53 protein-coding genes (1 of these 53 running past the window's edge) are annotated in these 57,671 nt (G+C 52.8%); 23 read left to right on the top strand and 30 right to left on the bottom strand.

The window, feature by feature from the left end:
- The 5 genes in view from dptF to ABLV64_RS09560 are tightly spaced (at most 7 nt apart) and all read left to right on the top strand, a layout consistent with a single transcriptional unit that may run on beyond the window.
- Positions 1-1,513: the 3' portion of a DNA phosphorothioation-dependent restriction protein DptF gene (gene dptF / locus ABLV64_RS09580; RefSeq protein WP_154064629.1), read on the top strand. The gene continues 137 nt to the left of window position 1, outside the view; only the last 1,513 of its 1,650 coding nucleotides appear in the window; its start codon lies beyond the left edge, outside the window; it ends in the stop codon at positions 1,511-1,513.
- Between the two features lie 4 nt (positions 1,514-1,517).
- Positions 1,518-2,840: a DNA phosphorothioation-dependent restriction protein DptG gene (dptG, locus tag ABLV64_RS09575; protein ID WP_154064630.1), complete on the top strand. Its 1,323-nt coding sequence runs from the start codon at positions 1,518-1,520 to the stop codon at positions 2,838-2,840.
- Entirely contained in the window at positions 2,821-7,899 is a 5,079-nt protein-coding gene (dptH, locus tag ABLV64_RS09570; protein WP_154064631.1) for a DNA phosphorothioation-dependent restriction protein DptH, read from the top strand. The genes dptG and dptH overlap by 20 nt, the downstream gene beginning before the upstream one ends.
- Complete coding sequence (locus ABLV64_RS09565) at positions 7,871-8,500, top strand: hypothetical protein (RefSeq protein ID WP_154064632.1); 630 nt, start codon at positions 7,871-7,873, stop codon at positions 8,498-8,500. Before dptH ends, ABLV64_RS09565 begins: the two co-directional genes overlap by 29 nt.
- A gap of 7 nt (positions 8,501-8,507) precedes the next feature.
- A complete protein-coding gene (locus tag ABLV64_RS09560; protein ID WP_172613253.1) occupies positions 8,508-9,713 on the top strand; it encodes a DGQHR domain-containing protein in 1,206 nt (401 codons plus the stop codon).
- A 41-nt stretch (positions 9,714-9,754) separates the two neighbouring features.
- Here the strand turns inward: ABLV64_RS09560 and dndE are convergent, their stop codons facing one another.
- From dndE to ABLV64_RS09520, 8 genes are all read right to left on the bottom strand, one after another.
- The gene (gene dndE / locus ABLV64_RS09555; RefSeq protein ID WP_154064634.1) at positions 9,755-10,108 is read right to left on the bottom strand and encodes a DNA sulfur modification protein DndE; all 354 of its coding nucleotides are present in this window, start codon (positions 10,106-10,108) and stop codon (positions 9,755-9,757) included.
- Entirely contained in the window at positions 10,108-12,117 is a 2,010-nt protein-coding gene (gene dndD, locus ABLV64_RS09550) for a DNA sulfur modification protein DndD (RefSeq protein WP_337057318.1), read from the bottom strand. Before dndD ends, dndE begins: the two co-directional genes overlap by 1 nt.
- Positions 12,107-13,741 carry a DNA phosphorothioation system sulfurtransferase DndC gene (dndC, locus tag ABLV64_RS09545; RefSeq protein WP_154064636.1) on the bottom strand — a complete coding sequence of 545 codons (1,635 nt, stop codon included), beginning with the start codon at positions 13,739-13,741 and terminating at the stop codon, positions 12,107-12,109. Before dndC ends, dndD begins: the two co-directional genes overlap by 11 nt.
- On the bottom strand, positions 13,738-14,823 hold the full coding sequence (gene dndB, locus ABLV64_RS09540) for a DNA sulfur modification protein DndB (RefSeq protein WP_047051975.1): 1,086 nt from the start codon (positions 14,821-14,823) through the stop codon (positions 13,738-13,740). Before dndB ends, dndC begins: the two co-directional genes overlap by 4 nt.
- Positions 14,824-15,329: 506 nt before the next feature.
- Complete coding sequence (locus ABLV64_RS09535) at positions 15,330-15,764, bottom strand: putative zinc ribbon protein (RefSeq protein WP_348843276.1); 435 nt, start codon at positions 15,762-15,764, stop codon at positions 15,330-15,332.
- Between the two features lie 51 nt (positions 15,765-15,815).
- Positions 15,816-16,208, bottom strand: a complete 393-nt coding sequence (locus ABLV64_RS09530) for a putative zinc ribbon protein (protein ID WP_047051978.1) — start codon at positions 16,206-16,208, stop codon at positions 15,816-15,818.
- A 118-nt stretch (positions 16,209-16,326) separates the two neighbouring features.
- Positions 16,327-16,533, bottom strand: coding sequence for an AlpA family transcriptional regulator (locus ABLV64_RS09525; protein WP_047051979.1), 207 nt, complete (start codon positions 16,531-16,533; stop codon positions 16,327-16,329).
- An 84-nt stretch (positions 16,534-16,617) separates the two neighbouring features.
- The gene (locus ABLV64_RS09520; protein ID WP_348843275.1) at positions 16,618-17,205 is read right to left on the bottom strand and encodes a hypothetical protein; all 588 of its coding nucleotides are present in this window, start codon (positions 17,203-17,205) and stop codon (positions 16,618-16,620) included.
- Positions 17,206-17,849: 644 nt separating this feature from the next.
- On the opposite strand from ABLV64_RS09520, the gene ABLV64_RS09515 reads away from it, so the two are divergent.
- Together ABLV64_RS09515 and ABLV64_RS09510 are read left to right on the top strand one after the other, a co-directional pair.
- Positions 17,850-19,058: a hypothetical protein gene (locus tag ABLV64_RS09515; RefSeq protein WP_047051982.1), complete on the top strand. Its 1,209-nt coding sequence runs from the start codon at positions 17,850-17,852 to the stop codon at positions 19,056-19,058.
- A gap of 267 nt (positions 19,059-19,325) precedes the next feature.
- Positions 19,326-21,206, top strand: coding sequence for a DUF4209 domain-containing protein (locus ABLV64_RS09510; protein ID WP_117363022.1), 1,881 nt, complete (start codon positions 19,326-19,328; stop codon positions 21,204-21,206).
- 162 nt (positions 21,207-21,368) lie between these two features.
- Here the strand turns inward: ABLV64_RS09510 and ABLV64_RS09505 are convergent, their stop codons facing one another.
- On the bottom strand, positions 21,369-21,971 hold the full coding sequence (locus ABLV64_RS09505) for a site-specific integrase (RefSeq protein ID WP_117363020.1): 603 nt from the start codon (positions 21,969-21,971) through the stop codon (positions 21,369-21,371).
- A gap of 156 nt (positions 21,972-22,127) precedes the next feature.
- Positions 22,128-22,814: a hypothetical protein gene (locus ABLV64_RS09500; protein WP_181595247.1), complete on the bottom strand. Its 687-nt coding sequence runs from the start codon at positions 22,812-22,814 to the stop codon at positions 22,128-22,130.
- 360 nt (positions 22,815-23,174) lie between these two features.
- On the opposite strand from ABLV64_RS09500, the gene ABLV64_RS09495 reads away from it, so the two are divergent.
- The 10 genes from ABLV64_RS09495 (at position 23,175) to ABLV64_RS09450 (ending at position 28,289) form a co-directional block, all read left to right on the top strand.
- Positions 23,175-24,062 (top strand): GTPase, encoded by an 888-nt coding sequence (locus tag ABLV64_RS09495; RefSeq protein WP_117363016.1) that lies wholly within the window; start codon positions 23,175-23,177, stop codon positions 24,060-24,062.
- A 212-nt stretch (positions 24,063-24,274) separates the two neighbouring features.
- A complete protein-coding gene (locus tag ABLV64_RS09490; protein WP_045413303.1) occupies positions 24,275-24,433 on the top strand; it encodes a hypothetical protein in 159 nt (52 codons plus the stop codon).
- Between the two features lie 125 nt (positions 24,434-24,558).
- Positions 24,559-25,023, top strand: a complete 465-nt coding sequence (locus ABLV64_RS09485) for a hypothetical protein (protein WP_047052155.1) — start codon at positions 24,559-24,561, stop codon at positions 25,021-25,023.
- A 34-nt stretch (positions 25,024-25,057) separates the two neighbouring features.
- Positions 25,058-25,399, top strand: coding sequence for a hypothetical protein (locus tag ABLV64_RS09480; protein WP_154064638.1), 342 nt, complete (start codon positions 25,058-25,060; stop codon positions 25,397-25,399).
- A 92-nt stretch (positions 25,400-25,491) separates the two neighbouring features.
- Positions 25,492-26,313 (top strand): DUF932 domain-containing protein, encoded by an 822-nt coding sequence (locus ABLV64_RS09475; RefSeq protein ID WP_047052156.1) that lies wholly within the window; start codon positions 25,492-25,494, stop codon positions 26,311-26,313.
- A 30-nt stretch (positions 26,314-26,343) separates the two neighbouring features.
- Positions 26,344-26,793 (top strand): antirestriction protein, encoded by a 450-nt coding sequence (locus tag ABLV64_RS09470; protein WP_047052157.1) that lies wholly within the window; start codon positions 26,344-26,346, stop codon positions 26,791-26,793.
- Positions 26,794-26,805: 12 nt separating this feature from the next.
- Entirely contained in the window at positions 26,806-27,348 is a 543-nt protein-coding gene (gene radC, locus ABLV64_RS09465) for a DNA repair protein RadC (RefSeq protein WP_154064640.1), read from the top strand.
- Positions 27,345-27,566, top strand: coding sequence for a DUF987 family protein (locus tag ABLV64_RS09460; RefSeq protein WP_348843274.1), 222 nt, complete (start codon positions 27,345-27,347; stop codon positions 27,564-27,566). The genes radC and ABLV64_RS09460 overlap by 4 nt, the downstream gene beginning before the upstream one ends.
- A 25-nt stretch (positions 27,567-27,591) precedes the next feature.
- Positions 27,592-27,948 (top strand): type IV toxin-antitoxin system YeeU family antitoxin, encoded by a 357-nt coding sequence (locus ABLV64_RS09455; RefSeq protein WP_047052161.1) that lies wholly within the window; start codon positions 27,592-27,594, stop codon positions 27,946-27,948.
- A 20-nt stretch (positions 27,949-27,968) separates the two neighbouring features.
- On the top strand, positions 27,969-28,289 hold the full coding sequence (locus ABLV64_RS09450; protein ID WP_047052163.1) for a TA system toxin CbtA family protein: 321 nt from the start codon (positions 27,969-27,971) through the stop codon (positions 28,287-28,289).
- Positions 28,290-28,396: 107 nt separating this feature from the next.
- Here the strand turns inward: ABLV64_RS09450 and ABLV64_RS09445 are convergent, their stop codons facing one another.
- Both ABLV64_RS09445 and ABLV64_RS09440 read right to left on the bottom strand, forming a co-directional pair.
- Positions 28,397-28,924 (bottom strand): hypothetical protein, encoded by a 528-nt coding sequence (locus ABLV64_RS09445; protein WP_134919452.1) that lies wholly within the window; start codon positions 28,922-28,924, stop codon positions 28,397-28,399.
- Positions 28,925-29,977: 1,053 nt separating this feature from the next.
- A complete protein-coding gene (locus ABLV64_RS09440; protein WP_217325143.1) occupies positions 29,978-30,847 on the bottom strand; it encodes a phosphorothioated DNA-binding restriction endonuclease in 870 nt (289 codons plus the stop codon).
- Between the two features lie 179 nt (positions 30,848-31,026).
- On the opposite strand from ABLV64_RS09440, the gene ABLV64_RS09435 reads away from it, so the two are divergent.
- Positions 31,027-31,665, top strand: coding sequence for an HNH endonuclease (locus ABLV64_RS09435; protein ID WP_064166216.1), 639 nt, complete (start codon positions 31,027-31,029; stop codon positions 31,663-31,665).
- 82 nt (positions 31,666-31,747) lie between these two features.
- Here ABLV64_RS09435 and ABLV64_RS09430 read toward each other — a convergent pair whose 3' ends face one another.
- Complete coding sequence (locus tag ABLV64_RS09430; RefSeq protein ID WP_217325142.1) at positions 31,748-33,427, bottom strand: glycoside hydrolase family 43 protein; 1,680 nt, start codon at positions 33,425-33,427, stop codon at positions 31,748-31,750.
- A 58-nt stretch (positions 33,428-33,485) separates the two neighbouring features.
- Positions 33,486-34,925 (bottom strand): MFS transporter, encoded by a 1,440-nt coding sequence (locus tag ABLV64_RS09425; RefSeq protein WP_020802330.1) that lies wholly within the window; start codon positions 34,923-34,925, stop codon positions 33,486-33,488.
- A gap of 426 nt (positions 34,926-35,351) precedes the next feature.
- Between ABLV64_RS09425 and xylA the strand changes: the two genes are divergently transcribed.
- Together xylA and ABLV64_RS09415 are read left to right on the top strand one after the other, a co-directional pair.
- The gene (gene xylA, locus ABLV64_RS09420; protein WP_017900971.1) at positions 35,352-36,671 is read left to right on the top strand and encodes a xylose isomerase; all 1,320 of its coding nucleotides are present in this window, start codon (positions 35,352-35,354) and stop codon (positions 36,669-36,671) included.
- Positions 36,672-37,001: 330 nt separating this feature from the next.
- Positions 37,002-38,384 (top strand): carbohydrate porin, encoded by a 1,383-nt coding sequence (locus tag ABLV64_RS09415; RefSeq protein WP_131035983.1) that lies wholly within the window; start codon positions 37,002-37,004, stop codon positions 38,382-38,384.
- Positions 38,385-38,564: 180 nt separating this feature from the next.
- On the opposite strand, the gene ABLV64_RS09410 is transcribed toward ABLV64_RS09415, so the two are convergent.
- From ABLV64_RS09410 to ABLV64_RS09365, 10 genes are all read right to left on the bottom strand, one after another.
- The gene (locus ABLV64_RS09410) at positions 38,565-39,524 is read right to left on the bottom strand and encodes a DUF523 and DUF1722 domain-containing protein (RefSeq protein ID WP_101978658.1); all 960 of its coding nucleotides are present in this window, start codon (positions 39,522-39,524) and stop codon (positions 38,565-38,567) included.
- Entirely contained in the window at positions 39,521-40,072 is a 552-nt protein-coding gene (locus ABLV64_RS09405; RefSeq protein ID WP_217325141.1) for a DUF3833 domain-containing protein, read from the bottom strand. Before ABLV64_RS09405 ends, ABLV64_RS09410 begins: the two co-directional genes overlap by 4 nt.
- Entirely contained in the window at positions 40,069-40,593 is a 525-nt protein-coding gene (locus tag ABLV64_RS09400) for a hypothetical protein (protein ID WP_064183505.1), read from the bottom strand. Before ABLV64_RS09400 ends, ABLV64_RS09405 begins: the two co-directional genes overlap by 4 nt.
- Positions 40,590-41,075: a DUF2878 domain-containing protein gene (locus tag ABLV64_RS09395; protein WP_064183504.1), complete on the bottom strand. Its 486-nt coding sequence runs from the start codon at positions 41,073-41,075 to the stop codon at positions 40,590-40,592. The genes ABLV64_RS09400 and ABLV64_RS09395 overlap by 4 nt, the downstream gene beginning before the upstream one ends.
- Entirely contained in the window at positions 41,072-42,292 is a 1,221-nt protein-coding gene (locus ABLV64_RS09390) for a cyclopropane-fatty-acyl-phospholipid synthase family protein (RefSeq protein WP_064183503.1), read from the bottom strand. Before ABLV64_RS09390 ends, ABLV64_RS09395 begins: the two co-directional genes overlap by 4 nt.
- Complete coding sequence (locus ABLV64_RS09385) at positions 42,289-43,011, bottom strand: DUF1365 domain-containing protein (RefSeq protein WP_064183502.1); 723 nt, start codon at positions 43,009-43,011, stop codon at positions 42,289-42,291. Before ABLV64_RS09385 ends, ABLV64_RS09390 begins: the two co-directional genes overlap by 4 nt.
- 1 nt (position 43,012) lies before the next feature.
- Positions 43,013-44,272: an FAD-dependent oxidoreductase gene (locus ABLV64_RS09380; RefSeq protein ID WP_064183501.1), complete on the bottom strand. Its 1,260-nt coding sequence runs from the start codon at positions 44,270-44,272 to the stop codon at positions 43,013-43,015.
- A complete protein-coding gene (locus tag ABLV64_RS09375; RefSeq protein ID WP_048294100.1) occupies positions 44,269-44,988 on the bottom strand; it encodes an SDR family NAD(P)-dependent oxidoreductase in 720 nt (239 codons plus the stop codon). The genes ABLV64_RS09380 and ABLV64_RS09375 overlap by 4 nt, the downstream gene beginning before the upstream one ends.
- A complete protein-coding gene (locus ABLV64_RS09370; protein WP_032456946.1) occupies positions 44,985-45,419 on the bottom strand; it encodes a nuclear transport factor 2 family protein in 435 nt (144 codons plus the stop codon). Before ABLV64_RS09370 ends, ABLV64_RS09375 begins: the two co-directional genes overlap by 4 nt.
- 231 nt (positions 45,420-45,650) lie before the next feature.
- Complete coding sequence (locus ABLV64_RS09365) at positions 45,651-46,379, bottom strand: MerR family transcriptional regulator (protein WP_048294101.1); 729 nt, start codon at positions 46,377-46,379, stop codon at positions 45,651-45,653.
- Between the two features lie 117 nt (positions 46,380-46,496).
- Between ABLV64_RS09365 and ABLV64_RS09360 the strand changes: the two genes are divergently transcribed.
- Positions 46,497-47,030 carry a lipocalin family protein gene (locus tag ABLV64_RS09360; protein ID WP_064183500.1) on the top strand — a complete coding sequence of 178 codons (534 nt, stop codon included), beginning with the start codon at positions 46,497-46,499 and terminating at the stop codon, positions 47,028-47,030.
- Between the two features lie 9 nt (positions 47,031-47,039).
- On the opposite strand, the gene ABLV64_RS09355 is transcribed toward ABLV64_RS09360, so the two are convergent.
- From ABLV64_RS09355 to ABLV64_RS09335, 5 genes are all read right to left on the bottom strand, one after another.
- Positions 47,040-47,387 carry a DUF1294 domain-containing protein gene (locus ABLV64_RS09355; RefSeq protein WP_017900888.1) on the bottom strand — a complete coding sequence of 116 codons (348 nt, stop codon included), beginning with the start codon at positions 47,385-47,387 and terminating at the stop codon, positions 47,040-47,042.
- Between the two features lie 72 nt (positions 47,388-47,459).
- Entirely contained in the window at positions 47,460-50,609 is a 3,150-nt protein-coding gene (locus ABLV64_RS09350) for a CusA/CzcA family heavy metal efflux RND transporter (RefSeq protein WP_348843335.1), read from the bottom strand.
- A gap of 11 nt (positions 50,610-50,620) precedes the next feature.
- Entirely contained in the window at positions 50,621-51,892 is a 1,272-nt protein-coding gene (locus ABLV64_RS09345; protein ID WP_348843334.1) for an efflux RND transporter periplasmic adaptor subunit, read from the bottom strand.
- Positions 51,893-51,936: 44 nt separating this feature from the next.
- On the bottom strand, positions 51,937-52,281 hold the full coding sequence (gene cusF, locus ABLV64_RS09340) for a cation efflux system protein CusF (protein ID WP_017900885.1): 345 nt from the start codon (positions 52,279-52,281) through the stop codon (positions 51,937-51,939).
- Between the two features lie 17 nt (positions 52,282-52,298).
- Positions 52,299-53,684: an efflux transporter outer membrane subunit gene (locus ABLV64_RS09335; RefSeq protein ID WP_151385515.1), complete on the bottom strand. Its 1,386-nt coding sequence runs from the start codon at positions 53,682-53,684 to the stop codon at positions 52,299-52,301.
- A gap of 172 nt (positions 53,685-53,856) precedes the next feature.
- Here ABLV64_RS09335 and cusR point away from each other — a divergent pair, with 172 nt between their 5' ends.
- Both cusR and ABLV64_RS09325 read left to right on the top strand, forming a co-directional pair.
- Positions 53,857-54,540 (top strand): copper response regulator transcription factor CusR, encoded by a 684-nt coding sequence (gene cusR / locus ABLV64_RS09330; protein ID WP_004206716.1) that lies wholly within the window; start codon positions 53,857-53,859, stop codon positions 54,538-54,540.
- Entirely contained in the window at positions 54,530-55,969 is a 1,440-nt protein-coding gene (locus ABLV64_RS09325; protein ID WP_348843333.1) for a Cu(+)/Ag(+) sensor histidine kinase, read from the top strand. The genes cusR and ABLV64_RS09325 overlap by 11 nt, the downstream gene beginning before the upstream one ends.
- 57 nt (positions 55,970-56,026) lie before the next feature.
- Here the strand turns inward: ABLV64_RS09325 and ABLV64_RS09320 are convergent, their stop codons facing one another.
- Positions 56,027-57,148 (bottom strand): cupin domain-containing protein, encoded by a 1,122-nt coding sequence (locus ABLV64_RS09320; RefSeq protein ID WP_004206713.1) that lies wholly within the window; start codon positions 57,146-57,148, stop codon positions 56,027-56,029.
- Positions 57,149-57,671: the final 523 nt, after the last annotated feature.

Raw genomic sequence — 57,671 nt, 5'->3', positions numbered from 1 at the left:
AACTGAATTACAACGCTATCTGGATGTTGCTAAACCCGGTGAAATCATTTTTTTGTGCGGTAGTAGCGGTGACGGAAAGTCCGAAATTTTAACCCGCTGTCAGTCAGATCCGCGTTATCAGCGGCGATTTATTTTCCATCTGGATGCCACTCATAGCTTTGCCCCTCGACAATCAGCCATTGATGCTTTGAATGAGTTATTTACTAATCATCAGCAGCAGTCATCTCCATTGCTCATTGGCATCAACACCGGAATGCTTGCTAACTTTGCCCGAGAAGGTGATGAATGCCATGAGGTGCTCCGGTCTGCAATTGACTCATTTTTATCAGGGCAGCAGGATGCAAGCCGTCCTTACCGTATCGAAAATTGTTCTTTTTTTGATTTTGAACACTATCCTAAATTCCAGTTTAACGAAAATAAAAACTATTCATCATTTATTAAAGCCTTATTAGATAACTTAACTCGTGACGATGATAACAATTTATTTCAGTTTATCTTTCGGCGCGATGAGTTAATTAATCCAGATCTAAAAGAGGTCGCAAACTTTAAATTGCTTTGCATGCCTGGAGTGCAGAATGTATTAATTACGCAGCTCTTTAAAGCGCGGTTGATTAAAGACCAGTTTGTCACGACCCGAACGCTGCTGGACTTTCTGCATCATCTGTTGATGGGGCCTGGCTACTTATTTGATAATCTCTTCATCGGTGCAGAAAATGATCTGATTAAAAAAGTTTCCGATTTTGATCCCGCCAGATTGCACACCTATGAACTTGATCAGTTTGTTTTGCGCTATGAACTGGGACTGGTTGACGCTGATCTCGATGATTTTTTAGCCGCACTTGAGCCGTTGCACATTAAGTTTGATCGCCAGAGCGTTAAGCCCGGTGACGCAACCTCCTTGATCCGGCTTTTCTGGCTGTTGCAGCACGAGTCGTTGGGTAATGATTATCATCGGAGATTTTCCGCGTTCTTTAACGAATCGTTGTTTGAACGTTACTCAGAAATCTGGCATTTGCATAGAAATTACACAGCAGATCCGGAGCAAAAAAGATCACTGAATCGCTTCTATGCTTTTGAGCTTATCGCGGGTATCCAGCGCTATGCTAACCGCAAAGCACCTGAATTAAGTATGCAAAAAGAAGAGTTCTTTTTGGGTGAGTTTGGTGGGGTAAAAATAACCGCACCGGTAGAGGTGAAGCCTGATTGGGATGCTATCCGTAATAAACATACGGCTCATCCAACTGGCTTCGATGTCTATTTAAAGGTGGGGCGAAATCCACTGCCTCATATCCATATCGGGCTTAATTTGTTCGAATTACTGGACAAGTTGAATAATGGCTATCGTCCGAATAAATACGATAAAAATGCCATCGTGTTACTGGATGAAATTGTTGAGTTGATCGCGGAGCAGGCTAAATCCAGCAGCGAAATCAAATTTTATGATGGCAGACAACGGGTTTATCGTGCAAAGGCGGATGACGATATGATCACTATTAGCGGTATGGAGGGTTAGCAGAATGTACCCTATCGCAAACGAGTTAAAAGTGGGTAACAATCAACTGGATAGTTACCTGCCTGTGCGCAATAAAAATAACGATATTAGCTGGCAATTCGTCACCGGTCTGGTCCTTAGCTACGCCCTGAAACGCAAAATCGAAGCTTACGATCCCGAACAATTCCGTGAAGATTGTAAAACACATCTGCAGGAGCTGCTTGATGAGCCTGCATTCTGGTCCGTGCTAGAACGGATGTATTTTTCCAGTCAGGATATTTTCCGTGTCTCCCCACTTTTTTTACTGTTCCACGCCCAGTTTAATGGTGAAAAAATAAGTGCCGGTTCAACGGCAGATAAACGACTTGGCACGCTATTTGCCAATTTGATGGGAGATTTCAGCCTCCGTTATCCCATACAGGACAGACTGAACTTCATCGAGCAGCAAATGCTGAATAAGCTCAATGAAAAAATAAAGCTGTTGGGGAAAGGACCGTTTGCCGAAGAGCAACCGTATCTCCCGTATATGGTAACGTGTTTTCAGTCTGATCTGGCATTTCTGGCAGAACATCCGCAGTACCTTTTACAGGAATTGACCAACACCCTACGTTTGTACGCTTTTAGCTGGTGCGCTCAACTGGCTCTCAATCTGGACAACTGGCAGGATGGCGAACCACAAAGCAAATCACTGTTTTTTATTCTTGATAGCGAAAAAGCCAGCTCCGAACGGGAAAAGGTGAAACGTTATGGTTATAAGCTGTTCGCTAGCCAGAGCGAAAAACTGTTCCCGGTTCTCTCTGCACTTGAGGTTTTGCAGTGGGGAAAAGGACAGAAAAAGCGTCCGTTATGGCAGATTTATCAAGATACTCTGAATGATTCAGACTCATCTGCCCGAGTACTTAATGACCTTAACGTTTATTTGCAGGATTTTATTGTGGATCGAGGCCTCCCGCTTCGTGAACGCGCAACAAACCTGGAAAATGCCTTCAAACAGCTCTTAGCCGTTGCCGTAGAGCAGTTTCAGGGTAAAAAAACTGACCGCGCCACGGTCAATCGTAAATACGTTAACGAGTTGGAAAACCAAATTTGCACTGACTTCATTCAGGTCCGTGGTCGGGCAGGAAAAGTGCTGGTGCTGAATCAGGATCGTCTTCTGTTACTGACCAATCTCACTGTGGGCAAAAATGACAAACTCCGCCTGCATGAACTGCTGCGTGGTTTTGAACAGCGCGGTTTTTATCTTGACAACCAGTCGGCGCAAATGCTGGTGGCGTTTTATGAACGCATGGGAAATGTAGAGCGAATGAGTGATAGTGGAGACGCCGTGTATGTCCGTAAAACAGTATGAAACCTATCTGGCAGAAACCTTTATTGAATGGGTAGGTGGCATCATTCAGCCTGGCGAGCGCTACCAGTTCAAATCTCCCGATCCCGATAATGCCCTAAAACTCTGGGAAGCATTCGTCTCTCTGGCGAACGGCAATCGGCTGGAAATTGCGTCAGGGCAATGTATTGATTGCCTCCCCTGCAATGGTGTTCAGCTTATTCCTGTACTGCATGGTGCTGAGGCTCCAGCATTCACAGAAAACTACATTTCTCATTTGCGCGATGAAGTTGCAGGGCGCAGCGGCATTTTTGCCCAAACAGCGCTGTTGATTATTCACAACAGTATGCTCGATACCCTGATTAACAGCACGAAAGACGTCGCGGCACCGGATGCTATCTGGTACCCACAAACTTTCAGTCATCAACTGGAAAAGCTCATTACCACTGATAGTAACCGTTCGGAATTGTCCCGTTGTTTGCTGGAGGATCAACTGGCGACGGTACTGGATGAAGGCGCGACGGTATTTGGTTTTTCGTCGCTGTATCGCTTGCTGGATGATGGCAATCTGGATTTCTCCGAGCTTCATCTGTTTAAAGATGATGAACTACTGAACTATACCCAGAAGCAGCTACGCACCCGACTGAATGAAAACCGGAAATTATATCGCCAGATAGAAGATAGTGTTGAACGCTACAGTGGACAGCTGGAGAATGTGCTGCCTGAGTTTAGTTCAAAATTCATTCAGGAGCATTTTTACGATAAAGATGACTGGCGTGAGCTCGATTTTTCCGACTACAGGAAAGAGAAAGAACAGAATAGCGAACAAAAACTGGTGCTGGAAAACGTCTCCGTCGAAAACGGCGAGGTTTGGCAACGGGCGAAAAGCGCCAGTAAGGCAGGCAAACGAGACATCAGCCTGCTGGTGCAGGTGCAGCCAGGGCAATCAAAGGCTGAGCTGGAATTCAGTTTCCAAGGTAATGATCTTCAGGATAACCAGATAAAGATTGCCCATAATCGCCAGTTAAAGAATGCATCTTTCTGGCGCACCAGCCGGGCGGGCGGCAAGACTTCCCGCATTATGGCGTCGGTGCCTTTTGACGGGTATCCCTGCTTCTTTAGTCTCGAACTGACCAACCGCAATAATTCAGCCGAAGAGTATAAATTTCGCCTGTTGTTGGTCGAACAAGGACAATTCTGGCTAAACGATATTCAGCACTGCTACCGCGTTGAGCCAGGTAAAGATCAAATAACCCTGCAACTGGAAGATAACACGCTACGTATTGCCGAGTCTGGCAACTTGATATGTACGTTGGATGACGGGAGCGAAGACATCGACTGCCAGCATTATGCTCTGGTGAATTTTGAGACGCTGGCAAATCAAAGTGACCTGGTTCAGTTTGCGCTCGTTTCCGGTGATTCCCGTCTGTCGTTTAACATCGAGGGGCCGGGAGCAGAAGAAGGGCTAACGTTGCCGTTGCTTTTTGACCAAAGTCGTTTCAATAAGTTGTTCAAAGAAGAGGGTAATGCAACCTGGAACCGACTAAAAGGGCGCATCATACTCGATAATACTGAACACAAGGTCGTCGGTGTACGCCAGCAGTTGTTGATACTGGAAGCCTCATTAATTGAACAACGTCTGCTAGGTACGGGAAGTGACGATAGTGAGTTTGCGCTGGATGAACTTCTTGCCAGCTACCCCGATCTCCATAACGCCTATGAGCAGTTATTTGCCTACTATCATCGTCGTAACACCCTACCGAGTCTGGTGTCGTGGTCAGCAGAATATCGCACACTGGTCAGCTACATTGTTACTACGTTTGAACAGTCACTCCAGCAAATCGGCCTGAGCAGAGCGCTGACAGCGCAGGAGAAACGTCTTCTCCATCTGGGGATCTGCCGCAATGATAGCCATGAGCGTCTCTCACCACTGCACCCATTAGTGCTGGCCTACCATCTACAACTGGCAGAAGCTATCGTTGCGGAGTCGGAACAGAACGATTCGGCTTCATTTGCCACACTACCGCCGATCACTCTCGATCGCCTGATAGTTTCCGGATTAATGCCGTTTGTTTACCACAGTGAGCATGAATACGCGCAACTACAGCCGGTGGAAGAAAACCGCTTCTGGATTGACGCAGTTCCCCAGCGGCAGGTCAGCCATGACTACGTTAAACGTCTGGTAAAAGACAAACTCAATGAGTTCACGGACGCTTACGCCCGGTTGTTCCAGAGCGCTGAAAACAGTGCGTTGATTATCAATGCCATTAATCAAGGGAATGCCAAAGAACTGTTTCTGGGATTAGTAGAATATTTTAAGCAAGAAAAAGAGCACGCTATTTCGGTGCATGTGAACTGTTACGATGAACGTTTGCTACCCAATATGTTCGATCACTTTGCCGAAAGTGGTAGCTACGAGCAGCTTAAAAACGATCTCGATCTGAACAGCGGCGTATGGCGGGCAGAAGCCGATATGCTGATTGACCTGCTGCGTAGCCGGTTAACGTTCAGCAAGTTTGTCCTGCCGTCAGAAAGCGACAAGCTGGCCTATGCGCATCTGGCATTTTTCACCAATACAGCACCTGTGGATTGCCGCCAGATCCGCATTGAAGATGCATCCAGCGGGGTATTGTGTCATGGGTTGATCGCTGGGGAAGGTGCCGAAACGCAGGGGGATGCTTACTTTACCGCCTTTGGACTGCGAGATGTGGATACTGAGTCTTATTGCGCCCTGCGTCTTGCCAGACTAATCGGCTGCCTGTGGCAACCCGCACGTCAAAGCAACAGCCAGTATCATGGACAAGGGATCGGCCTGGCCGTGAGCGGTAATTTTAAACAGCTGCTCAATTACTCCTACAACAGTGCGCTCTGGACCACCATCATTGATCCAAAAGTCACCCTCGACTTTTTCACCAGTCAGAAAGATGTGGTGCTTATCCACTATTCTGACCAGTACACCAGTTGCGCAGGCTACGATGCCGTCACCGTCACGAAGCAGGTTGATTTGTTCCTGCGGTTGCTCCAGACAGGAAGTCAGTCAGGGCAACCTGCTGTTGATAGTCAGCATTTGCTGGCTGAATTTAATGCCTTTAACGGTGAATGGCTGCTGAAAATGCTACGCTCCAGTGAAAGGGAGCGTAAAGAGAAACACGGCATTATAGGCGCGTACAAATTTGTGCAATCCATGCTGCACCAGTCCGATATTTGCTGGATTCCGCTATCGGTGGCCGAAATGATCCGCGTGTCCGGCAATGTCGGGCTGAAAATGAAAGAGACTGATTTATCGAGAAATTTACAGGGTTATCGTAAAGGTGCCATCTCTGATGATGTACTCTTTGTGGGATTCAAAGAAGACCGCCTCTATCTGTTGCCGCTGGAAGTTAAAACCGGGGCGCGACCGGACTACAGCTATGCAGGCCAACAGGCTCGTGAGTTGAAACGCTACTTACAGCAGGACATTTTGGAACCACAGACGCTGGCATCACAGCTGTACCGGGCGCTCTTTATACGTCAGGTGCTGATGCAGGTGGAGAAACTGCGCCTGTATGGAGTGCTGGACAGCGACAAACTGGCTCCCTTGCTGGATCGACGCGAATGGTGGTTAACGGGTGACTATCAGTTAGGTGAGTTGACCGACTATGCGAACGGCTTCGTCGTGGCTCATGTAGACAGTGGAACTTGCTTCGATCTTTCTTATAAAGAGACAACTGAGAATATTTTACAGATCGAAATCCCTTATTCACTGCTGCCTTCGCTGATTGCTTCGCAGGGGGATGAACCACCGTTGGCGGAACGATACCGGGTGCCGGAAAAATATCGGCTTAAGCCAGAGTGTGATGCCAGCTCGTCACAACGCGAAGTCGTAGTAGAAGTAGCAATGCCGACTGCTGCACAGTCAATTTCAGAACCAGAGTCGTTACAGCCTGCTGTTCCGGTGGTGACACCTGATATTAGCGATACTCCATTACAGATCCTGTTTGGTCATGATGCAGTGCGTCAGAGCCCGTTACATTGGGAGCCAACCAACACCGCCAAGTTCATGAATACCAATACCGGCATTATTGGAACGATGGGCACCGGTAAAACCCAGTTTACTAAATCGCTGGTCACACAACTGATACGCAATCAGTCCTTTAACGTTGATGGTAAACCAATCGGCCTGCTGATCTTCGACTATAAGTCGGACTATGTAGATGATGCTTTCTTAGATGCAACGGGGGCGAAAAAGTACAAGCTATTTAAGCTGCCTTATAATCCATTATCTCTGTTTGGCGATACGCCAATGCTACCTATCCATACCGCTGGTGGATTATCTGAAACGATGGCGAAAGCCTATGGCCTGGGCCATAAGCAGCAGCTTAAATTAGAAAATCTGATTTTAGAATGCTACGAAGCTGCGGGGATTTCACCAGAGGACTCAACAACATGGTCAAGAACCGCGCCAACGATTGAAGATGTATGGCAGCGCTTCCTTGATCAGGAAAAGGTTGAAGAAGATTCGCTTTACGCAGCGCTTTCTAAGCTGGCGCGTTACAAGATATTCGAAACCATCCCGGAGAAGATGACCAGCTTGTACGAATTGATTGACGGCGTCACCGTGATTGAACTGGCTGGCTACCCGCCAGAAGTGCAAAACCTGGTGGTTGCGCTCACGCTGGATCTGTTTTACGCGCAGATGCAAAAGCGCGGTAAACCGGTGGTGCGGGGGGATTATCGTCAGCTCACCAAAATGATTCTGGTGGACGAAGCCGATAACTTTATGCGTCAGGATTTTTCCAGTCTGCGCAAGATCCTAAAAGAAGGCCGTGAGTATGGTGTTGGAGCGATCCTGTCAACGCAGGAGATTACTCACTTTAAGACTGGGGAAAATAATTATGCCTCCTATATTTTAACTTGGGTGATCCATCGAGTATCCGAGATTAAGAATGCTGATATCAAGGCTGTATTTAACGTTGATGATAAGAGCGAGCAGGAATCCTTGATGGGGAATATTCGCCAGCTTGAAAAGCATTTTAGCCTGTATGTGGATGGGGATAAGCAGGTCAAAAAGATGCGTGATCGAGCGTTTTGGGAGCTTATATAATGTTAATTTACTCTACAATTTTTATTCAAATAAAAATGATGGGTTTTCTAATCTATCGAGGGCTATTGTCATGCCTAAAATAAGAGATAACCAATGGAGAAATGCCTTTGATGAGCTTTTTAATAGGCTTGGAAATGCTTTCAAAAGCATTCTTTTTATCTCATTTTTTGTTGGTGGTGTGGTTTTTATTGGTGGCGTGGGAATCTGGTTCCCATATATTTTGGCTACTAATGCGGGTGATGAGCATGTTTCTTTTCTTGAAAGTATAAATGTTTTCACATATTCATTCGCAATATTAGGAACCCTATGTCTAGATATAATACTAAGCAATAAAAAATCACGTGATCTCTTGGGGTTAGGTGTCCTAACTGGAATGCTTGCATTAGCTCTAAGCATTCTAGGGTACATGGGAACAAAAACAGGTAGCTCATGGCTTGTAAATATTGGTGCATTATTGACTTTGGTTATTTATATTTTTGCCACTGTAAATGATGATAAATTTGACAATAATGAAAAAAGTTCTGAAGACAAATCACCAGGGTCTACAGGGTATGCTACTGCAGAAGTTGCTAAAATTATTGATGGTGGAAATAATGAATAGATTCCCTATGAAATTACCTGCAATAAGGATTGAGCAACCATTAGGGGAGTTTTATGTTGTCTCAATTACAGCGGAAACTTTACTCAAGGTATGTTACACCATAAGAGCGGAGATACTTGATGATGTTGAAGAAAAATCCGTTTCTAATTTTGGTACTTTTATTAATAAAATAGTTGGAAATCAACGTTCAGCTAATACATCTAGGTTGGAAGAAATAAAAAGATACACTGAGACTGTAGATGTTAGCTTTCCAAATTCTATTATACTGGGTGTAAACTATCATCCTGATGGAACCTTGGTTACTAATGAAGATGAGCGTTGGACAATAGAAAATGTTGGGGATGGTTTTTACAATTTAATAATACCTAGTGAAGAAAAAATGGCATCGATTATTGATGGGCAACATAGGGTTTTTGGGTTTGTAAATTCTCGTAGAAAAGATATTAATTTGCTATGTTCTGTTTTCTTGGATTTGCCGTTAGCTTATCATGGGAAAATTTTTACAAATATAAATATCAACCAACGTAGAGTTGATAAAAATTTAGCATATAATCTATTTCAGTTTGATATGGAGCAAGGTGAGCCATCATCATGGTCGCCAGAAACATTAGCAGTTTATTTTGCAAGGGTGCTCTCTGAGGATAAAAACTCTCCGTTGCATGAGAAAATAAAACTTGGTGTGATTAATGGCAACTCAAGTTCAACCATTTCAATGGCATCCATAATTGATGGTGTGCTCTCTTTGATTACAAACAATCCTAAGGCTGATAGAGATAAGTTACAAACCAAAACAGTATCAGAGGGAAGGGATAGGAGTATGCTGTTTGATGTCCCATCGAAGGCTCCACTTCGTAATTTGTATATAGATAAAAAAGATAAAACACTTTATTTGATAATACTCAATTTCCTCGCGTCTATTGTTGATAATTTGTGGGGCTATGATGTTTTTAGAAAAACATTAGGTATACAAGCGTGCTTCGATTTCTTAAAAGTGGCATGCCAAGAAAATTATAGCAATGAAGAAATTAATTTATTGGTTGAGAGAATTAAAGAAATTGATTTTAATAGTGATTTTTTTGGCGTCCAATCAAAACTGAGAGCAAGATTGAAGAATGTCATGTTAATATCTGCAGGAATAAAAAAATTAGAAAATTGTAATATTAGAAATGAAAGTGAAATAAAAGAATACAAGAGAGTATTAAATTTAAGCTAGGCTAAGTTAAGGCTCCCAAGTGGAGCCTTTTATTTTTCGTATTAAATTGAATTTGCCAGAGAGTGTAAAGTGCGATAATTTCTTAACGCCGCAATTCCATCCTCAACATGCGCCGCCCACGCCTTAATCATCGCCTTCTGATCCAATTGCGGATAAAGCATCTTTAACACCAGTTCTGTAGCTTGCAATGTTTCCCCAAGCCACGTAATTTTATCCAGCACTAGAGAACCATCAAGCTTCTTACTATCCAGCTCAGGTGAATAGCGAAACTCACTCTCCACCGAGCGGAAAAATGCCAGTCGAGCCGCGACATTGGGCGTAATCCCGGTATATCCTTTTAACTTCTTGAGCTGGTCTTCAGTCTGACGACTAAGCACCATTCGATTCGGGAGCATCAGACAGCCTCCTTGGTTAGTTCCCAGAAATAACCGGGTTTCAGCGCAGATGATTTGGTATGTGCATTAAATACAATCTCGTAAGCATGAGAAATATCATCACGCAGTCGATCAACAAAATAACGCTCGTCTACTTCCGTATCGGTGGATAACAACACAACCTGATGGCTCGCTTCTGGGAAATAATGATTAATCAACTTATCCCGGTGCTGAGAGTCCAGACGTCCTAACGGCGTATCAATAATTACCGGGAAATCACGCCCAGAGGTTTTTGCCAGCGCCTCAAGAATAGCGATCGCATAAATCTGCTTTTCACCCGCAGAAAGCAGCTTACGATTAATTACCGAACCCTTTTCATCCACCAATTCAACATCAAATGTCTGTGGATTTATGTGCGCATTAAGCTGTAAATCCTCTTTACGAGCCAGCTTGTGGTAGGCAATTTCAAAGTTAGCAGATAATTTTTTCACTCGCGCCTGCGTTAACACATCGCTGTAGTAATCGAGCAGGTTAATGGTCTCCTGCGCATTTTTAAATGCGCTGCTCAAACCATGTTGGCTACGGGTGATGTCATGTGCTTTCTGTACCTGACGAACACAGTCCAGTTGCTGCTGTTTCGTCCGTTTAGCCTCTTCCAGCAACGAGCGATATTTTTGCCGCTGTTTTTCACGCTTATGATCGAGATCGCGTAATGCTGCAAAGAGACCCATTAACTGCTCGTCTTCCGGGGCGCGAGCAATGTTAGCAGCGGCCTGCTCCAGTTGTTGTTCAATATCTGTTAATTGATGGCGGTACATATCAAAACGCTGCCAAGCTTTTTTGCTATCCTGCTCAATTGATTGCTGGAGCATACCGGCTTCACGTTCAGAAATATCAAACAGCAAATCACCTTTTGGTTTGGCCGCCATATATGCGTCCAAATTATTAGTAATCGCTTCGGTAGCAATGGCTCTGGTACTGCTCTCACTACTTGAACGGAACGCGATATCATTTTTGAGTTGAGTTAAAAATTGATTTAACTCCGTCTCAAAAATTTTCGCCTGCTTGATCTGTGCTTCATTGGCAATTTTTTCCAGCAACCGCGCCAACGTATTAGGCGCTAACGCATAGGGCAACGATCCATCGCATTCCTGTCGTAACGCTTTTTCCAGACGCTCTTTTTCTTTTAACAGCGTTTCAACTTTCTTTTTTTCCTGTGCTTTGGTCTGGGCAAATGCGCCGCCCTGCGCATTTAACAATCCCTCATGGCGAATAATGTCCTGGGATAAAAATTCAATCCGCGAGTTGACGAAATCGGCCTCTTCCAGCAATTTCTCTGCCTGACCGGCAAGTGTTTTAATCTTTGTCTCAAGCGCTTCGACCTGCTGTTGCTGGGAGCCACCTAACTGCGCGATTTGCTGGCGTTTGACAAAAATCATCAGGTCATTTTGCAGTCTGGCGATCAGATCCAGTCCCAATAAACGACGCACCGCTGTACGCAGAATATTACCGGATTCATCTTCCGCCAACTCTGCAATCTTCTCTCCATCAAAAAAGAAAAGATCGGCAACACCGTGAGGAATTAATTCATTCAAAAACCCCTGACACTGGTCATAACTGAGTTCACTACGCGGTTGTCCATCCTGCTGCAAAGAGAGACGATCTTTCTTTCCTTTCTTCCAGCTACGCGTGACGGTGAATTCAGTCTCATGGCCGTTTTGGTTGTAGGTGAAGGTCAGTTCTACTGCGGCCTCATCCGGACGCTCTGCTGTATACGTCCCGTTGTGCACTAGTGCTCCAAGTTGTTCAACATACTCCTGCTGTTGCATTGCCGAGCCAAACGCTAAACGCCCATACAGTGCCAGTCGAATTGCCGACAAAATAGATGTTTTCCCTGCACCATTTAAACCACCAAATAGAACAATCGGGCGAGGGTTTACTTCATGCGGACGCTTTCTGGGAGCCAGATCGATAGTGTGTGTGCCGCAAAATACGCGAAAATTATGTAATACTAGTTGCTTAATGAGCACGTTCATTTTCCTCATCGACAAGAACAGACGATTCGCCCGCATCGATAATTCTGCGCTGTAAAGTCTGGAGTTCAGCTTCTAGTTTATCCACCTCGTCCTGATGAATATCCCGATCGTTGCGTTTTTGCAACGTTGCCTGTTGCTGCTGGATCTCTTCCAGGCTGCCCCAGTCTTGCTTCAAAATTGTGCCTAGCTTGTCAAAAATCCCCTGACGACGACTTAACCCTTCCATCGAGGTTTCCAGCTCAATCAGTTTCATTACCATTTCAGGTACTACGTCAAACCCTTGCGTTATTTGTACCAGCAAATCAGCATCGCTGGCATCAAAGCGAGATTGATCGTCAACCACCCAATTTAGATCCTGCTGATATACCTCGCGGTAAATCCCCGGCAATGTATCGTACCAGTCTGGCTCGTTAGGATCTTTCAACCACTCCTGGCGGATAGCGTGTAGCTCCGGCTGGGTAATTAACGTAATCGTGTGGCCCTGGGCGTTTAAATCACGCTCAATTTCCAGTAAGTCTTTTAACCACTGCTGGCGGTATTTGAGCCAGTAGGGGCCAGGAACATGCTTACGCTCTGCACTGCGATCTTCGCCGTCTTTAGCGTACTGATAGCTCACCTTACCGGTGCGGCGTTTATAGTTGCGATAGGTGTCTTTATTCACCGGATCGGTGGTAAAAGCCAGCAGATCACGATATTTCAGCAATGGCGACATCCACTCTTCGCCATTTTTGATCAGACTTTCCATCGCTTTATCTTTGGTGACTACGGTACAGGTCCAGCAGCCAAAGCGAGAGTTCCCGCAAGAGGGGGTACTGTCGTCGATCACTAAGGGACACTCACCCTGCGCGGAAGAGTCCATATACAGCGTCCATAGAGGACGATTGTTTCCACCCCACGGGCTTTCCCATTCGTCGATATCTTCAGGAGCATAGCGGAACGCGCCGCGCAGAAGTTTCCATACGTCTTCTACATCCCAAGTATCAATAGGGGTATAGATAAACGCATTTGCCAGTGTGGTATGCCGGGCCAGGCGTGAGCCATCAATTTTGTGCTTTGCAATGACCTGCGCACGGGAGGCACTTTCGCTACTACGTGAGCCGAGGACAACAATCACCTCATCAAACTGGCTGACTTTATCTTTAATAAAGTCGCTCACCGGATTGATTTTCATACGCTCGGTACACCAGCGAAAACTACGGGTTGGGGCCGGATAACCTTTCCCCAGTAAATTGACCCAGAAGGTTTCATTTGTTTTAGGCGTTACCGCATGTTGAGTGATCGGCAGGCCATTACGCTTTGCGCCTGCCTCAATCTGCAACATCGTTTTCTTAATTAAATCTACTACCACTGGTGTTTCCACCAGCGTATCGGATGACACTACAAAAACATCTTTGCTGCGCATTTCCGGGGGCAAGCCAAGCAAGGCCAGATACACCAGCGTGATCACGGCGGAAGAATCTTTCCCGCCGCTATAGCCAATTACCCACGGACGCTTATCCGCACAATAAATTCTTTGAACCTCAGCAACATATTCGGCCAGAGGGCGGCCAGCGAACTGCTCCTGATTAATAAAATCTTCGTATTCGGCCAAATCGTAGGCCTGAACTAATTTACTCATGAGACAACCATTTGAGCTTCAAGCTCCTGTTCTTCAGGAGTGAGGGGGATTGAGAGCGCAATTTTTAGCGCATTACAGGTGAGCTGGATCGCCGTACTGGTTTTACTCAGTTTGCCGTGCTGCATCGCACGTTTGACGAGATCCGGGTTGTTTCTGCGCCAGTTAAAAGTTTTAAGTGCAGCTATTTTCTCCGGCCATTGCTCAGGATAATCCGTTAGCAGGGAATATCCCAGTTGCCCAAGTGCCTGCAATCCAATGCCATGAGCGTGAACATAATCTTGTCGTAACTGAACCGGTGAAACCTCTTTTTTAGCCGCTAACTGCCAATCCGGCATCACGCTAAAAATAGCTTGCCAATATTGGGTAGCTATTTGTGTGCATTCCTCAAAGTTATTCTCTTTGGGATCTTTACCCAACAATGCGCGGGTAGCCTGCTTGATGCTGCTCAACGTAAATAACTTATTCGACCGCTGACTGATGCCAGATTTTTCCAGTTCTGTCATCCCTACAAACGGCGCTATAGACATCGCCAGATAACGTGCCAGATTTGAACTGGCATCGCGATGATCGTATAAAGACGCCAGCGAAGGACTGGGGCGAATGGCGTATTTATTCAGATCGGCGAACATCTGCTGGCTACGTTTTAAGCCTTCATCAACAAAGAACAACACCGGAATATTATCCTGCCCAAGTTCCGGGCGAGCGTCTAAAGCGTCTTCAATTGCTTTACGGCGATGCTGGCCGTCGTTAATGAGGATTTGTGCATCCATTGGCACACATAACGTCCCCAGATTGTTAGAGCCGGGGAATTCATCAAACTGGACGTCAACAGCGATGGACGCTGTTAGTGCAGAAAACACATAATCTTTCGGGTTTTCCAGAAGATAACGAACCATTTCGGGGATGCGTGATTTATTCAGCGTGCGCTGCGCGCGTAGCTCAGGCGGTACGTCATTTTCATCAAAGCTGAATATTTTGGGGATGATGCGCATCGGGCACGTGGCGATGTAGAAAGGACGACCAGCCTGAATGCCACGTATAGCTGGAAAAGAGTAGCAGTAATCTGCATCAACACTAGCCATGCTGTAATCCGTAAAAACATAAGGTGAATTTAGTTACGTTATATTTTACGTAATAATGGATGGGATTTACAGCGCTTTGACGTGAAATTTTGCGTACTAAGATTGGTTTTACTGTAGATTATTTGTAAAACGAATATATTAGGAGGTACTGCCCAGCTACTATGCCTTCGAGTAAAACTCGTAGTACGGATAGGATGTATCTGAAATCAGGAAATGGACGCAGCAAGCCTCGGCTAGATAACTAACCGTAATAAAAGGCTTTTCTTCGTGCAATGTAAGACAAGGATAACCAGGCAGGGGGCATGAAAGATAATCGTTTTGATAGATCAGTTTTCAGATATTGATCGTTGGTGCCGATCGATAAGAGGTGTGGTTATGCGACACTGTGCGTTTACAGTACTGTAAAGCTGAGTTCTGCCAGTCGTGGATAATGCGCCATCGACTGTTGTAGTAATGCCCGTATGTCAGGTTTTCTCTCTGCATAACCTACGGCGAGAACACCCCCCTTACTTCGCAAATTTAACTGGTATCGTCAGGGTATCCAGGTCTTTCATTTCCGTGCTGTAGATATGCTGCTCGCACGCCGGGCAGCAGCGGATACCATAATATTCACGCTGGCAGAGTACGCAGAAGTAATCTCTGTCTGAAGGTGCTGTGAAGGACACATCATCACGTTCCATCAGTGCATTTACGGCTTGGTCAAAAGCGGATACTGGTTTATCCCGGGCAATGATCTGGTACGCACAATGCGTTAATCGGCGTTCGTCAGTATCTTCAAGGTCATGTTCGAAATAACCGCCGCTGTCATGCGTCCAGTGCAGACGCAAGGGATTGTTGCAGGAACGGCAGAACCAGAGCCCCCTTGAACGCGGAGTCAGGTCCCGGATGTAAGTTACTTCGCCCTCATGGTTAAGGGCGGTACGAATGGTTCGAAATTGCATGGTGTAAATCCTGTCATGGGATCCTGATAGCAAGTGGCAGATAACGCAGACTCATTCTGCGCAACGTTCGGTACTGTGGTCACCGGTACGGCAGGTCAGACAATAGCGCTCACCGTGATAATCGCTGTCGCACTCCGAACAGTGCCATTCGGCCTTGCGCACCAGCGGGAGGACATCCGGGACGTAACGGCGCAGCATGCGTATCCGCCGTGCTTCTTTCGGCTCAGGGCATACGTACGGGCAATGGTGACGACCGTTCTCGGTCAGGTCTTCCCGTGTATGCTCGAACCACGGGCGATTGGTGGCCCATTCCGGGTGGAATACTAGGGAACTGCCGCAGAGATGGCAGGTGTAGCGGTCATAAGGGTGAAGCTGTGCAGTGGTTGCGCCCGTTAGACGCTGATTGCCGTCAAGGCCGATAAAAGATTTGGCGTAAATCGTCATAGTAATGGGTCCTTTGCCATACGACAGGCAGAGCTAAGCCGTCCCGGGGAGGGCAGCAGTGCAGGTCATACGACTGGTGGCGTTAAATCAGGTGGGAGATGTGATTGCGTTCGATAGATTACTGGCGGGACTGATCAATGCGTTCCTGTAGCCAGGCTTCCACTTCGCTTTCAAGCCAGCGGGAGCTTCTGCCCAGCTTAATTGGCTTTGGGAATTCACCGTCTTTAATCAGTTTGTAGAACCATTTGTCCGTTAAGCCGGTGAGTTGTGTGATAAACGCCATATCGACAAATTTGTTGGAAAGAAGGCAGTCAGGTGTAGTCATCGTTTTTCTCCTTAAGTGAATGGGAGAAGGAGCCAGGTATGGTGAGCGCAGTCTCCTTCAAACGATGTGGCACCGGCGTAATTTTTAACTGGCTTTTCGCCGCCTGCCTGCTGTCCGTGGTGTAGGAATATCACTCAACTGGCAGATAACCCCCAGGCTTTTCTGTGCCTGCTTGCTGAGGTAGCTCAGGATATACTGCATACCTCTGCGGCCCCTGGCATCGTCATAAGAGGTCACCCATTCTCCTCGCACGCGATAATGTTCTTTAGGCTCACAACGGTGCGTGTGTCCTTCTCCCCATGTCACATACTTCCAGGTGTCCCTGAGTGCTTCAAAGACAGTCCAGACCTGGCGATGCTTCTGACCGTTGAGGTAAAACGCGGCGTGGATGTGGTAACCATGCTGTTCAGTTTGTTCCAGTACCCATGCGTAACCCACCAGCCCGTTGATATCCCCGCAGCGTTGAATCAGTAATGTGATATCCGCTACTGTCGAATGAATATCTCCCTCACCATGCGAATCGCTGTCCTGAAGGTAAGAGAAGTCCACCCGTAGCATCAGTAGCTTGGAATAACGCTCAAATAACTTGTCCTGATGTCGTCGTAGCTTTCGGCTCAGGGCTGTGTGCTGAACGTAACTGAGATTGATATCGGTCGTGTCGTGGTAGCTCATGTCTGATTCTCCATGTGAGTGTAATCGTCATGGGAATGGACACTGGCGTCAGTTTTGAAATGGGTGCAGTAGAGCGGTAAGTATCGCAGTACCCTGATGATTGCCGTGCCAGGGCATCGCTCATGGGAGTGGAGGGCTACGAAAGTGCTTCTCTATAAAATATCATTTTATTCCTTAATTAATTGATTTCGGCCCCATGGTCATGCACTTCAAGGCAGGAGCACTTGCTCATCTCATTGCGTTGACCTTGTCGGCACCTTCGCCAATTTTGACCAGATGATTTTTAAATTATCTTACCAACTACAGACTCTTCCCCGGACCTGACTCAGCAGCATAAGAGAGACGAGTTTAGGCCGTTTTTCGTTATACTACTGTGATAAATAGGCCAGAAAGAGGCGGAGAAGGCAGTTTGCAGAGCATTTTGGGCATAAAACCCAGTATTAATGGCATCTGTAAGTGAGGGAAATAATTAAAAAACGACAATATACGTCATAAAAGACGACGATTTATTGTATTAAAATCGAGTGGTTTCATACTAAAAAACAAACATGATAAACGTCAGAATTCGTACAGTTTAAGTGTGAGAATTGTGTGATCGGACGAGTGACAATTTCGATGTTGCAGCGAGTTGGGAGGAGCGAGGGATGGCAGGCCTGAAGGATGACTTTAGAGTGTTTGACTTACGCCGGGAAGACCTGGCCTATGAGAGTCCTAACCAAAGGTGGGGGGAAATCAGCCATCAATATTTCTTTGTTGGGTTTGAGCGCCTGGAGGAGGATGAAAGGCCTGGTAAGGATGAAAAGTTCAAAGCTCGCTTCAGGATGTTCGATATGCTGGACAAACTTTATCTGAACCAGGCGACCAGCGATGGGCAAGAGTTTAGAAGACCGAAGACGAAGTTTCGTGATTCTCAGCCAATCCACAGCGAACAGTTAGAGAAAAAGTGGAAAGATGCGCTTGTAAAAGCGATCTCTGATAAAGAAAAGGCATTATCTTATCTCAGCGAGAACTATCGGAAGGTTGTAAGAAAGCATCGTCAGGTTGAAATGTTGACTCTGTGTTTTTATTTACCTCTTGATAAAGGTGAGAAGATGCTGAACATACGGAGGAAAAAAGATGACTCTCGTTTCAGACTACAACTCGCTGAACTTGAACGACGCTTTACCTTGATGAGGAAAAGGATAATTGCGGATCCGCTTTATAAAGCCGTCTGTGGTTATTCGCGAGTGATACTGATAAATGCTAGATTTGAGCCTTTCTATCTGGTGAATTTCTTTTTCAAAAAACATCCAGACAGTCGGATAGACAGCTTAGTCTCATTAGACATTTACAGGAAATGGGTTCAATCGGGTAAGAAAGAAAACAAATCTGGTGAGCAGGTTGGATATTATTGCTTTAAGGATGCATCCCGACCACATGTTCCAGAAGACAGTGGGCTATTTATTCGCAGGCCAGACCGAGTAATCGATGTCGGCCAAATTTCAGACCCGATCTTGTTCGTTTTATCAGAAGAAAGAAAATTCGAAAACAACCGCAAAGATTATCTGGCTTTCTTTCGCCTTCAGGCCCAAATCTATAATGTTATTCCAGGTGCACGAACCCTGACATGTTCTGACGATTTTACCTACATCAATGCAGCCGAGAAGAAACGCAGAAAAGCCAAAAAAGAAGACCTGAAGAAGAAATCCAAAACAGCATTACCTGTCACTGAAACTTCAGCTGCACCCGGAAATGATCTCTATGATAAAAAGGGCTCTCCCGAGTTGGCTTACCTGTTCGACGAAATAAATGATGAGCTGCCTTCAAACTTTGAAGAGCATATCTTCGGGATTTTAAAAGAGGATAAGCCGTAACAATCCTTTGAGTGGTAGCGGATCGACGTCAGAAAATGAGCCAGTGGCTATGGTTTCTCAGGCAAATGCGGCACATAGTTGAAAATTCAACCAGCCACCAGGTGTCATTTCAGTCATGTTACTGGATAGTTCAACGTCTGCTATGAGCGAGGAGCGGACATTTTCTTGGAGCAAATGACTCTGAAGTGGCAAGATGATTATCTGCAATTCATAACAAATTTTTGGTGTACTACGAATGAATGTTGCATCGGTCAAAGGAGATTACTGATGATGAACGAACGCTACCCAGTGGACTTAGTTATTTCGCTTCAGGACTTCAATGCTTCAAACTGGAAGGATTCAATTGCGCAAGCTACCCGTGAGGGTTATCCAGCTATGTGGCAAGCACTGTCGAGTGCTGCGCGTGAGGCTATTGATCAGGGGAGAATTGAAAATGGAAAGGTATTATGGTTGCTTGCAGATGCCTGTTCGATGATGCTTTCGCTATCAAGTCCTAATGAACCCTTCAAACCTTATGCTGTCTACCATGACCGCAGGTCAGTTATTCCTGATGATCTTTCTAATTCAGATATTCAATTCTTCGCTGATATCATTGATGAGGTAGACAATGATTGGCTGAAAGCACGACTCAGTGATTTAGTTTGGTTGAAGAGCAAACCACGTAATATCCGATTCGCCCTGAAGGCTATCGATGCTTACCGCAGTCTTCCTCTAGACACTGAAACATGGCTACATGGAGGACGAGACTGTTGGCCTCGCGCCATAGTCTTGGCCCGAATGCTTAGAGACGGAGCTGGTGATAGACTCCAGCAAATAGAGACGGCAATTGTTGCTGCGTTTAATGCGTCTATCCGAGCCGACGGTTTTCTTGGATTGTGGTTGGCTGACCTTCTAAAATCGAACCGTTTAGGGTTGTCAAATCTGACGGATATCTCTACGAAGCTAGAAATACTGGCTCGCGAGTTTGATGATGAGGGGGATTTGCATAAGTCGAGGGAGTATTTTTCTGCTGCTGCCAGTTGGTATAAGTTGATTCCTGACGAGGCAAAAGCTGCAGAAATGACAGTATTACTCGCTGAAGGATGGGTAAAAGAAGCCGTTGAGCGAACCGCATCTGAAAGCCCTAGCCACATGGTGGCGGCGAGCTTTTATGAAAATGCCATTCAGATATACAGAACAGTTCCTCGGGCCGTACGCTCGGTTTATCAGGTCGATGAGCGAATTGCCGAGTTGCGAACCCACCTAAATTATTCTGGAGAGAGAGCTCTAGGAGAGATGAGTGTATTTCAAACTCGTGGAGTAGATCTTACTCAGCTCATCGAAAACGCGAGGGAATCTGTCACAGGGAAATCTGCAGAAAATGCGTTGCTCGCATTTGCGAACATATATCGTGGCGTAAATGCAGATAAAATGCGCAAAAGTGCATTGGAAAGAATGCGTCAACATCCCTTACAATCATTGTTTGCGGCAACAGTGATGAGTGGTGATGGTAGAGTCATTGCTAAACGTCCAGCTATGGGGCTCGGTAAGGAATTGTCAGAGGAAGATGAAATTGCTATTCGAGCTGAGATGATTCGTGATTATGGAATCTTAGTTAATATTGTCGTTCAAGCCGACATCTGGCCTGCTCTTGAAATACTTTTGCTTGAGCATCGGTTGCGCGAAAGTGATTTTATCGAGTTAGCTCGCTCTTCTCCCATTGTGCCTAAAGACCGAGTTGGCCTTTTTGGAAAGGCACTCTTTGCAGGTTACGAACGTGATTTTGTTACCGCGCTTCATTTATTGATCCCTCAGATAGAACACTTGGTGCGAATGCATCTTAAACAAGCAGGAGCCAAGACCACTAATCTCGACAAGGATGGTATCGAGAACGAAAATGGTATGAGCACGTTGATGGGATTGCCAGAGGCCGTGCAAGTATTTGGCAAAGATCTTGTCTTTGAATTCGAATCGTTGTTCTGTAACGCCTTTGGTCCAAATTTGCGGAACGAATTGGCTCATGGGCTGCTAGATGAGGATGGATGCAATTCCCCCTTCGCTATTTATGCATGGTGGTTAGCTTTAAAAATAACATTCAATACATGGTGGAACTCAGTTAACCCTATTCCTGCCACTCAAGACGGTAGTGAAGAACAAGCTGTGGACTAGTTCGTGCCGCTGAAAAGTGGAGTGTGTATAAATAGAATTCTTTATTATCCTAAAAATGCAGGGGGGCTTACATGTATACATTTGCCCCTTTCATTCGATACCACACTGTGATGTTTTAAGGTCCGCTCCTGGCACAGGGCTGCTGTTGCAGCCCTGACAACCTTAGACTTCAATCGATTCAGAAATCTCTAACGCATCATCGACTTCAATGCCCAGATAACGGACCGTGCTTTCCAGTTTCTTATGACCTAACAGGAGTTGAATCACACGAAGATTCTTAGTTTTCTTGTAGATCAGGTAAGGTTTTGTTCTTCTCATGGAATGTGTACTGTAAAGAGAATTTTCGAGACCAATTTTTGCTACCCACCCATGAAAAATTCGGTTGTATTGCCGGGGTGATATGTGTTGGTTAGTACCGACCCGAGATCGGAACAGGTAGTCTTTACTGCGTAAATTGCCAAGCTTTATCAATGCAGAAACAGCCTCTCTTGTCCCTTTGGTTATCTCAAATTGGACAGGGCTGCCGGTTTTCTGTTGTAGCACCGTAGCTCTGCTTGAAACAGAGTTACCATATGCAACATCAGATACTTTGGGTTTTACCAGATCACAGCCTCGAAGCTTACTATCCAGGGCCATATTGAACAGAGCCAAATCGCGCGTTTTACCTTCCAGTTCAAGCCTGATTCGGATCCCCCAGATATGAGATATCTGAAGTGGTCTTTTTTGGCCGATGATACGGTCTTTGTTCCACGGTGATGTGTTCATACTCAAATCTCCTGAAATGTGGGTGATCTGAGTATGGCTGTCCCTCATGAGCGAAGAACGGGCATTGAAAATCGTTCTGCAGTAGCTGAAAAAATTCTAACGTAGCCATGTGTTAGTCGTCAGGGAGCCGTTCAACCTTAATGGGTGCCTTTTTATTTAATGATTTAAACTCAAATAGGTCAGATATACTGCTATCAGGCTTGCGACTGCCGCAATTGTTGCAACAATCATACTAATAAGCGGAATATATAAAGCTGAATATCTTATAAATTTATTTTTGGGTTCTAGATATTGAATAAAGTACATCTTTGCTTTAAGCCATCTGACTACCCATCTATCTTTAAATGTCTTTCTATAAAGAACACCTGAGTACCTTTGGTAATGGATGAAGTTTTTAACACTTTTTTCAATACGCTTACTTGTGATATTTTTTGCATCATAAGTTTGGTAAAGGATAAGATAACTATGAACTGCGACAGAGTCTTCAGTTTTAGGAGGTTCAACAAGAATATGAATATGACCAACAGCACTATATGTAATGGATAACACCCCACCAGATTGCATATGGTGATTAAAAGTTATTTTATCTGTTTCTATGACCTGCCGCATATTTCCAGTAAATTTAGAATTAAACTGCAAACTCAACGAATCAAAGCCAAATCCATCTGGTTCATCTTGCTGGTCATAAACACTTACCTCTATACCATTTTTATTCAATTCTTCAGCTATACCTATAAGGCTAGCTTTGATAGATGGTTTGAAGTGTTTCCAATTGACTTTTGAAATTAATTTCCTTAAAGCATCCCTTTCAAACTCTTTACTATATTGTTTTATCCATTTCATTTTATAAACCCTAGAGAATATTTCCATTATGATAACCTTTGGAGTTAACAAAGGAAATAGCCTCATAAACCAATATAGCTTAAAGTAGTGTTTGTACTCTTGATAGTGGTACAGAACGATACAGATAATCCTTGACTGGCTCCCCGTTGATCAATACATCGTGATGTTAACCATGTCCGCTTTTGGCACAAAGCAGACCCACATAGCTATTTCACTAGCCTTCATCCAGTGTTCGCTTAAACCGATTGTCAGAGCTGAGATCTAAAATTTAGTCAGTTATATATCATCTTACTGAATACCTTTACCTTTCTCTTCAACAGGCCATCTCCACCGGATGGCCTTTTTCATTCAGAGGCCAGCATGAAACATCTCTCGGGCTACGCCCTTATCCGCCGTCACCTGCGGCGCTATCCACGCTCACTACGACAGCATTTGCTGAAAGAACTCAATCAGCTCGTCACGTACGAACCAGTGATTGGCATTATGGGTAAAACCGGCGTCGGCAAATCCTCAATGTGCAACGCGCTGTTCCGTAGCGAAGTCTGTTCCGTTAATGCAGTGGAAGCCTGTACCCGTCAGCCACAGCGTGTCCGGCTGCGTTTTGGTCAGCATTATCTGACGCTCGTTGATTTACCAGGCGTGGGTGAGAGTGTTACCCGCGATGGCGAATACCGCGAGCTGTACCGGGAACTGATGCCACAACTCGACATGGTGCTGTGGGTTCTCAAGGCCGATGATCGCGCATTTGCAGTGGAAGAGCAGTTCTATCAGGATGTTTTCGCAAGGTACTGCGGGGCGTTACCGCCTGTGCTGTGGGTGCTCAATCAGGTGGATAAAATTGAACCTGCCGAGCAGTGGAATTGGCCGTCCGCTCAGCCCTCGACATTACAGGCGGAACGAATTGTGCAGAAGCAACAGGCGGTAGCCCGTCAGTTGGGACTTGCTGAGCAGGACATTCTTCCCGTTTCGGTCCGGGGGCGTTATCGCCTGTCCCGACTGGTGGAGGCCATGATAACCCGGCTCCCAAAGCAGGCCCGCAGTCCACTTGTGCCGCACCTGCAGAACGGGTATCACACCGAAGCCATCATCAGCACCGCCAGCAGCAGCTTTGGCGATGCCGTGGTGGAAGTGATTGATAAGATTATTGACCTGGCCCCGCTACCACAGGTGGCACGCATTGCACTGCAGGCTGCAACACACACTGTCGCCCGCGCAGCACGCTCCCTGTGGGGATTTTTCTTCAGCTAGTCACTTCGCTTTCGATGAGCGGCCTTGCCGTTTTCGATAAGTTTCTTTGTTTCATTACGATCGATTTTGTCGATCGAGCCGATCGATATTCATCGTTGTACATGATTAATCCGGTAGCCACATAATCCACAGGGCATTATGTGATTTGTTAATTTTAACCATCAAAATCAATGCGATGTATTGCAGGGATTGTCACGCATTAAGGAAAGTATATGCCGTTAATTCTGTTATGGGGCGGTCTGGCCTTGTTGCTGGGTTTCGTGGCGTCCGCTAACGGACGCTCGTTCTGGGGCTGGTTCATTCTCGGTCTGATAATCGACCCGATACTGGCGGGGCTGCTGTACTGGCTTATTGCAAAGGACCGCACATGAAAACATTTCTTCGTCTGTTCGGTAAGTTCACCCGCTGGTACATCACCCTCATTCTCTTTATGGCCTGCCTGCTGTTCATTATCACCACCCTGGGCAATATGGCTGGCTTCTGACAGGACACTCCAATGAAAAATAAACTGATTATTTCATTTTTACTGGCTTCAGTGCTGACGCCTTCTGTCTCGCATGCGTTTGGCAACCGTGATAGCTGGGTAAGTGGCTATGCGCAGGGAACGTCTGAATACACCATCCTCGGTAAAGGGCAATCACAACTTTATCTGGCCTGCGATAGTTCCGGCTCACAGCCAGCGACCATTATCTTCACTGATGTGAACGGCCATCAGGTCAGGATGGACAGCGGCCAGACACTTGCCATGAGAATTGATAACGCTGAAGAAGTGAATATCAGCGAAAGCGAGTCTCATGTGGGATCTGACAATGTCATGTGGGCATGGAACAAATTACGCACCGGCAAACGTGTTGTGGTTTCAGGTAGCGGGGTAAAACCTGTCACTTTCACTTTAGCGGGGGCTGCTGCAGTTATTCCTGCGTTCGGTGACAACGGCTGCGTGCCCGGATTTGCACTGTAGTTCTGCCTCACTCTTACAGGTTAAAGGAAATTTAATGAAGAAAATCATCACAGTCGCAGCACTCTGTCTGCTGTCATTTTCTTCGCTGGCCGCTTCTTCACCGGTCAGTGTCAGTGTTAGTCCCGGAAGCTACAGCCACTACTCATCGATTCGGATTACATCAAAAGTCGATTCGATTGTGATTAAGCAACTCATTGTCAACCGGGGAAACTGCCAGGATGCAGAATTCGCCAGCCCCTGGAAACCGGTACGTCTGGGATTTGGCGGGGCGGTAGCACATGAGTTTACCGGTAAGGGGCTGATGGTTCCCTGTAATGTACTGGAAGTGGTGGTCCAGACAAGCGAAGGCGCATGGCAGTTTGATTTTGACAGCTGACACCGCGCGCTTTTCCACCTTTGTTTTTCTATCTGAACGCCCTGCTCAAACGAGCAGGGCGTTTTCTTTTGCCTCTTTTAAAGGAATTACTCATGAGATTAGCCAGCCGCTTTGGCCGTATAAACCAGATACGCCGTGACCGGCCTCTGACCCACGAAGAGCTGATGAGCCATGTCCCCAGCGTGTTCGGTAGTGAGAAACATGAATCTCGTTCAGACCGTTACACCTACATCCCGACCATCACCATCCTTGAAAGCCTGCAGCGTGAGGGCTTTGAGCCGTTCTTTGCCTGCCAGACAAAGGTTCGCGACCAGAGCAAGCGGGAGCACACCAAACACATGCTTCGCCTGCGTCGTGCCGGTCAACTGACCGGGCATCAGGTGCCGGAAATCATTCTTCTCAACAGCCATGACGGCTCATCAAGCTACCAGATGCTGCCGGGGCTATTTCGTGGCGTTTGTACTAACGGTCTTGTCTGCGGCCAGTCATTCGGAGAAGTGCGGGTACCGCATAAAGGCAATGTCGTTGAGAAGGTGATTGAAGGGGCTTACGAAGTGCTCGGTGTGTTTGACCGGGTGGAGGAAAAACGTGATGCAATGCAGTCACTGGCGTTGCCAGCCCCGGCTCGTCACGCGCTGGCGCATGCCGCACTGAAGTATCGCTTTGGTGAGGAACACCAGCCGGTCACGGTATCGCAGTTGCTGACCCCACGTCGCCGGGAGGACTACAGCGATGACCTGTGGACCGTCTACCAGCGCGTGCAGGAGAACCTGATGAAAGGAGGTCTGTCAGGGCGAACCGCTCAGGGGAAAAGCAGCCGCACCCGTGCTGTTACCGGTATTGATGGCGATGTGAAGCTCAATCGCGCCCTGTGGGTAATGGCAGAAAACATGCTCGATTTTTTCGGGCGTTAAACAACAGTTCCGGCATCAGGAGATAGTTTAATGAATACACAACACCTTCAGTTCGCTGAGCAGGCAGCAATTACTGCCTCAGTCGTCCCTGACGAGTTACGAATTGGTTTCTGGCCGCAGCACTTTGGCTCTATCCCGCAATGGATAACGCTTGAGCCCCGAATCTTTGCCTGGATGGACCGACTCTGCTCCGATTATCACGGCGGCATATGGACCTTTTATACGCTTAACAACGGGGGCGCGTTTATGGCCCCGGAGGCTGACGAAGACAACGAAGATAAATGGACGCTGTTTAACAGCATGAACGGTAACGGGGCTGGACTCACCAGCGAAGCTGCAGGGATAGTCGTTTGCCTGATGGCATACAGCCATCATGCCTGTCGCACCGGGTGTGACGCGATGACTGAACACTATTATCACTTACGTGACTTCGTGCTGAACCATCCTGAGTGCAGCGCCATTATGCATCTCATTGACTGAGGAATGCCTGACATGAATACCTCATTATCCCCGGTGTCATCACAGCCTGAACTTTTTCCACTGACGGTTATGGCCCGGCATGATTGCCAGCTCCCCGCAACATCCGGATTGACACCTTATGCCCAACGGACCATCCGCCGCGCCATCAACCTGCTGGATAAATATCTGCGCCAGCCCGGCATATCCTTTACCTCAAGCACTGCTGCCCGTGACTGGCTTCGGTTACGGCTGGCAGGGCAAGAACGGGAAGTGTTTATGGTGCTCTATCTCGATAACCAACACCGTTTACTGGAGAGCGAAACGCTGTTTGCAGGTTCAGTTAACCATGTGCAGGTCCATTCCCGTGAGGTGGTGAAGTCAGCGCTTCGCTTCAATGCTGCAGCTGTCGTGCTGGCGCATAACCATCCATCCGGCGATCCAGAGCCCAGCCAATGCGACCGCAACATTACGGGCAGGCTTAAAGAAGCGTTAGCACTGGTTGATGTGAAAACGCTTGATCATCTGATTGTTGGTTCAGATGGCATTGTGTCGTTTGCAGAGCGAGGCTGGATATGAAAATCATCAGTAAACGCCGGGCCATGACTCTGTACCGGCAACATCCTGGTTCCCGACAGTTTCGCTTCAGTGCGGGCAAATATAAATGGTCAGGCAGTATCTGCCATTATGCTGGTCGCGAGGTGGAAGACATACGCGGCATTCTGGCCGTCTTTGCTGAGCGCCGTCAGGACCGCAATGGTCTCTATGTCATTTTTCGAAGTGTCACTATTAATTAATCCTTCCCTTTAATCAGGAAAAATAATGAACAATCACTCCGAATCCGGTACCAAGCCGGAGAATCCCGCCTGCCAACAGTGGGGACTAAAGCGCACGATCACCCCCTGTTTTGGAGCTCGTCTGGTACAGGAAGGCAGCCGGGTGCATTTTCTCGCTGACCGCGCCGGATTCAACGGTACTTTCAGCGACGAGCATGCGTTGCGCCTCGACCAGGCCTTTCCGTTGATACTCAAACAGCTGGAGCTGATGCTCACCAGCGGAGAACTCTCCCCCCAGCATCAGCACTGTGTCACCCTATATTACAACGGGCTTACGTGCGAAGCCGATACACTTGGTAGTTGTGGCTACGTATACATCGCCATTTATCCCACTCAACGTTAATTACTTTCACGAGAGAAAAAATGAAATTTCTACCTGCAACAAATATGCGGGCGGCGAAGCCATGCCAGTCGCCTGTGACTATCTGGCAAATGCTGCTTGCACGCCTGCTGGAACAGCATTATGGCCTGACACTCAACGACACACCATTTAGTGATGAGACGGTAATTCAGGAACATATCGATGCCGGTATATCTTTGGCCGATGCTGTTAATTTTCTGGTGGAAAAGTACGGGCTGGTTCGTACCGATCGCAGAGGGTTTAACTGGCAGGAGCAATCACCTTATCTTCAAGTTGTAGATATCCTGCAGGCACGACAAGCGATTGGCAGCTCAAGTAAGTAACCTTGATTAACCAATTATATAGAATTTATTATGCTCGCCAATAGCAGGCAGAGTAATCTGCCTGCTATTGGCGTATACATGAGGTTTGAGAGTTTACAAAATACGGGTCAAAAGTTTAAAACACTTTTATCTACTGCAATGCATTGCTGGGCTGATTTTTTTATTTCTTCTCTGGCCTTTTTTTCTATTTCATCAGACAGTATGTCGAAGATTATGCTTTCACGAAATTTTTGAGTCGTTTCTTTAGGACAGACAAGATAAACTCCGCCATATGAAAAAAAGATAACTCCTGATACTAAGCTAAATTTTCTATCCTCTGATAGCTGATACTCCCATCCTCTGCTATGAAGCATTTCAGAAGGAATTTCATCCGTTTTGACAGCAATTGTAACTGGTTCCATGATTGTCATCCCAGTCATCCGAAATGCAAAGTTGACAATCAGTAACGGAATGACGTGCATGAAGGATGATGACAGTAGTAATAAAGCAAAAACAACACCTGTAGTATTTCTCAGAGGTTTAAACCATCCACTAGAAAAATCTTGTCGTAAAAAGAAGATGCATGGGAATATATTGATTATTATTACTAATGTGCCATATAAAAGGAATAACGAGGTTTGCTGGTAGTCATCCATTCCATTTTCGATGTGTAAGAATTTGCTCAATAATATCATTGGGAAGACTACTAGCCAGCAATTGATTCCCAATAGAAAGGGTTTCATTGAATAATCTAATAGTAGAGCTTTTATCTTCGTTATTGTGTTTAGTGACTTCAGGTGAGTGTGTATATATTTTCTCTGGAGAATTAATGCAATAAAAGTACTAACAATGCCTGTCAATAACATCAAAGTTATGAAGATGAATTCTCCTGAGTCTATGTCAAACAAAGATATTAAAGCGACAAAAGTTATACATAGAAAAGAGCTCCCAGCATAAACACGTGCTAGAATTATTTTCTTTTGCTTTGACTTTGCATTATTTTGATTGCTATGTATAATGAGGCATCCTAACAAGCAAGGTAGAAACAGTACGCCACAGAACAATATAATGCTACTTAAAAATATAATTCCAGAGAAGGAGAATAGTTCGTTAAAAGTGACAGCTTGAAGGAATATATCTAGACGGCCAATCCACGTAAGATAAAACCAGATGAAAATGGCAGTGAGCGTCATCAGAACGATGCTGAATCCTGCTCCAAACCGGAGTATCCCACCATAGCTTTTGATTATTGAGTCTGACATTCTTATCCCTTAGAGCCCCTTGAATGAAGAGTTCAGATATACAGTAATATATGGAGAGAAAAAACATTTTTAACAAATCATTAGCAAAGAAGTGCAACTTCACTAAGCTTTCTTTGTCTGAGATGGAACAATCGCGTTAGGTTGCAGTGCTTCGCGTGATTTTGTAGATTCATTACTGTCTGGTTTTGAAGTAAAAAACAATTGAGTATACAACTGAGTATACATCAACCATACATGGATTATTAATTTCTTATAATTCAGTTGATTAATGTTGAAATTCGAGTCCGGCCTTCGCACCAATTCACAAACATCAATATCTAAAAAATCATTAAGTAAGTCCTTTAATCTAACAATGACCAATCATTGATCAACCACAAAATCCTCTCCGAAGACACTCACAATCCCTAAACCCTACGCTCAACATTAAACCCCACACACCATACTCCCTCACCCCCTGAACACCTCCCGCCGGTGCCACGCCACAAACCCTTCCTGCGGATAGCATGCTTTCCCCTGCGGCAAGGTAATCGGCTTACCATCAAAATCCCAGAACAGCCTGCCAACGATGCCACCGCCGTTCACCGCCGGCGAAACCTGGATGCGCATATCCTCATCCAGACCAATGGATCCCTTATCAAAAGCCTTATGGTGAATCGCGCAGAGCGCCAGGCCGTTAGGGATTTCGCAGGGGCCGCCGTGTTGCTTCCATTTGATATGAGCCGCTTCCAGGGCGACGGAGGTATTATCATGGCGCATATTGAAGCCGCAGATAGCGCACTCATAGTTATAGGCGCGCAGCACCTGCTGGCGAAAATGCGGGTCGCGCTCTTTACGGATCTGCTGCAGATCAAACCCCATCTCTTCAGCCAGTTCTTCCTGAATACTCTCCGGGAAATGCGCCTCGAGGATCTGATGGGCGAGGGTATTGATCAGCTTCTTATTTCTGTTGAGTAGCGCAAAATGCGGCTCATCGAAGCCGCCGGCGACGTGACAGAGCTCCAGCTCTTTGCCGGGCGGCTGTCGGCTGCCCTGGGTTGAGCACTGTTCGCTGTTGTGCAACTGCCAGAAGCCGTCGCCTTTCAGGCGCCAGAAGGGCATGTCCGGCCGGTACTGGCGGCGTTGCGGGCCAAAGCGTTCCAGCAGGCTATGCAGCTCATCGCGTATCTCCGAGGCGTAGTCGAACATCCGCGCATGGCCGCGCTGGTACTGTGAGAGGACGTACAGCAGCAACAGTGGCTTATGCGGCGCACGCTGTTCGCCTTTGCGCCAGATGGTGATGTTCTCGATCGCGTGTTGCAGGGTCATGCTGGAGGGCATAGCGTGATATTGGCAGCTAAATAAATGCGATGATGCTCGCAAAATCCTTGCCGATCAACCTACCAGATGCGGCGATTCTACGTGGATCGCTATTTAATTATCACTGCCAGTTATTTGTTCGAAAAGCCCATAGCTTTCTATTTATACTCAAGCTTCGCGCCATCAGATAGCTATGTCTTATGAAAAAACTACCGGACCATTTATCCAGAGAATGCATCATCGCCGCCATTCGCGCTTATGATGCAGGCGTTGCGCATCAGTTTAAAAGCGCGCGTCTGTATGAGATCGAATTTGAGGGGCGTCGGTATCCTTCAAAAGCCATCGTCGGGTTAGCGGCCACGTTTGCGACGGGGACGGAATTTACCCCGGCGGATTTCAGCGGGGGGATTAAATCCAAATGCGTGCGTCTGTTACTGGAGCAAGGATTTACGATCGCGTCGCAGGGCGCTGGCGATGACGAGGTTGCGCTTTTCCCCGATGAGGGGCAGACGACCATGGAGTACGTGGAAGGGGCGGCGATGCAGGTGGTGGTCAATCGCTATGAGCGCGACCGTCAGGCTCGTCAGGCGGCGCTTCGCCTGCACGGCTGCCAGTGTCAGGTATGCGGTCTGGATATGGCCAGCCGCTATGGCGATATCGGCCAGGGCTTTATCCATATCCACCATCTCATTCCGCTGTCCGGGATAAAACAGGACTACCGTCTGAACCCAGAAACCGATCTGATCCCGGTATGTCCCAACTGCCATGCAATGCTGCACCGGCGAGATCCGCCGTTTACTCCCGAAGAGCTGAAGGCCCGGCTGCGCCCTGCAGACTGACATCCGACAGCGCTCGCTTTACGTTCATCAAACACACCACTAACCCCACGCTACCTTACCGGTAGCGTGGGCTCACACACTCTTACTTATCCCGCGTCTCGCCAGCCTCCCAGCTGTAGCTGCCATCGGCCGCTAACCTATCGCCCAGCTCCTGATACTCGAACTGATAAAACTCAGCCTGGGTGCCGTACCCGGCGTAGTCTACCGCCGCCAGGCCGACGAACGCCCCGGTAAAGAACCCACCGTAGCTCTGCAACACATAGTCATCGGACAGCACCGCGGCATCCAGCTGGACCGGGATCTCGGTGAAGGTCACGCCATCGAAGCTGTATTCATAGCTGTAGGTCTGCTTGCGGACTTTGGTCCGGAACCAGACGTATTCCACGCCGTCCGGCACCTTGATGGCGTTATCTTTCAGGTACGATGTGTATTTCCCGCGGTTATTTTCGCCGACTTCGATGACCTTGCCGTTAACTTCATTCCAGGTCAGGAAGACAAAGCTCCAGTGGCGGTCGTTATAGTAATTCGTTAACCCGGCCATCTGCTGGTAGCTGAAGGGCTCGAATTTCACCTTCACCGCGGCGTCAAAATAGAAGGCCTGCCAGCGGCGGGCAATCAGCGACAGGTCATGCGTATTGGCTAACGAACCCTGACCGATTAAGGTTAATTTGCCGTTGCCGGTGGTGCCCATTTTGGCCGTAAACGGCACCCGCAGGGTATTCCAGTTCGGGTCGAGCGCTGGCGACGTAAAGTTATCCTGCTGGCTGTTATCGCTGGCGCTTTCGGTGAAGATGGCGTCTTTCGGCCCTTCGACGAAGGTCTTCCCGCCGTGACCGCCTTCAATACGCGGCCAGCCCTCATCGTCCCAGTACACTTTCTGGATCGAGGTTTCCCGGCCGAGGGTTGACCAGCCGCGCGGGTCGTAGATGGATTCCCCCGGGCGATTCCACGGCCGGGCGCAGAGCGAGGCGTAATACCATTCGCCTTCCGGAGTGGAGACCAGCGCGCCATGGCCCTGTTTCTGGATGTAGCTGTCCGGGGTATCGACGTTGGTTAAGAACACGTCGCCCGGTTCGGTTTCGAAGCTGTCGGCCTCGAGGGTTTTCGACCGCGCCACCACCTCCTGGTGGGTAAACACGGTGCCGCCCTGGGCGGCAAACAGATAGTAGTAGCCGTTCAGTTTATAGAGGTGCGGCCCCTCGACCAGCGCCACGGCGGTGCCGCGGTAAATGGTGCGCGCGGTTTCCGGCATTAACTTCAGCGTGTTGGTATCCAGCTCCGTTAAGGTAATGCCATCGAAGGGGTGATGGTACTCCCGGTGATCCCAGGTTTGCTGAACGATATATTTCCGGCCATCGTCGTCATGGAACAGCGAGGCGTCAAACCCGACGCCGTTCAGCTTGATCGGGTCGCTCCACGGGCCCCGAATATCCTTCGCGGTGGTCAGATAGTTGGTCATGTCTTTGAAGGCGCCTTCGGTGACCTTCACATCGGTATACACCAACCAGAATTGCCCATCGGCCCAGGAAAGCGCCGGTGCCCAAATGCCGCCGGAGGAGGGGTTGCCCTTCATGTCCAGCAGGGTGGTGGTGGAGAGCGGCGAAGGCAGCAGGTTCCAGTTTTTCAGGTCTTTCGACTCATGTAAACGCACGCCCGGGAACCACTCAAACGTCGAGTTGGCAATATAGTACGTATCCTCGACGCGAATAATACTGGGGTCGGCATTAAAGCCGCGTAATATCGGGTTTTGAATAAGTGACATTTCATTACACCTTTTAAAATGGAAAGTGACGAATCGGTCTGATTTATAATTTTTTTAACTACACGCGGATCTCATCCAGCTGACGGTTGATGTCGGTAACATGTTTATCGGAGATCGGATAAACCTGCATGATCACCATCGAAATAGCGGCCAGCGCGATCGGGATCCACACCGCGGTCATAATGATCCCGTCGATGGCGCTGGCGCTCTGCACGGCGCCGCTTTCATTAAATCCATACACCGCCAGCAGCCACAGCGGGATAGCGCCGCCGATGGTGAAGCCGATCTTGAAGAAGAGTCCCATAATGGCATTGATAATGGCGGCATTGCGTTTGCCAGATTTTAATTCGCCGTACGCGATGACTTCCGGTACCAGCGCCCACATAAAGCCGGTGGCGGAAGTTAAGCCCCACTGTTTAATAAAGGTGGCGATGTAGGCCAGCCACAGGGCGTCGTGCATCCCTTCGCGTGACCAGACGTAGGTCAGCAGTTCGCCGACGATGAACATGGCGAGGAACAGATGGAAGAAGCCTTTTTTACCAAAGATTTTTTTCAGTTTCGGCCAGAACACCGGGAAGGCGATGCCGGGAATAGACGCGACGAGACCCACGGCGCCCATCCATTCGGAATGGCCGACGACGAACTGGTTGAAGAAGCCGTTAACGGTGTTCATGAAGAACATAAAGGTAAAGGCCAGCATAAAGAACATGCCGAGGATCACCAGCGGGCGGTTATGTCTGAGCTCGTGGAAAAGGTCGGTAGTTTTGACGTTGGCGGTTTGCTCGGCGGTCGCGACAACGCGTTCTTTGGTGAATTTATAACAGATAAACAGAGCCACCGCGCCGATGATCATATAGATGGCGTACACGCCAAACCAGGCGTAGTTCGCCGACGGATCGGTATAGTTGCCCAGATTCAGCTCAAGGCCGAAAAAGCCGGTGTCTTTCAGGCTACGATCTTTCGGCGCCGCCATCTGCACAAACATCGGGAACAGGGTATAGACCAGCAGGTTGGCGCTGTTGGCCAGCATCATGCGGGTACTGGTCAGCTTATCGATCGATTCCGGGTCGCGGGTCAGCGAGGCATTCAGCGAGCCATAGGGAATATTGACTAAGGAATAAACCAGGTCCAGCGCCAGATAAATAATAAAGGCGAAAGCCACCGAACCTTTCACTCCGGGTATGGGCGCGAACAGTAATGCCGACAGGATCACCAGCGGCACGCCGGCTCGTAACAGCCAGGGGCGATATTTTCCTGCTTTCGAGGTTCGTTTATCCACGTAGGTTCCGACCATCGGATCCCAAAACACATTAATGATGCGGACAAAAAGAAAAATAAAGCCTGCCGTTGCCGTGCTGATGGTATTTACCGTCAGCATATGCAAAGCCAGAAAACCCCCAATGGTGCCGAAAACCAGGTTTTGCGCAAAGTCGCCCATGCCATAACCAATTCGTTCTCCGCGGGTTAATTTATGATATTCATCATGCCGACTGTGCATTATGTTTTTACTCATTCTTAGCAGACTCCGGTTTGTTTTGTGTAGGTGAAACACTTTCTGACACAGTTGACCTGGAAGAATCTATTACGTTTTTAAATTAAGTAATTATGTTTTTTTACTTCTGTGATCCTCGAAGCAAAGGCCTGTATCACCTGCGTTGAATCGTTATCCGCCGCTAATTTTCTGACAGATATGCAATGTGACAAAACCGGCATTTTAATTCGCTATGTTCACCTGAATTCCCCAGGAAGTGTACGCTATACGCGCGCGAAGCGAGATATTTAAAATAGTTTTATTTGCGAGATGGCTCACATTTGAGCATTTTCTCAATCGCTGAGTGAAATAACGTAATTGAGCAACCGACGATGAGAATACACGATGTGTCACAGTTGTTAATTTTCGGCTTCCTCAATTTCGGAGTTCATCATGCAAACTTATTTTGACCAGCTCGAACGCGTTCTTTTTGCCGGACCTAAAACCGATAATCCGCTGGCGTTTCGCCACTATAATCCGGATGAAATCGTGCTGGGAAAACGCATGGCAGATCATCTGCGTTTTGCCGCCTGTTATTGGCATAACTTCTGCTGGAATGGCGCGGATATGTTTGGCGCCGGCTCGTTTGAGCGTCCCTGGCAGGCCGCGGGCGATGCGCTGGAAATGGCCAAACGCAAAGCGGACGTGGCGTTTGAATTTTTCTATAAGCTCAACGTGCCGTATTACTGCTTCCACGATGTCGACGTCTCGCCAGAAGGCGCGTCGCTGAAAGAGTATTTGCATAATTTCGCCGTGATGACCGAAGTGCTGGCGGAGAAACAGCAGCAAACCGGCGTGAAACTGCTGTGGGGCACCGCCAACTGCTTTACCCACCCGCGCTACGGCGCCGGGGCGGCGACCAACCCCGATCCGGAGGTGTTTGCCTGGGCGGCCACGCAAGTGGTGACCGCCATGAACGCCACCCACCAGCTCGGCGGCGAAAACTATGTGCTGTGGGGCGGCCGCGAAGGTTACGAGTCGCTGTTGAATACCGATCTGCGCCAGGAGCGCGAGCAGATTGGCCGCTTCCTGCAGATGGTGGTGGAGCACAAGCATAAGATTGGCTTTGGCGGCACGCTGCTTATCGAGCCGAAACCGCAGGAGCCCACCAAGCATCAATACGATTACGATGTCGCGACGGTGTATGGCTTCCTGAAGCAGTTTGGTCTGGAAAATGAGATCAAGGTGAACATTGAAGCCAACCACGCCACCCTGGCGGGGCACTCTTTCCATCATGAAATCGCCAGCGCCATCGCGCTGGGCATTTTCGGCTCCGTTGACGCCAACCGCGGCGATGCGCAGCTCGGCTGGGATACCGATCAGTTCCCGAACAGCGTGGAAGAAAATACTCTGGTGATGTACGAGATCCTCAAAGCCGGGGGATTCACCACCGGCGGCCTGAACTTTGACGCCAAAGTTCGCCGGCAAAGCACCGACAAATACGACATGTTCTATGGCCATATTGGCGCCATGGACGTGATGGCGCTGTCCCTCAAGCTGGCCGCGCGCATGATTGAGGATGGCAAGCTCGATCGGGCTCTGGCAAAACGCTATGCCGGCTGGCAGGGCGAGCTGGGGCAACAAATTATGGCCGGCCGCATGTCGCTGGATAATATTGCCCGGTACGCTGAGCAGCATAATCTGAATCCGCAGCATCACAGCGGGCGTCAGGAATTACTCGAAAATCTCGTCAATACCTATATCTTTGGTTAAATTTGGCTGATATGCCCCTGCGGGGGCATATATTCCGCCATCTGCCCGCTGCCAGGAAATAGCGTTTATTGGTTCGTGTTGTATTTATGCTGTCTGCGCCGCAAGGCTATCTGTTTGACTGTCTATAGATGAACAATCCGCTGTGCGGATGGTTCTGCTATTGTGCCACCTGTTTAATATTAGTGAAGGAGGAAGAGTCGCGATAATTGTGTAATGCCTCTGTGACCGTACAAAATAAAAAATAACTTGTTCTGATGATAGCGACATATTCTGTCAGCTCAGAATAGGCTGGTTATTGTCTGAATAAAATTAACCTATATTGAGAAACTCATGACAATGATAAAAAAACTTCCATTAACCATGGCGGTTATCGCCGCGTTTTTTCCGCTTACCTCTGTAATGGCGCAAGAATTTACTCAGGAACAGATCGACGCCATCGTCGCCAAAGCCGTTGATAAAGCGCTGGCCGACCGCCAGGCGAAAATCGACGCCGCGGCCGACAAAAAGGTCGACGTGATCACCAACCCGCAGACCACCGCCGCCTCGCCGGATATGGCCATTCCGTTCGGCCTCAAGTTCAGCGGCTACGCCCGCTATGGCGCCCACTTCCAGACCGGCGACCAGAAATATGTCGGCGTCGACGGCTCCTATAACGGCGCCTCGGCGATCGGCCGCCTGGGCAACGAAAGCAACGGCGGCGAATTCCAGATCAGCAAGGCCTTCAAAAGCGCGCAGGGGGCTATCTGGGATCTTAACGTGATGTTCGACCACTGGAGCGACGAGGTTAACCTGAAGAAGGCCTACGTCGGCGTCACCAACGTCCTCGACTCCAACCCCAACGCCTATCTCTGGGCCGGCCGCGACTTCCACCAGCGTCCGCAACAGGGGATCAACGACTACTTCTGGATGAACCACGACGGCCAGGGCGCCGGGGTGAAGAACTTTGATATCGGCGGCGTACAGTTCGACGTGGCGGCGGTGTCGCAGGTGAAATCCTGTAGCCCCGAAGTGATGGCCGACGAGACCAACCCGTCGCGCATTACCTGTACCGGCAGCTCCGACACCGGCGACAACGGCCACTACGCGCTGACCACCAAAACCCACAACATCAAGGCCGGGCCGATCGACGTCGAGGTGTACGCCAACTACGGCTTTGACTCGAAGGCGGTGGACAGCGACGCGCGCCTCGAAGCCTGGCAGGGCGGCCTGGTGCTGAGCCACACCAACGACAGCGGGGTGAACAAGGTGATCCTGCGCTACTCCGACAACTCGGATAACAGCGTCTACAACAAAACCGACGACCTGACCACGGTCTACGCCAGCTTCGAGGGCAGCCATAAGTTCACCCAGCAGGCGCAGGTGGAATATCTGCTGGCCTTCCACGACTACGACAACGGCAGGGACAACACCGACAACCGCAAGAACTACGGCGCCATCGTGCGGCCGATGTACTTCTGGAACGACGTGCACTCCACCTGGCTGGAAGCGGGCTACCAGCGCGTGGACTACGACCAGGGCGGGAATAACCACGGCTGGAAGCTGACGCTGTCGCAGAACATCGCCATCGGCATGGGGCCGGAGTTCCGCCCGATGCTGCGCTTCTACGTGACCGGCGGCCAGGTGGACAATGAGCATACCGCGAAGGTGAACGGCACCCAGGACCAGCAGCTGGATTCGCTGAACGTCGGCGGGATGTTTGAGGCGTGGTTCTGATGCGATAGCGTTGTTGAAGGAGCGTTCCCGGCTGGCGCTACGCTTAGCCGGGCTACAACTGGTGCGCTCCATTTATGCCGGATGGCGGCATACATGCCTTATCCGGCCTGCGTTCCTTCCTGCGGGCTCCCCCCCAGGCCCGGCAAACGCAGCGCCGCCGGGCAGCTGGCCCATCCCCCCTCAGTTCACCGTCAGGCGCAGGGCCAGATCCTGCGGATAGGGGTCAAAATAGTTCTGCGCCTGCAGGTAGCGATCCGGATACTCGGCCAGATAGTGCTTAAGTAGCGTCAGCGGCGCGAGGATCGGCAGCAGCCCGGCGCGATAGTTGAGGATCACCTCCCGCAGCTCGCCGCGCTGGCGGCTGTTCAGCTGGTCGCGGAAATAACCCTGAATATGCATCAGCACGTTGGTGTGGTTTTTCCGCGAGGCGGGCCGCTTGAGGATCGCCATCAGCTTTTCGCGGTAGACCTCGAAGAAAGCCTCCAGATCCTCCCATTCATGCAGCGAGGCGACGAACGGGCCGATCTCGCGGTAGCCCGCCTGGTGGTGAGCCAGCAGCTGCAGCTTGTAGCGGCTGTGAAAGGCCAGCAGGCCGTGGCGGGTCAGGCCGCGGGCGCGCAGGGCGTTGAGTTCATGCAGGGCGAAAACGCGCTCGACAAAGTTCTCCCGCAGCAGCGGATCGTGCAGCCGGCCATCCTCTTCCACCGGCAGCCACGGGTAGCGCGCCATCAGGGCGCCGGTAAACAGCCCCACGCCTTCCTTACGCCCGCGATTGCCTTTTTCGTCATACAGCCGCACGCGCTCCATCCCGCAGCTCGGCGATTTGGCGCAGACGATAAAGCCCGACAGCTCGCCCAGAGTTGCCAGATGGGCGTTGGCAAAATCGGCCATCTTCTCCGTCACATCCTCGTGCGGGGCGTGGCTGAAGCGCATGCGGATCTCCCCGACCGGAGTCTGCACCAGGCGGAGCGCCGGGCGGGGTACGGGCAGGCCGATCGCCATCTCCGGGCAGACGGGCTTAAACACCACCCACTGCGCGAGCTCATCCATCACAAAGCCCATACGCTTATGCCCGCCGTCGAATCGCACGGCTGAGCCGGTTAAACATCCGCTGATCCCAATGACAGGTTGCGTGTTCATGGCGCTGTCCTCTCTTCTGCTGTGGTTCGGGTAAAGAAAAGGGTCACGGTGGCGACCGTAATGCCGAATTTCTTCATCTCGGTTTTGTTAAACAAATGGCTGCCGTCCTGCAGGTACATCCAGTCGTCAAAGTGCAGTAGCCACCGGCTGCCGCTGGCCTCGACGTTCATGATGTAGCGCCAGTGAAAGGCATTGCCTGCCGCCTGGCCGCTGGCCACGCCTTCGATATCCCCGGCGGTGCCCTGATAACGGTTATCGCCGGTGCGGCGAATGCGCCATACCCGCTGCTGCTTCTCGCCATCGTCATAGACAAAGCGCTCATGGAGCGTCAGGGTATCGCCGACGACGTCGCCATCGATCTCAACATGGAAGCGGCGCAGCTGTTTGCCGTTGCGATCCTGCACCATCCCCCACGCCTCGGTTCGCCCCTGAAAATAGTGAAAGATGTCGAGGGCGGGCTGCTGCTGCCGGTATTCGGTGACCTCGGTACTGCAGCCGGCGAGCATCAGCATCAGCAGCGCCAGGCCAAGGGTCAGAATGCGTTTCATGGTGTACCTCCGATCAACTGCTGACGCAGTTCGGGATAAGTGGTGCGTGGATCGAGCCAGATGGCGAGAAAGCGGGTGCTGAACGCCGCCGACTGGCGCGGGCCGAGCGGGGTAAAGGCGGTCTGTGCGGCGCTGGCGCGGTACCAGAACTGCCCCTCGCCGCCGCGGACCACGAACGCCAGCTGGCTGCCCGGCGCGACGTCCGGCCAGAGCCCCTGCAGCATGCGCAGCCAGGCTTCGCTGCGTGGCTCCTGCTGCAGAATACCCTGCGCCTGCCACTGGTCGCGGGTGGCGTCCACCAGCGCCTCGCGATCGATGTCGCGCCGGTAGGTGATGATCAGCGCCCGATCCTGCTGCGGGCCGTCATACCGACCATTGGGCGTGCGCAGCTGTGAGTGATAGACGGTGAACGGCCCCCAGGTGAGGGTCGCCTCGCCGACGCGGCGCCACGCCAGCCAGTCGGCGGCGTGGGCCGCCGGGGCGAGGGCGGTCAGCCATAGTAGTAACAGGGCGAATCTCATTTTTGCCTCCCCATCCCCAGATGGAACAGCAGCATGATCACCAGCCAGCCGCAGGCCATGGCGGCCACGGCAAGCGCCGTCGGCACCAGCAGGGTCATGGCTCCGAGGCGAGCGCCGATCAGGTAGGCCACCGGGCCGCCGAGGGTCGCCGCCGTAGCCAGCACCCAGCCGGGAAGCGTCGCGGCGCGGGTCATTCGGGTCCAGACGACGGCGAACATCAGCCACAGGGCCACCATCCACAGGGGCAGCAGGCTGTCGCCGGGAAAATCAATCAGCCCCGCCAGCGCCCAGCAGGCGTCCAGCCCGCAGCCCGCCGCGGCCAGCAGCAGGGCGGGCGGACGACTGGCCGCCGGCAACCGCAGCCAGGCGAACAGCGCCAGCGTCAGCCAGATCAGCAGGCCACGCTCGCGCAACATCACCACCAGCGTCCAGTAAACATCGAACGCGAGGGCCATCAGCAAGTGCTGCGCCGGGCGTGTCATACCCGCTCCGCGGTGAGCTGCACCACGCTGATGGTGCGGGCGTTAAATCCGGCTTCGCAATAGCCGAAGTAGTAGAGCCACATCCGGCGGAAGCGCTCATCAAAGCCGAGCTTTTCAATATCCTGCCAGGCGTGGGTAAAACGCTGCCGCCAGTGCGCCAGGGTGCGGGCATAGTCCGGGCCCATGTCGAACAGGTTGCGCACCACAAAATCGGTATGGCGGGTCATCAGCTCGCTCATTGCCGTGATGCTGGGCAAAAAGCCGCCCGGGAAGATGTAGCGCTGGATAAAATCGACGCTTTTGCTGTAGTCGCGATAGCGCTGATCCTGAATGGTGATCGCCTGCAGGGCCATTCTGCCGCCCGGGCGCAGGCGCGCCTGGCAGGTGCGGAAGAAAGCCGGCAGATAGCGCTGACCCACCGCCTCAATCATCTCCACCGACACCAGTTTGTCGTACTCGCCGCGCAGATCGCGGTAGTCGCAGAGCAGCACCTCGACGCGATCCTGCAGCCCGGCGCGGGCCATGCGCTCGGTAGCCCAGCGGTGCTGCTCCCGGGAAAGGGTGGTAGTCGTGACCCGGCAACCGTAATGGCGGGCGGCGTATTCGGCCAGCGCCCCCCAGCCGGTGCCAATCTCCAGCAGATGATCGCCGGGGTTGAGCGCCAGCTGGTCGCACAGACGCGCCATCTTGGCCCGCTGGGCCTGGGTCAGATCCTGCTGGTCGTCGGTAAACAGCGCGCTGGAGTAGAGCAGGTCGTCATCCAGAAAGTGGGCATAAAATTCGTTGCCGAGGTCGTAATGGGCGGCAATGTTCTCCCGCGCCTGGGCGCGGGTGTTGCGTCGAGTCCAGTGGCGCAGGCGGGCGACAGGCTTACCCAGCAGACGAAAGCCGCGCTCCAGACGCCCCAGCACCTCGCCGTTGCGCGCGAGGATCTGCAACAGCGCCGTCAGATGGTGGCTCTCCCAGTCGCCGTCCATCCAGGCCTCGGCCGCCGCGAGACTGCCGCCGGTTAGCAGACGCCAGTACACCTCCGGCGTGCAGACCCGCGCCTCAGCGCGCAGCGCGGCGGCGGGGTCGCCAAAATGAAATGTCTGCGCCCCTTCGCGCACGGTGAGCGAGCCTTCGCGAAGGCCGCTCAACAGACGAAAGAGCAGCCAGCGCGCGAGCCGCACGTTGCGCGGCACATCGGGTTCAAGCGCAAAGACGGGATCGGTCATGAGCGTTCACTCCTGCTGACAGGATGGTTGTACAGCGGCACGCGCTTCAGCCACAGCCGCAGCGCCTGCCAGTAGATGGCGAGGACGGTTTTCAGGGTCATCATCGGCAGACGCAGCAGCAGCCCGCGCAGGTTGGCGCGGGTTAACGGCACGCGGCTCAGGGCCAGCGTGGCGTCGAACACCTTGCTGGCCTGATGGTTTTCAATGTGCATGTGCAGCGTTTTGCCGGGCGCGTTGAAGCGCCAGTGATAGACCATGTCCATCGGGTTAAACGGCGAAACGTGAAAGGCTTTCTCCAGCGGGCGCGCCTGCTGGCCGTCCACCGCGTAGTAATGACGCTCATTCCATGGCGTGTTGCGCACTTCGGCCAGCACCCAGCGCAGGGTGTCGGCTTCGTCATAGCAGTAGTAAAAGTTGACCGGATTAAAATGGAGGCCGAAGTAGCGCAGCTGGGTCAGGAGCATCACGCGGCCTGCCGGGCGGCAGCCGGTCAGGCTCTCCAGCCGGTTCAGCACCTGGGCCTTCAGCGGCGCGCCCAGCGGATAATCGGCGTCGTACCAGGCGGCGGCGGCCAGGCGGTTGCGGCGGATGCCCGCCTCAGGCAGCCTGTCCAGTTCGTCGAGGTCAAGCCAGGCCATAAACAGGCGGTAGACGAAGTGGTGCGCCTTCGGCTGCAGGCGACGGTGGCGCAGGACGCCCTGATAGAGGCAGCTGTTCATTTCAGTTGTCCTCCGCCGCGGCGATGCCCTGCACCACGTCGAGCGCACTGCGCACCCCGTCCTCATGAAAGCCGTTGTACCAGTAGGCCCCGCAGTACCAGCTCCGCTGCTGGCCGTTAATCTCTTCGCGCCGCAGCTGGGCCGACCAGCTTTGCGGGTTAAACAGCGGATGCTCATAGACGAAGCGCTGCCAGACAAAGCGATCGTCCACCGGCGCGTCCGGGTTCAGAGTGACGCAGAACAGGGGGGCGCCCGCAGGCAGCCCCTGGAGAATATTCATGTTGTAGGTGACGCAGGCCCGGGCCAAATCCCCGTCGCTCAGGCGATAGTTCCAGCTGGCCCAGGCGCGCTGGCGCTCCGGCAGCCAGCGCGGATCGCTGTGCAGCACCACCTCGTTGCGCTGCCAGCCGATATCCCCCAGCACCTCACGCTCGGCGTCGGTGGGCGCCGCCAGCATCGCCAGCGCCTGCGCGGAGTGGCAGGCGAAGATCACCTGGTCAAAATGCGCCTCCCCGGACGCCAGCCGCAGGATAACTCCCGCCGGGTGGCGGTCCACCTGCTGCACCGGCGCGTTGAGCCGCAGGTCCAGGCGATCGCCGAGCCTGGCGAGCAGGGCGCGGACGTATTCCCGGGAACCGCCGGGCACCACGTACCATTGCGGACGATCGCGAATATCCAGCAGACCGTGGTTTTCAAAGAAGCGCAAAAACAGCGGTAGCGGGAAGCGGCGCATCTCCTGCAGCGACGACGACCAGATGGCCGCCCCCATCGGCAGGATATAGTGCCGGGCGAAGAAGGGGCTAAAACGGTGGCGGGAGAGGAAGTTCTCCAGCGTCGCGCCCGGATCCAGCGCCTCGGTCAGCGCCAGTTTTGCCAGTCGGTTGAAGCGGACGATCTCGCTCAGCAGCCCCCAGAAGGCCGGCTTCAGCAGATTGCGTCGCTGGGCGAAGAGCGAGGTCAGGCTGTGGCCGTTGTACTCCAGGCCGCTGGCCGGGTTGTGGACCGAGAAGCTCATCTGCGTTTTTTGCCCGTCGATCCCCAGCTCGCTGAGCAGGCCCATAAAGCGCGGATAGGTGCGATCGTTGTAGACGATAAATCCGGTATCGATGGCCCAGGTGCCCTGCGGCGTGGTGACATCCACGGTGGCGGTGTGGCCGCCCGGCGTGGCGCCCGCTTCGAACAGCGTCACCTGATGGTGTCCGGCCAGCCGCCAGGTGCAGGTCAGCCCGGCGATGCCGCTGCCGATGATGGCGATGTTCATGAGCGCACCATCCTGCGCAACAGCAGGCGCTGCATACCTGACGGCAGGCTGGCCAGCAGCCGCAGGGCCAGGCTGAAACCGGTGGGGAAGGCGATGTGGTTTTTTCCCTTCGCCAGGCCGTGACGGATCGCCGCCACTGCCCGATCCACGCTCACCCGGCCGGGCATGGCAAAGTCGTTTTTGCGCGTCAGCGGGGTGTCGACGAAGCCTGGAGAGACCACCGTGACGGCGACCCCTTTCGGCTCCCAGTCAAGACGCAGGCTGTTGGCAAACCAGGTCAGCGCCGCCTTGGAGGCGCCATAGGCTTCCGCGCGCGGGAAGGGCAGCCAGTGCGCCATGGAGCTGACCAGCACCACCCGATCGCCAGCCTCCAGCTGCGTCTGCAGCGCCGCCAGGCAGTTCACCGGCCCAAGGAAGTTGGTGGCCATCACCCGCTCCACGAGGGCGGCATCCACCTGTCCGTGATCGAGGTATTCGCAGGTGCCGGCGCAGAGAATGATCAGGTCGGCAAAACAGCCCGTCAGCGCCTGGCGACAGGCGTCCTTGTCTGTCATATCGAACAGGCGCGCGCTGATATTGGGGCTGAACTGCTGCAGCGCCGTCAGGCGCGACGCATCGCGCCCGCAGGCGATGACCAGGTGGCCATCCGCCGCGAAGGATTTCGCCAGGCCGGCGCCAATCCCGGAGCTGGCGCCGGTGATAAGCACCGTCATCATGAGCGCACCCTCCGTTTCACGCCGCGTACCGCCCAGCCCAGCAGGGGAAGATGCTCGTAGATCATCTCCCCGGCGTCGTAGAAGTCGCGTTGATGGAGGATCTGCTCCCCAGCGATGTCCACCACCGAGCAGCCCGGTAGGGCCAGCGTTTCTCCGCCGGCAATGCGCGGATGCGACCAGTGCATGGTCCAGGTCACGGCGAACCGCTGACCGTCGCAGAGCGGCGTGTCGATGGTGAACCGGCACTGCTCCACGTTGGCCAGCAGATGGGTAAAGTAGCGCTGGATGGCGAACAGCCCCTGGTGCTGACCAAAAGGATCGCTCAGCGTCGCGTCCGGATGGTACAGCGCGGCCAGCGCCGAGGGCGGCTGCGCATCCAGCCCGGCGTAGTACTCAACGAAACGACGAATCACGGACGGCGAGGTGCTCATGGATCACATCCTGGCTAAACACGGTGGCGTAATGGCATACTTAAAACTTACACAAATAAAATTATTTGTCCAAGTTTGTGGAAAAATATATTTTATTTGTGTTAAAAATCATTTGGTTATGATTGGTGTTTTAAAGGGTGAAAATCACTCGTGGCGCAAAGGGCAAGCGTGCGCCCGCCGCGCCACCGGGCGCTGGCGGAACAGAGCGTGGAGGTAAGTGAAAACAGGGGGTTAGAGCGGGATCACCTCGAGGGAGACGACCTGCTGCTGCCAGAGTTCGATCTGCCTCTGACGAGCGGCGGAGAGTTTACCGCTGGTGACCAGCAGCCAGCTGCGCTGGGGAAAAATCTCCGGCGCCAGGGCGGCGGGAGGCACCGGCAGGACGTCGATGCGATGACCCTGGCCGGTACGCTTGAGCGCCTCAAGCCAGATTTCGCAGGCGTCGGTCAGGTGCCAGCCGGTGATCAGAAAGTTATCCCCGGGCGCCTTCTTATCGCCTTCGAGGCAAAACGAGGTGTAGGCGATGATGATGCCGTCGAGGATTTCGCGCAGGGTCATGATGGCCGGTACGTTGGCGGAGACCTGGCTGCGCAGCGGACGCAGCACCTCGGTCACCAGCTCCTGACGCGGATATTCGCGCCCGGCATCGTAGATAAGCTGGCGCAGGGACTCGATTTTTCCCTCTTTCAGCCGCTGCAGCATGGTCTCCTGCAGCGTCAGCCAGTTGTTGGTGCGCCGCGCGCCGGGGCGCGACAGCAGGGGCTTCACCTGGCTAACCGGCACCCCTTTTTTCACCCAGTCGAGGATCTTCAGCGCCTGCTGGACGTCGTCATCGCTGTACAGACGGTGTCCACCATCGGTACGCAGCGGCTTAAGCAGGCCGTAGCGGCGCTGCCAGGCGCGAAGCGTGGTCGCATTTATCCCGCAAAGTCGGGCAAATTCGCCGATGGAGTAAGGCATGGAGGCCACCTGTTAACAAAGAATATTCTCAATATACTACGAATCACGTCGGCTGGCGTGAAGTGTAGCGGCTTTGCACTACACTTTCCCCCAACCGCGTAAATGAAAGGAGTTCTCATGAAGCTATGGCCTGTTGTCACTGGCGTCGCTATCGCGTTGACCCTCGTGGCCTGCAAATCGCCCACCCCGCCGAAGGGCGTACAGCCGATTAGCGGGTTTGACGCCAGTCGTTATCTCGGAAAATGGTATGAGGTCGCTCGCCTGGAGAATCGCTTCGAGCGAGGCCTGGAGCAGGTGACCGCCACCTACGGCGCCCGCAGCGACAGGGGGATCAGCGTCGTCAATCGCGGTTATGACCCGGTTAAAAAACGCTGGAATGAGAGCGACGGGAAAGCCTATTTCACCGGTGCCCCCACCACCGCGGCGCTGAAGGTGTCGTTCTTCGGGCCATTCTACGGCGGCTATAACGTGATCCGTCTGGACGACGACTACCAGTACGCGCTGGTTAGCGGCCCCAACCGCGACTATCTGTGGATCCTGTCGCGCACCCCCACCATTCCGGCGGCGGTGAAGCAGGATTACCTGAATACCGCGCGCGAGCTGGGCTTTGACGTCGATCGCCTGGTGTGGATCCGCCAGACGCCGCGCTAGCCTCGCCCCTTAGCGGCTGAGCAGGTGGGTATAAACCACGTACAGCCCGGCCAGCGCCGCCACGTTCAGCGCCACGCTGATGAAAAACCACGTCCGGAAGGGCTGCTTTTGCGTTTTATGACGAAAGCACTGCTGGCCGAGGATGGCCCCCGGCCAGCCTCCCACCAGGCCCAGCACCAGCAGCGTGGTTTCCGGCACCCGGCGCCAGGCTTTGCGTGCCGCCAGCTTGTCGGCGCCATAGATAAGCCATGTCAGAAGGCTGCTCAGTAAAAACCACATCGCCAGCGGGTAGGGCAGCAGGGCGCTGCCCACGGCGGTGAGCAGCAGCAGGGAATAACATACCAGGTTCAGATTCATAGGGACGTTCATGCCGGCCAGAAGAATGGCGCCACTATAGCCAATTTCCCGGACCGGCGTAAACGCGGCGGGCTATCGGCCGCGCTTGCCCCGATGCCGGGACAGCCACATCAGCTTATACGCCGCCGGAATAATAAACAGCGACAGCAGCGGGGCGGTGATCATTCCGCCAATCATCGGCGCGGCGATGCGGCTCATCACCTCCGACCCGGCGCCGTTGCCCCACAAAATTGGCAGCAGGCCGGCGATAATCACCGCCACGGTCATCGCCTTCGGCCGCACGCGCAGCACCGCCCCCTGGTACAGCGCCTCGTCGAGCTTATCGACGCTGAAGGTACGCGGGTTCTCCAGCGATGGCTCGGCCTCGATGGCGTGGCGCAGGTACATCAGCATCACCACGCCAAACTCCGCGGCCACGCCGGCCAGGGCGATAAAGCCGGTGCCGGTGGCTACCGACAGATGGAACCCCATCCAGTAGAGAAACCAGATCCCGCCCACAAGGGCGAACGGCACGCTGGCGATGATCAGCAGCGCCTCGCCGACGCGGCGGAACGCCAGGTACAGCAGCACAAAGATAATCATCAGCGTCATCGGCACCATCAGCTTCAGCTTCTGATTGGCGCGCTCCAGCAGCTCGAACTGCCCGGAATACGACACGCTGATGCCCGGCTTCAGCTTCACCGCTTTGCCGATGGCCTGCTGCAGATCGTGCACCACTGACACCATGTCACGGTCGCGGGCGTCGATGTAGATCCAGCTGGTGGGGCGGGCGTTCTCGGTCTTCAGCATCGATGGCCCGCTGACCACCTTCACCTCGGCGACGTCGCTGAGGACGATCTGCTGCTTCAGCGGGGTGAGAATCGGCAGCTGGCGCAGGGTCTGCGGGCTGTCGCGATAGCTCTGCGGGTAGCGGATGTTGATTGGATAGCGCTCGACGCCCTCCACCGTTTCGCCGACCATCGCCCCGCCGATAGCGGACGAGACGAACAGCTGCACGTCGCCGACGGTCATGCCGTAGCGGGCCGCCTTCTCACGCTGGATATCAATGTCGAGGTATCGCCCGCCCACCAGCCGCTCGGCTAATGCTGACGTGACCCCCGGCACGCTGCGCGCCACCACCTCAATTTGCCCGGCGATGGCGTCGATATCGGCCAGGTTAGTGCCGGAAACCTTAATGCCGATCGGGCTCTTGATGCCGGTGGAGAGCATGTCGATGCGGTTGCGGATCGGCGGCACCCACAGGTTCGCCAGCCCCGGCAGGCGCACGGTCTTGTCCAGTTCGTCGACGATCTTCTCCATGGTCATCCCCGGCCGCCACTGATCCTGCGGCTTGAGCTGAATGGTGGTCTCCACCATCTCCAGCGGCGCGGAGTCGGTAGCGGTGTCTGCCTTACCCGTTTTGCCGAACACCCGCGCCACCTCCGGCACCGTCATGATCAGCTTGTCGGTCTTCTGCAGCATATCCGCCGCCTGCGAGGCGGAGATCCCCGGCAGCGTTGACGGCATATACAGCAGATCGCCCTCGTTGATCTGCGGCAGAAACTCCCCGCCGACCCGGTTAAGCGGCCAGACAACCGTCAGGATCAACAGGAGCGCGATCAGCAGGGTGGTCTTCGGCCAGTGCAGCACCTTCAGCAGCAGCGGGTGATAAATGCGGATCAAAAAGCGGTTCAGTGGGTTGCTGCTCTCCGCCGGGATCCTGCCGCGGATCCAGAAGCCCATCAGGATCGGGATCACCATGATCGCCAGCAGCGCCGCCCCGGCCATCGACCAGGTTTTGGTGAAGGCCAGCGGGCCGAACAGTTTGCCCTCCTGGCCTTCGAGGGTGAAAATGGGGATAAACGACAGGGTGATGATCAGCAGGCTGATAAACAGCGCCGGGCCAACCTCCACCGAGGCGTCGGTAATGATTTTCCAGCGCCTGTCGTTGCCGAGCTTCTCTCCCGGATGCTGATGCGCCCACTCCTCCAGCCGCTTGTGGGCGTTCTCAATCATCACGATGGCGGCATCGACCATCGCTCCCACCGCAATGGCGATCCCGCCCAGCGACATGATGTTGGCGTTGAGTCCCTGGAAATGCATCATGATAAAGGCGAAGCACAGGCCGAGCGGCAGGGAGATAATCGCCACCAGCGCCGAGCGCACGTGCCACAGGAACAGGGCGCAGACCAGGGCGACGACGATAAACTCTTCCAGCAGTTTGTGGCTGAGGTTGTCGATGGCGCGGTCGATAAGCTGGCTGCGGTCGTAGGTGGTGACGACTTCAACCCCTTCCGGCAGGCTGCTTTGCAGCGACGCCAGTTTTTCTTTGACCGCCGAGATCGCTTCCCGGGCGTTCTTGCCGGAGCGCAGAATCACCACCCCGCCGGCCACTTCGCCTTCGCCGTTCAGTTCGGCGATACCGCGGCGCATCTCCGGGCCGACCTGTACCCGCGCGACGTCGCCGAGATACACCGGCACGCCGTTGTCACCGGTTTTCAGCACAATGTTTTTGAAGTCGTCGAGGGTCTGCAGATAGCCGCTGGCGCGCACCATATATTCGGCTTCCGCCAGTTCGACCGAAGAGCCGCCCGCCTCCTGATTAGAGGCGTCCAGCGCCGATTTCACCTCGCCGAGGCTGATGCCGTACTGGGTCAGCTTCATCGGGTCGACGACAATCTGGTACTCCTTGACCACGCCGCCCACCGACGCCACTTCTGAGACGTTAGGAATGGTTTTCAGCTCGTATTTTAAGAACCAGTCCTGCAGGGAGCGCAGTTCGGCGAGATCGTGCTTGCCGCTGCGGTCGACCAGCGCGTACTCGAAGACCCAGCCGACGCCGGTGGCATCCGGGCCCATTTCGGCGCTCACCCCGGCGGGCAGTTTGCCCTGTACCTGGTTGAGATACTCCAGCACCCGCGAGCGCGCCCAGTAAGGATCGGTGCCGTCTTCAAAAATCACATACACATAAGAGTCGCCAAACTGCGAGAAGCCGCGCACCGTTCTGGCGCCGGGCACCGACAGCATGGTGGTGGTTAGCGGCCAGGTGACCTGGTTTTCGACGATCTGCGGCGCCTGTCCCGGGTAGCTGGTTTTGACAATCACCTGTACGTCGGAGAGATCCGGCAGGGCGTCCACCGGCGTATGGACGATGGTCCAGGTCCCCCAGAGGCTGAGAAACAGCGCGCCCATCATCACCAGGAAGCGGTTGGCCACCGAGCGGCGGATAATCCATTCAATCATGGTTCCTTTCCTCAGTGCGCGTGGGCGGCAGGGGCAACGGCATCCGGGGCCTGCGCGCGCATGCGCTCCAGCGCGCCGGCGATATTGGCTTCCGAGTCGATCAGGAACAGGCCGCTGGCGACCACTTTCTCGCCCTCCTGCAGCCCGCTGCGAATGGCCGTGACGCCATTGGATTCATGGAAGACCTGGACCCGCTTCGGCACGAAGCGGCCCTCGTTATCCACGGTGATTACCCGCTGCTCGCTGCCGCTGTCGATCAGCGCTTTGGAGGGGATCAGCAGCATCGGTTCGCTTTCACTGGTCAGCTGCAGATAGGCGTTCATCCCCGGCTTCAGCGCTTCATCTGGGTTGTTGACCTGCAGGCGCAGCTGCAGGGTGCGGGTGGCGCTATCGACGCTGGGGAGGATCGTCCATTTGCTGATGCGGAAGGTTTTGTCCGGCCAGGCGGGAACCTGAATGGCGAACTGCGAGGCATCTTTGATCAGCCAGGCGATGGACTCGGGGACCGCCACGCTGACCCACACCGGGTCCATGCCCTGAATTTTCGCCACCACGTTATCTTTGGCGATGTTCATTCCGGCGCGCAGATCGAAGGCGGTGATCACCCCGTCGATGGGCGCCTTGAGGGTGAAACGGGTCTGGATCTTGCGCGTGGCTTTCAGGCGGCGGATATCGTCGTCCGGCATTCCGGCGAGACGCAGCCGCTCGAGGATCCCCTCGACCTGGGTGGCGGTGCCGCCGGTCTCCTGCAATAGCAGGTATTCGCTCTGCGCTTCCACCCAGTCCGGGATGGTCAGTTCCAGCAGCGGCGTACCTTGTTGCACTTTGTCGCCGACGGTCAGGGGATAGACTTTATTAATAAAGCCCGCCGCCCGCGCCTGCATAATCACGTACTGGTACTCGTTGTAGCTGATGTTGGCCGGGAATGTCTGGGCGTAGCGCAGCGGCCCGCGGGTGACGGCGGCGGTTTTCACCCCAAGATTCTGGGTCTGCGTCGGGTCGATACGCACCCCCGGCGCCCCGGCGGCGGCACTCTCCTCATCGGCATATTTCGGCACCAGGTCCATATCCATAAACGGCGATTTACCCGGTTTATCAAAGCGGGTGTTCGGGTACATCGGATCGTACCAGAACAGCACTTTACGTTGCTGCTCGGCCGTCGGGGCGGCTGCGGCAGCGTCGTGGGGCGCCGCAGTCCAGGTATACAGCGCTGCGGTGAGCGCGCCGCCGATCGCCATGCTGCCGAGGATCAGCACCGTGTTTTTCAGTGTCAGGGATGCCATGTGTTGTCCATTCCGTCGTTGAGAGGCTTGCCGTCGCCGGGCCATTAGTGGGCGCGAATATCCTGCAGCAGCGACAGGTTGCCCTGCTGAACGAAGGTGAAGTCCACGCTGTCGCCGTCCTTCACATTGTTGAGCTGGGTCTGCGGGGTGATGGTGAAGCGCATGGTCATCGGCGGCCAGTTCACCGCCGGGATGGCTTCGTGGGCGATGGTGATTTTTTTGCTATCCATATCAATGGCTTTAATGACCCCTTTGCCGCTGATGCTTTGCGTCTGCGCGGCGGCGGGCTGTTCGTGCATCGCCATGCCGGCGTGCGGGTCGGCGGCCTGGACGGCGAACACCGCGCCAGAAATCAGAGTGAACAGGGCGACTTTAGACAGTGAATTCATGATCGGGACTCCTTGGGTTATTCCATCCAGCCGCCGCCGAGGGCGGTGAACAGGGTGATTTCATTTGCCTGACGGGAATAGTTGAGTTCCAGCAGGGTTTGTCGGGTGGTGAAAATATCGCGCTGGGCGCTCAGCACTTCGATGTAGCTGACCGCGCCGTGGCGATAGAGCGCGGTGGCGCGCTGCAGGGTGATATTCAGCGACGCGAGATAGCGCTCCTGTGCGGCAATTTGATCGGCCAGGCTCTGGCGCAGGGCCAGCGCGTCGGCTACCTCTTTAAAGGCGGACTGGATTTTTTGCTCGTAGTTGACCACCTGCTGCTGCTGGCGGATCTCCGCCAGATCGAGGTTGGCCTGATTGCGCCCGGCGTTGAAAATCGGTATGTCGATTTTGGGGATGAAGTTCCACATCGCGCTGCCGGCGTTAAACAGGCTGGCGAGCTCGCTGCTGCTACCGGAGAGCGAGCTGGTCAGGGTGATCGACGGAAAGAAGGCCGCCCGCGCGGCGCCGATGTTGGCGTTGGCCGCCCGCAGGCTGTGTTCGGCCTCTAAAATATCCGGCCGCTGCAGCAGGATCGCTGAGGAGAGCGATGGCGGCAGGGTAACGCCTTGCAGATCGACGGCGCTGCTGGCGCTATCGTCCGGCAGAGGTTGATAGCTGCCGAGCAACAGCTGCAGAGCGTTATTAGCCTGCGCCAGCTGGCCCTGCCGTCTGGCGATATCGGCGCGGGTGCTCTCGATCATCCCCCGCGCCTGCTCCAGCGCCAGCACGGTAGTGCTCCCGGTCAGCAGCTGTTTTTCAACGAACGCGTAAGACTGCTGATAGTTTTGCAGGGTATCGTTGGCCACCTGCAGCTGCGCTGCCGCCAGCCGCTGGTTGAAGTAGCTTTGTGAAACGTTAGCAATCAACAGGATATGCACTGCGCGCCGGGCCTCTTCGCTGGCGAAGAAGTTCTCCCGGTCGGCCTCGCTAAGGTTTTTCAGCCGGCCAAAGAAGTCGAGGTCATAGCTGAGATTCAGGCCGGCAGCGTAATCGCTGCTGGTGGTGGTGTCGCCTTTAAGCTTGCCACCGTAGGTGGTGCTGCCGTCACCGTTCAATTGCGGGTAGCGGTCGGCATCGGTCACCCGATACTGGGCGCGGGCTTCCTGCACTTTCAGCGTCGCCATCCGCAGATCGCGGTTGTTGGTCAGCGCGGTGTCTATCAGGCTTTTCACCTGCGGGTCGACGAAAAAGGTTCGCCAGCCGGTCTCCTGATAGCCCGCGGTTGCGGGAACCAGCTTGTTCTGGCTGAGAGAGAACTGCTGCGGTACCGGCGCGGCGGGGCGCTGGTAGTCCGGAGCGAGCGAGACACAGCCGGTTAAGGCGAGTATCACGCTGAGGGTAAGAAGCGTTATTGGGCGCATGGCGGCAGACGTTTTCGACGATTTATCCATGGCGGCTACTTTACGTAGCGGCCTCTGTTCAGGACGTGACAGGAAAATGACAAAGCTGTCATTTTCCTGATATTTCATTGCTATCCGGAGGCGCTCCTCTAAAATTGAATACCCGCACAGAACGCGCGTGAAGGAGCCTGCGGTGAAGATTTTGATTGTCGAAGATGAGAAGAAAACCGGGGAGTACCTGACCAAAGGGCTCACCGAGGCTGGCTTCGTCGTCGACCTGGCCGATAACGGCCTTAACGGCTATCACCTGGCGATGACCGGTGACTATGATCTGCTGATCCTCGACATCATGCTGCCGGACGTGAACGGCTGGGATATCGTGCGCATGCTGCGCGCCGCCGGGAAAGGCATGCCGATCCTGCTGCTTACCGCGTTGGGCACCATTGAGCATCGGGTGAAGGGGCTGGAGCTGGGCGCCGACGACTATCTGGTGAAGCCGTTCGCCTTTGCGGAACTGCTGGCGCGGGTGCGGACGCTGCTGCGCCGCGGAGCGGCGGTTATTGTCGAAAGCCAGTTTCAGGCGGCGGATCTCAGCGTCGATCTGGTCAGCCGTAAGGTGACGCGCGGCGCCACCCGCATCACCCTGACCAGCAAGGAGTTCACTCTGCTGGAGTTCTTCCTGCGCCATCAGGGCGAGGTGCTGCCGCGTTCGCTGATTGCCTCGCAGGTGTGGGATATGAATTTCGACAGCGATACCAACGCGATAGACGTGGCGGTGAAGCGGCTGCGCGCCAAAATCGATAACGACTTCGAGCCGAAGCTGATCCAGACCGTGCGCGGCGTCGGCTATATGCTTGAGGTGCCGGATGGCCGCTAAGCGCCCCTTTTCCCTGGCCACCCGGCTGAGCTTCTTTATTAGCCTCGCCACCATCATCGCCTTTTTTGCCTTCACCTGGATCATGATCCATTCGGTGAAGGCCCACTTTGAAGAGCGCGACGTTCACGATCTCAGGCAGCTCAGCACCACCCTGGAGACGGTCCTCGACCACGCTGACTACCCGCAGGCGCGGCGACTGGAGATCGTGAAGAATATCATTGCGGGTTACGCCAACGTCTTTATCTGCCTGGACGATGGGCAGGGCAATATTCTGTTCCAGTCGCCCAACGGGCCGGATCTCAGCCATATGCTGAGTACGCCAGGCCTGGCGATGCAGCTGCGCGACGGGAATGTGATTTCATGGACCGACCCGCAGCCGCGGGCAATGGCGCACGATAATCATCAAATGGAGACCCGCGCCTGGCGGCTGATCATGCTGCCGCTGGGCAAGCAGGCGGATGGCAAACCGGCGTACCATCTGCTGATGGCCTTATCCATCGATTTTCACCTGCACTATATTAATGAGCTGAAAGCGAAGCTGATTTCCGCCGCGTCGATAATCAGCCTGCTGATCATCGCCATCGTGCTGTTTGTGGTCTATCAGGGACATAAACCGATCCGCCAGATCAGCCGGCAGATCCAGAATATTACCTCGCGGGATCTCGACGTGCGCCTTGACCCGCAGGCGGTGCCTATCGAACTTGAGCGGCTCGCGCTCTCCTTTAACCACATGCTGGAGCGGATGGAGGATGTCTTTACCCGGCAGTCGAACTTCTCCGCCGATATCGCCCATGAGATCCGCACGCCGATCACCAACCTGGTGACGCAAACCGAAATCGCCTTAAGCCAGAGCCGCAGCCAGCAGGAGCTGGAAGAGGTGCTCTACTCCAATCTCGAAGAGTTCTCGCGTATGTCGCGGATGGTCAGCGATATGCTGTTCCTCGCCCAGGCCGATAACAACCAGCTGATCCCCGAACAGCGGGAACTGGATCTGGCTGAGGAAGTGCATAAGGTGTTTGAGTTTTTCGAGGCGTGGGCGGAAGAGAAGGCGGTGGCGCTGCGCTTTGTCGGAAGCCCCTGCCGGGTGACGGGCGACCCGCTGATGCTGCGGCGGGCGATCAGCAATCTGCTGTCGAACGCGATCCGCTACACCCCGGCTGGCCAGGCGGTGACGATCGCGCTGAGCGAAAGCGCGGAGACGGTCCGCCTGGTGGTGGAGAATCCCGGTACGCCGATTGCCGCCGAACATCTGCCGCGGCTGTATGACCGTTTCTATCGCGTCGACCCCTCGCGCCAGCGCAAAGGGGAGGGCAGCGGCATCGGCCTGGCGATAGTGAAATCCATCGTCAGCGCCCACCACGGCAGCGTGGCTGCGCAGTCCGATCTGCGCTCGACGCGGTTTATTGTAGTGTTGCCGAAACAGGTGTAATAACGGCTGAAAGCCAGCGGGCAGCGCCAGGCGGCTGCCCGCAGTATCGCGACTCTCTTACTCTTCGAAGTACCAGTAGCCCTGATTAATCAGCCGCGTCAGTTCGCTCACGAACGCCGGATTCTGCAGGCCGCTGCCGAGCTCTTCCTGACCTAATGAGGTATAGCGGCACAGCGCATCCAGCGCTTCGGCATCGGTGGTGTCCAGCTGTTCGCTATGCACGAAGAAGCTGTCGCCGATATGCAGAACGCGCAGGCCGCTCAGGCGGGAGAGCTTTTCGCCGCCCAGCAGCGCATCGACCACTTCCTCTTCTTCATATGCCGGTTCCGCCGGCGCAATATCCAGCTCGTGACGCGGGGTGGTGACGAAACTGCCGAACCACTGTTTGAAGTCTTCCGGCTGGCGAATCATGTCGATCATCATGCCGCGTAGACGTTCGAGTTCATACTCTTCAACCCGGCCAGGATGCTCGCGGCAGGTGAGGTCCGGATCGCTGTAGTGCTCGCCGCCAAGATCGTTCTCCAGCACATAGTCGGCGAAGCTGCTGATCAGGTCGCGGCCGTTGGGCCCGCGGAAGCCGACGGAGTAGTTCAGCGCGGTTTCGTGGGTGATCCCATCGTGCGGGAATCCCGGTGGAATATAGAGGATATCGCCCGGCTGCAGATCTTCATCAATGATCGGCGGGAACGGGTCGACGTGCAGCAGTGCCGGATGCGGGCAGAACTGACGCATCGGCAGCTTATCCCCCACGCGCCAGCGGCGGCTGCCCATGCCCTGAATAATAAAGACGTCATATTGATCGATATGCGGCCCGACGCCGCCGCCGGGGACGGAGAAGGAGATCATCAGGTCGTCCAGACGCCAGTCCGGCAGTACGCGGAACGGTCGCACCAGCTCGGCGGCCGGCATATGCCAGTGGTTTACCGCCTGGGCCAGCAGCGACCAGCCGGTCTCGCCCAGGCCGTCGAAATGTTCAAAAGGTCCATTGCTGGCCTGCCATTTACCGTTGGTCAGACTGACCAGCCGGCTGTCGACTTCCGGCTCCATGGCTAATCCGGCCAGCTCGTCCGGGGTAATCGGGTCGACGAAGTCCGGAAACGCGTTTTTTAAAACCACCGGCTGCTTTTGCCAGTATTTCTCTAAAAACTCGGGCCAGTTAATGTTGAGTTGATAAGCCATCGATTATTACCAGTAAGAAGAAACGGGCCTGATTATAGGAAGGGGGGCCGCGCGGGCGCTTTGTCGTGGGTCAAGAGTGGCGCTTAATTCACCATCGGCGCGATAATGGCGTTGGGTAAGAGAGAAAAATCACTTTTTTGCCAAAAAGCGTTCTTCGCGTTAACTACGCTGCAGGCAGCATGAACACTGGGATGGCGGCTTTAATGGTAGGAAGAGGAATAAGCGAAAAGTTCAAATAATGAGCGGTCGATAAGATTTTTCTATTTTAACCCTTGCTACTTCCGGCGAACTCCCTATAATGCGCCTCCACTGACACGGAACAACGGCAAGCGAGCCGCCGGGTCAGCAGGGTTTCGGCGATGAAGTTCAGCGCTGAAAACCGACAGAGAAAAGCAAAATAAGGGCTTGACTCTGAATGAGGAAAACGTATTATACGGGACCTCGCAACGGTGAGCTGAAAGCCGCGTTGCAACTGCTCTTTAACAATTTATCAGACAATCTGTGTGGGCACTCAAAGTGACAT

It is taken from the genome of Klebsiella sp. JB_Kp031 (assembly GCF_040064295.1).
In the GTDB taxonomy this organism is placed as follows: Bacteria; Pseudomonadota; Gammaproteobacteria; order Enterobacterales; family Enterobacteriaceae; genus Klebsiella; species Klebsiella quasipneumoniae.
The sequence above is the reverse complement of the archived record's forward strand: the minus strand, read 5'-3'. Positions and strand labels throughout refer to the sequence as shown.

What these genes read in the sequence shown, in the direction of transcription:
- dptG (WP_154064630.1), top strand. Translation starts at nt 1,518, where the DNA reads ATGTACCCTATCGCAAACGAGTTAAAAGTGGGTAACAATCAACTGGAT.
- dptH (WP_154064631.1), top strand. Translation starts at nt 2,821, where the DNA reads ATGTCCGTAAAACAGTATGAAACCTATCTGGCAGAAACCTTTATTGAA.
- ABLV64_RS09560 (WP_172613253.1), top strand. Translation starts at nt 8,508, where the DNA reads ATGAAATTACCTGCAATAAGGATTGAGCAACCATTAGGGGAGTTTTAT.
- dndE (WP_154064634.1), bottom strand. Translation starts at nt 10,108, where the DNA reads ATGCTCCCGAATCGAATGGTGCTTAGTCGTCAGACTGAAGACCAGCTC.
- dndC (WP_154064636.1), bottom strand. Translation starts at nt 13,741, where the DNA reads ATGAGTAAATTAGTTCAGGCCTACGATTTGGCCGAATACGAAGATTTT.
- dndB (WP_047051975.1), bottom strand. Translation starts at nt 14,823, where the DNA reads ATGGCTAGTGTTGATGCAGATTACTGCTACTCTTTTCCAGCTATACGT.
- ABLV64_RS09535 (WP_348843276.1), bottom strand. Translation starts at nt 15,764, where the DNA reads ATGCAATTTCGAACCATTCGTACCGCCCTTAACCATGAGGGCGAAGTA.
- ABLV64_RS09530 (WP_047051978.1), bottom strand. Translation starts at nt 16,208, where the DNA reads ATGACGATTTACGCCAAATCTTTTATCGGCCTTGACGGCAATCAGCGT.
- ABLV64_RS09525 (WP_047051979.1), bottom strand. Translation starts at nt 16,533, where the DNA reads ATGACTACACCTGACTGCCTTCTTTCCAACAAATTTGTCGATATGGCG.
- ABLV64_RS09520 (WP_348843275.1), bottom strand. Translation starts at nt 17,205, where the DNA reads ATGAGCTACCACGACACGACCGATATCAATCTCAGTTACGTTCAGCAC.
- ABLV64_RS09515 (WP_047051982.1), top strand. Translation starts at nt 17,850, where the DNA reads ATGGCAGGCCTGAAGGATGACTTTAGAGTGTTTGACTTACGCCGGGAA.
- ABLV64_RS09510 (WP_117363022.1), top strand. Translation starts at nt 19,326, where the DNA reads ATGATGAACGAACGCTACCCAGTGGACTTAGTTATTTCGCTTCAGGAC.
- ABLV64_RS09505 (WP_117363020.1), bottom strand. Translation starts at nt 21,971, where the DNA reads ATGAACACATCACCGTGGAACAAAGACCGTATCATCGGCCAAAAAAGA.
- ABLV64_RS09500 (WP_181595247.1), bottom strand. Translation starts at nt 22,814, where the DNA reads ATGAAATGGATAAAACAATATAGTAAAGAGTTTGAAAGGGATGCTTTA.
- ABLV64_RS09495 (WP_117363016.1), top strand. Translation starts at nt 23,175, where the DNA reads ATGAAACATCTCTCGGGCTACGCCCTTATCCGCCGTCACCTGCGGCGC.
- ABLV64_RS09490 (WP_045413303.1), top strand. Translation starts at nt 24,275, where the DNA reads ATGCCGTTAATTCTGTTATGGGGCGGTCTGGCCTTGTTGCTGGGTTTC.
- ABLV64_RS09485 (WP_047052155.1), top strand. Translation starts at nt 24,559, where the DNA reads ATGAAAAATAAACTGATTATTTCATTTTTACTGGCTTCAGTGCTGACG.
- ABLV64_RS09480 (WP_154064638.1), top strand. Translation starts at nt 25,058, where the DNA reads ATGAAGAAAATCATCACAGTCGCAGCACTCTGTCTGCTGTCATTTTCT.
- ABLV64_RS09475 (WP_047052156.1), top strand. Translation starts at nt 25,492, where the DNA reads ATGAGATTAGCCAGCCGCTTTGGCCGTATAAACCAGATACGCCGTGAC.
- ABLV64_RS09470 (WP_047052157.1), top strand. Translation starts at nt 26,344, where the DNA reads ATGAATACACAACACCTTCAGTTCGCTGAGCAGGCAGCAATTACTGCC.
- radC (WP_154064640.1), top strand. Translation starts at nt 26,806, where the DNA reads ATGAATACCTCATTATCCCCGGTGTCATCACAGCCTGAACTTTTTCCA.
- ABLV64_RS09460 (WP_348843274.1), top strand. Translation starts at nt 27,345, where the DNA reads ATGAAAATCATCAGTAAACGCCGGGCCATGACTCTGTACCGGCAACAT.
- ABLV64_RS09455 (WP_047052161.1), top strand. Translation starts at nt 27,592, where the DNA reads ATGAACAATCACTCCGAATCCGGTACCAAGCCGGAGAATCCCGCCTGC.
- ABLV64_RS09450 (WP_047052163.1), top strand. Translation starts at nt 27,969, where the DNA reads ATGAAATTTCTACCTGCAACAAATATGCGGGCGGCGAAGCCATGCCAG.
- ABLV64_RS09445 (WP_134919452.1), bottom strand. Translation starts at nt 28,924, where the DNA reads ATGGATGACTACCAGCAAACCTCGTTATTCCTTTTATATGGCACATTA.
- ABLV64_RS09440 (WP_217325143.1), bottom strand. Translation starts at nt 30,847, where the DNA reads ATGCCCTCCAGCATGACCCTGCAACACGCGATCGAGAACATCACCATC.
- ABLV64_RS09435 (WP_064166216.1), top strand. Translation starts at nt 31,027, where the DNA reads ATGAAAAAACTACCGGACCATTTATCCAGAGAATGCATCATCGCCGCC.
- ABLV64_RS09430 (WP_217325142.1), bottom strand. Translation starts at nt 33,427, where the DNA reads ATGTCACTTATTCAAAACCCGATATTACGCGGCTTTAATGCCGACCCC.
- ABLV64_RS09425 (WP_020802330.1), bottom strand. Translation starts at nt 34,925, where the DNA reads ATGCACAGTCGGCATGATGAATATCATAAATTAACCCGCGGAGAACGA.
- xylA (WP_017900971.1), top strand. Translation starts at nt 35,352, where the DNA reads ATGCAAACTTATTTTGACCAGCTCGAACGCGTTCTTTTTGCCGGACCT.
- ABLV64_RS09415 (WP_131035983.1), top strand. Translation starts at nt 37,002, where the DNA reads ATGACAATGATAAAAAAACTTCCATTAACCATGGCGGTTATCGCCGCG.
- ABLV64_RS09410 (WP_101978658.1), bottom strand. Translation starts at nt 39,524, where the DNA reads ATGAACACGCAACCTGTCATTGGGATCAGCGGATGTTTAACCGGCTCA.
- ABLV64_RS09405 (WP_217325141.1), bottom strand. Translation starts at nt 40,072, where the DNA reads ATGAAACGCATTCTGACCCTTGGCCTGGCGCTGCTGATGCTGATGCTC.
- ABLV64_RS09400 (WP_064183505.1), bottom strand. Translation starts at nt 40,593, where the DNA reads ATGAGATTCGCCCTGTTACTACTATGGCTGACCGCCCTCGCCCCGGCG.
- ABLV64_RS09395 (WP_064183504.1), bottom strand. Translation starts at nt 41,075, where the DNA reads ATGACACGCCCGGCGCAGCACTTGCTGATGGCCCTCGCGTTCGATGTT.
- ABLV64_RS09390 (WP_064183503.1), bottom strand. Translation starts at nt 42,292, where the DNA reads ATGACCGATCCCGTCTTTGCGCTTGAACCCGATGTGCCGCGCAACGTG.
- ABLV64_RS09385 (WP_064183502.1), bottom strand. Translation starts at nt 43,011, where the DNA reads ATGAACAGCTGCCTCTATCAGGGCGTCCTGCGCCACCGTCGCCTGCAG.
- ABLV64_RS09380 (WP_064183501.1), bottom strand. Translation starts at nt 44,272, where the DNA reads ATGAACATCGCCATCATCGGCAGCGGCATCGCCGGGCTGACCTGCACC.
- ABLV64_RS09375 (WP_048294100.1), bottom strand. Translation starts at nt 44,988, where the DNA reads ATGATGACGGTGCTTATCACCGGCGCCAGCTCCGGGATTGGCGCCGGC.
- ABLV64_RS09370 (WP_032456946.1), bottom strand. Translation starts at nt 45,419, where the DNA reads ATGAGCACCTCGCCGTCCGTGATTCGTCGTTTCGTTGAGTACTACGCC.
- ABLV64_RS09365 (WP_048294101.1), bottom strand. Translation starts at nt 46,379, where the DNA reads ATGCCTTACTCCATCGGCGAATTTGCCCGACTTTGCGGGATAAATGCG.
- ABLV64_RS09360 (WP_064183500.1), top strand. Translation starts at nt 46,497, where the DNA reads ATGAAGCTATGGCCTGTTGTCACTGGCGTCGCTATCGCGTTGACCCTC.
- ABLV64_RS09355 (WP_017900888.1), bottom strand. Translation starts at nt 47,387, where the DNA reads ATGAATCTGAACCTGGTATGTTATTCCCTGCTGCTGCTCACCGCCGTG.
- ABLV64_RS09350 (WP_348843335.1), bottom strand. Translation starts at nt 50,609, where the DNA reads ATGATTGAATGGATTATCCGCCGCTCGGTGGCCAACCGCTTCCTGGTG.
- ABLV64_RS09345 (WP_348843334.1), bottom strand. Translation starts at nt 51,892, where the DNA reads ATGGCATCCCTGACACTGAAAAACACGGTGCTGATCCTCGGCAGCATG.
- cusF (WP_017900885.1), bottom strand. Translation starts at nt 52,281, where the DNA reads ATGAATTCACTGTCTAAAGTCGCCCTGTTCACTCTGATTTCTGGCGCG.
- ABLV64_RS09335 (WP_151385515.1), bottom strand. Translation starts at nt 53,684, where the DNA reads ATGCGCCCAATAACGCTTCTTACCCTCAGCGTGATACTCGCCTTAACC.
- ABLV64_RS09325 (WP_348843333.1), top strand. Translation starts at nt 54,530, where the DNA reads ATGGCCGCTAAGCGCCCCTTTTCCCTGGCCACCCGGCTGAGCTTCTTT.
- ABLV64_RS09320 (WP_004206713.1), bottom strand. Translation starts at nt 57,148, where the DNA reads ATGGCTTATCAACTCAACATTAACTGGCCCGAGTTTTTAGAGAAATAC.